At 71.5% G+C, this 42,134-nt stretch carries 31 protein-coding genes and 2 pseudogenes; 9 read left to right on the top strand and 24 right to left on the bottom strand.

Going from position 1 to position 42,134, the window contains the following annotated elements; translation table 11 throughout:
* Nucleotides 1-114: 114 nt before the first annotated feature.
* Nucleotides 115-1,497, bottom strand: a pseudogene (locus tag ABZZ04_RS36165) (glycoside hydrolase family 6 protein); the annotation flags it as partial.
* Between the two features lie 717 nt (nt 1,498-2,214).
* On the opposite strand from ABZZ04_RS36165, the gene ABZZ04_RS36160 reads away from it, so the two are divergent.
* The gene (locus ABZZ04_RS36160) at nt 2,215-3,312 is read left to right on the top strand and encodes a MerR family transcriptional regulator (protein WP_356936481.1); all 1,098 of its coding nucleotides are present in this window, start codon (nt 2,215-2,217) and stop codon (nt 3,310-3,312) included.
* A gap of 118 nt (nt 3,313-3,430) precedes the next feature.
* Here ABZZ04_RS36160 and ABZZ04_RS36155 read toward each other — a convergent pair whose 3' ends face one another.
* From ABZZ04_RS36155 to ABZZ04_RS36135, 5 genes are all read right to left on the bottom strand, one after another.
* Nucleotides 3,431-3,589 carry a hypothetical protein gene (locus ABZZ04_RS36155; RefSeq protein WP_356936480.1) on the bottom strand — a complete coding sequence of 53 codons (159 nt, stop codon included), beginning with the start codon at nt 3,587-3,589 and terminating at the stop codon, nt 3,431-3,433.
* Between the two features lie 66 nt (nt 3,590-3,655).
* Nucleotides 3,656-4,606, bottom strand: a complete 951-nt coding sequence (locus tag ABZZ04_RS36150) for a cytochrome c oxidase assembly protein (RefSeq protein ID WP_356936479.1) — start codon at nt 4,604-4,606, stop codon at nt 3,656-3,658.
* A 111-nt stretch (nt 4,607-4,717) separates the two neighbouring features.
* Nucleotides 4,718-5,746 carry a 6-phosphofructokinase gene (locus ABZZ04_RS36145; RefSeq protein WP_356936478.1) on the bottom strand — a complete coding sequence of 343 codons (1,029 nt, stop codon included), beginning with the start codon at nt 5,744-5,746 and terminating at the stop codon, nt 4,718-4,720.
* Between the two features lie 143 nt (nt 5,747-5,889).
* Entirely contained in the window at nt 5,890-6,618 is a 729-nt protein-coding gene (locus tag ABZZ04_RS36140; RefSeq protein ID WP_148837870.1) for a glutamine amidotransferase, read from the bottom strand.
* Nucleotides 6,619-6,652: 34 nt separating this feature from the next.
* Nucleotides 6,653-7,891 carry a MurT ligase domain-containing protein gene (locus ABZZ04_RS36135; RefSeq protein ID WP_148837871.1) on the bottom strand — a complete coding sequence of 413 codons (1,239 nt, stop codon included), beginning with the start codon at nt 7,889-7,891 and terminating at the stop codon, nt 6,653-6,655.
* A gap of 114 nt (nt 7,892-8,005) precedes the next feature.
* On the opposite strand from ABZZ04_RS36135, the gene def reads away from it, so the two are divergent.
* Nucleotides 8,006-8,554, top strand: a complete 549-nt coding sequence (gene def / locus ABZZ04_RS36130; RefSeq protein ID WP_356936477.1) for a peptide deformylase — start codon at nt 8,006-8,008, stop codon at nt 8,552-8,554.
* Between the two features lie 17 nt (nt 8,555-8,571).
* Here the strand turns inward: def and ABZZ04_RS36125 are convergent, their stop codons facing one another.
* Complete coding sequence (locus ABZZ04_RS36125; RefSeq protein WP_356936476.1) at nt 8,572-9,222, bottom strand: TetR family transcriptional regulator; 651 nt, start codon at nt 9,220-9,222, stop codon at nt 8,572-8,574.
* Nucleotides 9,223-9,395: 173 nt separating this feature from the next.
* On the opposite strand from ABZZ04_RS36125, the gene ABZZ04_RS36120 reads away from it, so the two are divergent.
* On the top strand, nt 9,396-10,625 hold the full coding sequence (locus ABZZ04_RS36120) for an acyl-CoA dehydrogenase family protein (protein ID WP_356936475.1): 1,230 nt from the start codon (nt 9,396-9,398) through the stop codon (nt 10,623-10,625).
* A gap of 110 nt (nt 10,626-10,735) precedes the next feature.
* Here the strand turns inward: ABZZ04_RS36120 and ABZZ04_RS36115 are convergent, their stop codons facing one another.
* The 3 genes from ABZZ04_RS36115 to ABZZ04_RS36105 all read right to left on the bottom strand — a co-directional run bounded on the left by ABZZ04_RS36115 (nt 10,736) and on the right by ABZZ04_RS36105 (nt 12,730).
* Nucleotides 10,736-11,224 (bottom strand): glutathione peroxidase, encoded by a 489-nt coding sequence (locus ABZZ04_RS36115; RefSeq protein ID WP_356936474.1) that lies wholly within the window; start codon nt 11,222-11,224, stop codon nt 10,736-10,738.
* 304 nt (nt 11,225-11,528) lie between these two features.
* On the bottom strand, nt 11,529-12,080 hold the full coding sequence (locus ABZZ04_RS36110; protein WP_356936473.1) for a GNAT family N-acetyltransferase: 552 nt from the start codon (nt 12,078-12,080) through the stop codon (nt 11,529-11,531).
* A 68-nt stretch (nt 12,081-12,148) separates the two neighbouring features.
* Nucleotides 12,149-12,730, bottom strand: a complete 582-nt coding sequence (locus ABZZ04_RS36105) for an XRE family transcriptional regulator (protein ID WP_356936472.1) — start codon at nt 12,728-12,730, stop codon at nt 12,149-12,151.
* 160 nt (nt 12,731-12,890) lie between these two features.
* On the opposite strand from ABZZ04_RS36105, the gene ABZZ04_RS36100 reads away from it, so the two are divergent.
* Nucleotides 12,891-13,325, top strand: a complete 435-nt coding sequence (locus ABZZ04_RS36100) for a hypothetical protein (RefSeq protein WP_356936471.1) — start codon at nt 12,891-12,893, stop codon at nt 13,323-13,325.
* Nucleotides 13,326-13,352: 27 nt separating this feature from the next.
* On the opposite strand, the gene ABZZ04_RS36095 is transcribed toward ABZZ04_RS36100, so the two are convergent.
* Both ABZZ04_RS36095 and ABZZ04_RS36090 read right to left on the bottom strand, forming a co-directional pair.
* The gene (locus ABZZ04_RS36095; RefSeq protein ID WP_356936470.1) at nt 13,353-14,798 is read right to left on the bottom strand and encodes a DUF2252 domain-containing protein; all 1,446 of its coding nucleotides are present in this window, start codon (nt 14,796-14,798) and stop codon (nt 13,353-13,355) included.
* Nucleotides 14,799-15,004: 206 nt separating this feature from the next.
* On the bottom strand, nt 15,005-15,709 hold the full coding sequence (locus ABZZ04_RS36090) for a hypothetical protein (RefSeq protein ID WP_356936469.1): 705 nt from the start codon (nt 15,707-15,709) through the stop codon (nt 15,005-15,007).
* Nucleotides 15,710-15,777: 68 nt separating this feature from the next.
* Between ABZZ04_RS36090 and ABZZ04_RS36085 the strand changes: the two genes are divergently transcribed.
* On the top strand, nt 15,778-16,026 hold the full coding sequence (locus ABZZ04_RS36085; RefSeq protein WP_356936468.1) for a DUF6011 domain-containing protein: 249 nt from the start codon (nt 15,778-15,780) through the stop codon (nt 16,024-16,026).
* 32 nt (nt 16,027-16,058) lie between these two features.
* On the opposite strand, the gene ABZZ04_RS36080 is transcribed toward ABZZ04_RS36085, so the two are convergent.
* Together ABZZ04_RS36080 and ABZZ04_RS36075 are read right to left on the bottom strand one after the other, a co-directional pair.
* On the bottom strand, nt 16,059-16,931 hold the full coding sequence (locus ABZZ04_RS36080; RefSeq protein WP_356936467.1) for an acyl-CoA thioesterase II: 873 nt from the start codon (nt 16,929-16,931) through the stop codon (nt 16,059-16,061).
* 46 nt (nt 16,932-16,977) lie between these two features.
* Nucleotides 16,978-19,551, bottom strand: coding sequence for a DUF3516 domain-containing protein (locus ABZZ04_RS36075; RefSeq protein WP_356936466.1), 2,574 nt, complete (start codon nt 19,549-19,551; stop codon nt 16,978-16,980).
* 79 nt (nt 19,552-19,630) lie between these two features.
* On the opposite strand from ABZZ04_RS36075, the gene ABZZ04_RS36070 reads away from it, so the two are divergent.
* Nucleotides 19,631-20,422: a metal-dependent hydrolase gene (locus ABZZ04_RS36070; RefSeq protein WP_148837881.1), complete on the top strand. Its 792-nt coding sequence runs from the start codon at nt 19,631-19,633 to the stop codon at nt 20,420-20,422.
* A gap of 247 nt (nt 20,423-20,669) precedes the next feature.
* Here the strand turns inward: ABZZ04_RS36070 and ABZZ04_RS36065 are convergent, their stop codons facing one another.
* The 7 genes from ABZZ04_RS36065 to ABZZ04_RS36035 all read right to left on the bottom strand — a co-directional run bounded on the left by ABZZ04_RS36065 (nt 20,670) and on the right by ABZZ04_RS36035 (nt 33,419).
* On the bottom strand, nt 20,670-22,451 hold the full coding sequence (locus tag ABZZ04_RS36065) for an ABC transporter ATP-binding protein (RefSeq protein ID WP_356936465.1): 1,782 nt from the start codon (nt 22,449-22,451) through the stop codon (nt 20,670-20,672).
* Nucleotides 22,448-24,202: an ABC transporter ATP-binding protein gene (locus ABZZ04_RS36060; protein WP_356936464.1), complete on the bottom strand. Its 1,755-nt coding sequence runs from the start codon at nt 24,200-24,202 to the stop codon at nt 22,448-22,450. Before ABZZ04_RS36060 ends, ABZZ04_RS36065 begins: the two co-directional genes overlap by 4 nt.
* A gap of 48 nt (nt 24,203-24,250) precedes the next feature.
* Nucleotides 24,251-26,032: an ABC transporter ATP-binding protein gene (locus ABZZ04_RS36055; RefSeq protein ID WP_356936463.1), complete on the bottom strand. Its 1,782-nt coding sequence runs from the start codon at nt 26,030-26,032 to the stop codon at nt 24,251-24,253.
* Nucleotides 26,029-28,014, bottom strand: a complete 1,986-nt coding sequence (locus ABZZ04_RS36050; protein WP_356936462.1) for an ABC transporter ATP-binding protein — start codon at nt 28,012-28,014, stop codon at nt 26,029-26,031. The genes ABZZ04_RS36055 and ABZZ04_RS36050 overlap by 4 nt, the downstream gene beginning before the upstream one ends.
* Before the next feature lie 171 nt (nt 28,015-28,185).
* On the bottom strand, nt 28,186-29,640 hold the full coding sequence (locus ABZZ04_RS36045; RefSeq protein ID WP_356936461.1) for a Gfo/Idh/MocA family oxidoreductase: 1,455 nt from the start codon (nt 29,638-29,640) through the stop codon (nt 28,186-28,188).
* Between the two features lie 306 nt (nt 29,641-29,946).
* Entirely contained in the window at nt 29,947-32,898 is a 2,952-nt protein-coding gene (locus ABZZ04_RS36040) for an FAD-binding and (Fe-S)-binding domain-containing protein (protein ID WP_356936460.1), read from the bottom strand.
* 77 nt (nt 32,899-32,975) lie between these two features.
* Nucleotides 32,976-33,419, bottom strand: a complete 444-nt coding sequence (locus ABZZ04_RS36035) for a MarR family transcriptional regulator (RefSeq protein WP_356936459.1) — start codon at nt 33,417-33,419, stop codon at nt 32,976-32,978.
* A gap of 141 nt (nt 33,420-33,560) precedes the next feature.
* On the opposite strand from ABZZ04_RS36035, the gene ABZZ04_RS36030 reads away from it, so the two are divergent.
* Nucleotides 33,561-35,384 (top strand): ABC transporter ATP-binding protein, encoded by a 1,824-nt coding sequence (locus ABZZ04_RS36030; RefSeq protein ID WP_356936458.1) that lies wholly within the window; start codon nt 33,561-33,563, stop codon nt 35,382-35,384.
* A gap of 459 nt (nt 35,385-35,843) precedes the next feature.
* Here ABZZ04_RS36030 and ABZZ04_RS36025 read toward each other — a convergent pair whose 3' ends face one another.
* Both ABZZ04_RS36025 and ABZZ04_RS36020 read right to left on the bottom strand, forming a co-directional pair.
* The gene (locus tag ABZZ04_RS36025) at nt 35,844-36,953 is read right to left on the bottom strand and encodes an NAD(P)-binding domain-containing protein (protein ID WP_356936457.1); all 1,110 of its coding nucleotides are present in this window, start codon (nt 36,951-36,953) and stop codon (nt 35,844-35,846) included.
* A gap of 123 nt (nt 36,954-37,076) precedes the next feature.
* Nucleotides 37,077-38,309 (bottom strand): cytochrome P450, encoded by a 1,233-nt coding sequence (locus ABZZ04_RS36020; RefSeq protein ID WP_356936456.1) that lies wholly within the window; start codon nt 38,307-38,309, stop codon nt 37,077-37,079.
* Between the two features lie 460 nt (nt 38,310-38,769).
* Here ABZZ04_RS36020 and ABZZ04_RS36015 point away from each other — a divergent pair, with 460 nt between their 5' ends.
* Complete coding sequence (locus ABZZ04_RS36015; RefSeq protein WP_356936455.1) at nt 38,770-39,999, top strand: hypothetical protein; 1,230 nt, start codon at nt 38,770-38,772, stop codon at nt 39,997-39,999.
* Complete coding sequence (locus ABZZ04_RS36010) at nt 39,983-40,753, top strand: hypothetical protein (protein ID WP_356936454.1); 771 nt, start codon at nt 39,983-39,985, stop codon at nt 40,751-40,753. The genes ABZZ04_RS36015 and ABZZ04_RS36010 overlap by 17 nt, the downstream gene beginning before the upstream one ends.
* Before the next feature lie 121 nt (nt 40,754-40,874).
* On the opposite strand, the pseudogene ABZZ04_RS36005 reads toward ABZZ04_RS36010, so the two are convergent.
* Nucleotides 40,875-41,268: pseudogene (locus tag ABZZ04_RS36005) on the bottom strand (transposase family protein).
* Between the last annotated feature and the right edge of the window lie 866 nt (nt 41,269-42,134).

Raw genomic sequence — 42,134 nt, 5'->3', positions numbered from 1 at the left:
GGGGGGACCGTGACGTGTTCTCCCCCCCCCCCCGCCCGCGCGGACGGCGAGAGGGGAAGCCCGGTCAGCCGGCGCAGCCACCCGACGGGGACGACGCGCCCGGGGTCACGCGCTCCCGCCGCCCAGCGGCGGGTGGGCGTTGCGCACCAGTTCCTGGAACTGGGCGGAGAACCAGTGGCCCGCGAGCGGGGAGTCCGGCAGGGCCCCGGACAGGTTGTAGCCGTTGCGGCCGTTCCCGGTGTACGTCGGATCGCACATCCGGTCGAAGCCCTTGCCCTCGTCGTTGTCGATGGGCCGGCTGTTGCCGTCCGACTCGCCCGGCGGCTTCGCCCAGACATAGGCGTCGATGCCCGGCTCGGGGGCGGCGGTCGGCCGTTCGCCGATGCCCGCACCGCTCTGGTTGCACCAGTTGCCGGCGTGGATGCGCCGGTCCACCCGGCCGCCGTCGACATAGGCGTCCACGCCGGTCAGCGGGCCCGCCGAGGTGGGCCGGGCCGAGCCGCCCCAGCCGTTGCGGGCCGTGTCGATCAGCATGCCGATGTCCGGGGCGAAGCCCTGGCGCACCAGTTCGGTGCGCAGCGCCTGCGCGAACGACAGCTCGTCGGCGTAGTAGTTCCAGTCCACCCACTTGGACTGGCGCACCGTCGTCCCGTTCACCGCGTCGGTGACCTTGAAGTAGGGCTCCTTCAGGGCCGAGTAGTTGGCCGTGTTCACGATGAACCCGTGCACGTCGGAGACCGTCGCCCCCTCCGTGGTGGCGGCCCTCTTGAACTCCTGCGCCGCCGGCACGAAGTTGGAGTCCCAGCCCAGCCAGCCGTGGTGGGCGGCGTCGACGTAGTTGTAGACGTTGGGGATCGCGCCCAGCGTGTGCAGGGCGTAACCGACCCCCTTCTCGTAGTTGCCGTTCGCCTTCATGGTCGCGCAGGCCTCGGTGGAGCCGTCCGAGCCGCCGGCGTTGGTCACCAGGTTCGGCAGCGAGTCCGGCTCGATGAGGGTGACGATGCGCAGGCCCGCGTAGGCCGGGTCGGCGAGGATGCCGGCGATGGGATCGATGTACTCGTTCTTGTACCGGTCGATCTCCGTGGGACCGAGTTCGCCGTTGGAGGCCAGCGCGGAGCAGTCCCGTCCCGGCAGGTCGTAGACGACCACCTGGAACAGGTCGGCGCCCTGCTCCAGCGCCGTGTCGAGGTGCTCGCGCAGCCCCTTCGCGTCCCCCGTGCCCTCGATGGCCGCGATGCGGTCCATCCAGACGAACGAGGGCTCGTCGGCGATGACGCCACCGCCCGGTTCGGCGGCGGCCCGGGCGGACCAGTCGGGATTCACATAGGGGGTGGCGCCCGCGTAGGGGTTGTCGACCCGGGCCGCGGCCGACGCGGGCGGGGGAAGGGCGACCGTCAGTGCCGCGCCCAGCGCGAGGGCGAGGAGTGCGGCCTGCCTCCGGCGTGAGGCGGCCGGCCTTCGGCGTGTCCCGTGCGAGGTGGTGCCTGTCCTTCTCATTGCGGCTCCATGTTTCTCTCGGGTGCCCGCGGGAGGTCGGCCCGCGGACCTGGGGGTGGTGCCGTACCGGGGCAACGGCTCGGGGTGCGCTGCCCCGCACCGGGCCCCGCCGGTGAGAGCGGTGGCCATCGGCGCGTCGTGGGGGAGAGGTGCCGGAAGAGGAGCGGCGTACAGGGGGTGCGCGCGGTGCGGAACGGGCCCCGGGGAGGCGGAACCCGGCGTTTCGGGGGTGCTCCCGAGGTCGGACACACGGTCGTCGCCGTGTGCGATTCTTGATTGTGGGAGCGCTCCCAAGGTGGCGTGGTGATGCGCACCTGTCAAGAGTTGAAGCGCAACCGCCTCACGGTCCCGCAGCGGGCCGGGGCCGGACGGGAACGGCCCCGCGGCGTGCAACCGCAGGTGACGGCCGGTGTGCCGGAAACCGGAGAAGAGTGTTCCGTCCGTGCCGGGCCGGCCGGTCCGCGAAACGGCGAACGTCCCCTTCGCCGACGGGTGAAGGGGACGGATGAACGGATCCGTCCCGGGACGGTGGGGAAGAGATCACGGCCCCGGGACCGGTGGGTGCGTGTGCCGCGGTGCCGCGTGCTTGCGGCCGGTGCCCGTGGTCATGCGCCGGGCGGGCGGTCGAGGCCGTCCCCTCCCGCCCGCCATCAGCCGGCTCTTGACCCTCACGTGACGTCAGGCCGCATAGTCGGACCCGTGGAAGATCACTGGACCGTGGGACGCGTGGCCGAGCTGGCAGGTGTGACCGTCCGCACGCTGCACCACTACGACGAGATCGGACTCGTGCGTCCTTCGGCGCGGACCGCGGCCGGGTACCGGGCCTACTCGGCGCGTGACGTGGAGCGGCTTCGGGAGGTGCTGGCCTACCGGCGGCTGGGCTTCGGTCTGCGCGAGGTCGCAGAACTGGTCGGCGACCCGTCGGCCGACGCGGTCGCGCACCTGCGCCGACTGCGCGGCCTGCTGCTGGAGCGACGTGACCGCGCCGACGCCATGGTGGCGGCCATCGACAGGGAACTCGGGGCACGGGCGAAGGGACTGGCAGTGACACCGGAGAAGCAACTGGAGATGCTCGGCGCGCGACTGTACGACGCGATCGGCGGCGCTTACACCGCGACCCGGCGTACCGACCCCCGGATCGCCGCACAGATCCTGGACGCGCTCGGGGACGCGCAGCGGGTGCTGAACGTCGGGGCCGGCACCGGTTCCTACGAACCCGCCGACCGTGACGTGACCGCGGTGGAGCCGTCGGCGGTCATGCGGGGGCAGCGGCCCGCCGGCTCGGCGCCGTGCGTGGCCGCCGCCGCGGAGAGCCTGCCGTTCGAGGACCGGTCCTTCGACGTCGCGATGGCCGTCTCCACCGTTCACCACTGGAGGGACCCGCGGGCGGGGCTGCGCGAGATGCGACGAGTGGCCCGTCGTGTGGTGGTGCTCACGTTCGACACCGACGAGCCCGGGTGGCAGGACCGGTTCTGGCTCACCCGCGACTACCTGCCCGAGTTCGCCGCCGTCCTCGCGGGATTTCCCTCGCTCGCCGGGATGGCCGATGCGATCGGCGCCCGCGCCGAGCCGGTACCCGTCCCGTGGGACTGCGCCGACGGCCTGTTCGAGGCGTACTGGCGCCGGCCGGGAGCGTATCTGGAGGATCGTGTGCGCCGGGCGATGTCGGTGTGGACGAGGGTCGGGCCACAGGCCGAGCAGCGGGCGGTGCGAAGCCTGGGCGACGACCTCGAATCCGGCCGGTGGGCCGAACGCAACGGCGGCCTCGCGGACCTCGACGCGGCAGATCTCGGACTCCGCCTGCTCGTGTCCTGAACGGACACCGGCCGCGACCGGGGCGCGCAGCGGGCCGGCCGCCCACATCGGCGCCGGGCCCTTCGGCTCCTCGGCGAGTCCCCCGTACGCCTCGGCCCCGGTCGCTCCCGGGGCCGTCTCAGGACTCGCGCGTCGCGGCCATTCCCAGGGTGATCAGGCCGAGCACGACCCAGCCGAACCAGAGCCAGCCGCTGCTCCCCAGCGCCACCGTGTACGCGGTGACCACCACCAGGGCTCCCAGCGTGAGCACTCCCATGGCCTTCGTGGATCCGGACATGCCCGCACCCTCCTCGTCGGCCGGACGGCCGTGGATGCCATCGTCACCCCTGAGGCGTGTCCACCGCTACCGTCCGCGCGCCTGCAAAGAGGCGAGATAGGCGTTGTACGCCTCCAGCTCCTGGTCACCGTTGCGCTCCGCCGCCCGGTCGGAGCGCTTCGCCGTCCGCTGCTCGGAGCGGTACCACTGGAAGACCAGCGCGATCAGCACCAGCACCGACGGGATCTCGCTGAAGGCCCAGGCGATGCCGCCCGCCCAGTTCTGGTCGCTCAGCGCGTCGATGCCGAGCGAGGCCGGCGGATGCTGGTACGTCTCCACCATCGGGGTGGACGCCATCATCAGCGCGATGCCGAAGAACGCGTGGAACGGCATACCGGCGAACAGCTCCAGCATCCGCATGACGTAACCGGGCCGGTGCGGCCCCGGGTCGACGCCCATGATCGGCCAGAAGAACACCAGGCCGACCGCGAGGAAGTGCACCATCATCGCGATGTGACCGGTCTTCGAACCCATCAGGAAGTCGAAGAGCGGGGTGAAGTACAGCGCGTACAGGCTGGCGATGAAGATCGGGATCGTGAAGGCCGGATGCGTGATGACCCTCATGTACCGGCTGTGCAGCAGCATGAGCAGCAGCTCGCGCGGGCCGGTGCGGCCGCGGCCGGCGACCGGCAGCGCGCGCAGGGCCAGGGTCACCGGGGCCCCCAGCAGCAGCAGGATCGGCGACAGCATGCTGATCACCATGTGCTGCACCATGTGCACGCTGAACATGACCATGCCGTAGTCGTTCAGCCTGGTGCACATCACCAGGGCGATGCTCAGCACGCCGACGACGAAGAAGACGATCCGGCCGACCGGCCACTCGTCCCCGCGTCTGCGCAGCCGCACCACGGCGTACCCGTACAGGGCCAGGCCCAGCACACAGCCGATGAGGAAGAACGGGTCGGCGGAGAATTGAAGCCCCCGTCCCAGCGTGAACGGCGGCAGGTCCATGTTCATGCCGTGCCCGCTGTGGTCCATCTGTTCACTCCCGCTGGGGACGTCCCCGTTTCGCGCCGGTTGTCCCGACCAGAGTAGAACCGCCCCCGGCCGCGGTTGCGGCCGGGGGCGGTCCCGGGGACGGGGCGTCGCTCAGAGCACGCACTCCGCCTCGGCGTACCGCTCCGCCGGAACCGTCTTCAGGGTCTCCACGGCCTGGTTCAGCGGCACCATCACGATGTCCGTGCCGCGCAGCGCCGTCATCATGCCGAACTCACCGCGGTGCGCGGCCTCCACCGCGTGCCAGCCGAAGCGGGTGGCGAGCACCCGGTCGTACGCGGTCGGCGTGCCGCCGCGCTGCACGTGGCCGAGGATCACCGGGCGGGCCTCCTTGCCCAGCCGCTGCTCCATCTCGATGGAGAGCCGCGTGGCCATGCCGGCGAAGCGCTCGTGCCCGTAGATGTCCTTGCTGCCCTGCTCGACCTCCATGGACGAGCCCGCGCGCGGCTTCGCGCCCTCGGCGACGACCACGATCGCGAACTTCTTCCCGGCCGAGAAGCGCTTGCCGACCACCTCGGTCAGCTCGTCTATGTCGAAGGGGCGCTCCGGCACCACGATGGCGTGCGCACCGGCCGCCATGCCCGAGTGCAGGGCGATCCAGCCGGTGTGGCGGCCCATGACCTCGACGATGAGCACCCGCTGGTGGGACTCGGCGGTGGTCTTGAGCCGGTCGAGCGCCTCGGTGGCGACACCGACGGCGGTGTCGAAGCCGAAGGTCACGTCGGTGGACGCGATGTCGTTGTCGATGGTCTTGGGCACACCGACGATCGGCAGGCCCGCCTCGGACAGCAGGTGCGCCGCCTTCAGCGTGCCCTCGCCGCCGATCGGGATGATCGCGTCGAGACCGAGGTCGGAGACATGGCCCCGGGCCTGCTCGACGCCGCCGCGCAGATGGGCGGGCTGGACCCGGGAGGAGCCGAGGATCGTGCCGCCGCGGGCGAGGATGCCGCCGACCGCGTCGAGATCGAGCCTGCGGTAGTCGCACTCCAGCAGGCCCTTCCACCCGTCGTGGAAGCCGATGACCTCGTCGCCGTGGTCGACCACCGCGCGATGTACGACGGAACGGATGACGGCGTTGAGGCCGGGGCAGTCGCCGCCGGAGGTGAGAACACCAATTCGCATTGCCCGGGAAACCTTTGCAACGTGGGCCGACGACCGGACCCCGTCGTCCGGCTGGTTCCCCGCCACCCTACCGGCGCAGGGTGGCGGGACCGAACCGGGCGTCCACCTGCTGGAATCTGCTCAGACGAGCGAATTCGGCCTCATCAGGCGGGCTGTGTCGCGGACGCGATGCGCTCGGCGCGCAGCGCCTCGTACCAGCGGTCGTCCGTAGGCGGCAGGGCGTTCACATCGAGGGCCAGCTTCAGCAGCAGGTCCGCGATCTGCGGGTTGCGCGCCATGACGGGGCCGTGCATGTACGTGCCGAAGACGGTGTCGTTGTACGCGCCCTCGGTGCCGTCGCCGGTGCCGTTGCCCCGGCCGAGCTTCACCCGGGCGAACGGCCTTGCCGTCGGGCCGAGATGGGTGACGCCCTGGTGGTTCTCGAAACCGGTCAGCGGAGGCAGGCCGAGGTTCGGGTCGATGTCGGCCAGCACGTCACCGACGCACCGGGCCCCCTCGCCGCGGGTGGAGACCACGTCGAGCAGTCCGAGACCGGGCTCGCGCTCGCCGAGGTCGTTGATGAACTCGTGCCCGAGGATCTGATAGCCGGCGCAGACCGAGAAGATGATCGCGCCGTTGGACGCGGCCCGGCTGAGCCCGCCGTCGCGGCGCAGCCGCTCCGCGGCCAGGCGCTGCGGCCGGTCCTCGCCCCCGCCGATCAGGTAGATGTCGCCGGACGTCGGCACCGGCTGGTCGCTGCGCACGTCGACGCGCTGCACGTCGAGCCCGCGCTGCCGGGCCCGGCGCTCCACCACCAGCGCGTTGCCCTGGTCGCCGTAGGTGCTGAGGAGGTCGGGGTAGACCCAGACCAGACGCAGACCGTTGTTGCTCATGCTTCGTCCTCTCCGGAGGTGGCCGGGGCCGGGGTCAGTTGCCGACACGACGGCGCAGATCCTGGAAGGCGGTGTAGTTGGCGATGACCTCGATACGGCCGGGCGGGGCCTGCTGCACGGCCTCGTCGAGGGTCTCGCAGACCCGGAAGTCCAGACCGGCCACCTCGAGGCGGACCGCCAGGTCCAGCTTGCGGTCGCCGAGCACGAAGATCGGGTGACCGGCGAGCTGGGTGTAGTCCACGTCCCACAGCCAGGAGGTGTCCGTGCCGTCCGCGCCGCGGGCGTTGACGGAGAGGATCACCGGCGTCGGCGGCGGGTCGATCAGGGAGAACGTCTCCAGCCAGCCCGCCGGGTTCTTCGCCAGCAGCAGCCGCAGTTCACGGCCGAGGAAGGTCACCACGTCGTAGCGGCCGGCGACGGCCTGCACCTGGTACATCCGCTCCAGCGCGACCTGCGGCGGCACGCCGAAGACGGCGGCCACGGCGGCGGAGCTGGTGGCGTTGGCCTTGTTGGCGCGGCCGGGCAGCTGGAGATGGATCGGCCAGGCCGAGCCGTGCGGGTCCAGCACGTAGTCGCCGTGCAGCACCCAGCTCGGCGCGGGGCGGCGGAATCCGCACTCGCCGCAGAACCAGTCGTCGCCCGGACGCTGCATCACACCGCCGCAGGCGGGGCAGGACCAGGCGTCGTCCTTCCACGCCTGACCGGCCGCCACCCACACCACGTTGGGGGAGGAGGACGCCGCCCAGACGATCAGCGGGTCGTCGGCGTTGGCGACGATCACGGCCTTGGAGCCGGACAGTCCCTCACGCCACTTCTCCGCCAGCATCCGGGTCTCCGCCGCGCGGTCCAGCTGATCGCGGGAGAGGTTGAGCAGCGCGATCACCTTGGGCGTCGTGTCGCGGGCGACCCCGGCCAGATACTTCTCGTCGACCTCGATCACGCCGTACTGCGCGTCCGAGCCGCCGGCCAGCGCCGAGGTGATGCCCGCGGGCATGTTGGCGCCGAGCGCGTTCGACACCACCGGGCCGGCGGCCCGCAGTGCCTCGGCGATCAGCCGGGTGGTCGTCGTCTTGCCGTTCGTCGCCGACACGAGGATCACGTCCAGGTGCTGCGCCAGCCGCCCCAGCAGGTCGGGGTCGAGCTTGAGCGCCACCCGGCCGCCGATCACCGATCCGCTGCCGCGCCCCGCGGCGCGCGACACCGCCGCCGCGGCCCTGCCCGCCGTCACGGCCAGCTTGGCCCGTGGCGACAGCGGCTCCGTGTTGCCTGCCATCGTCCTAGATCCTCCTTGCATCGGTCCGTGCCCAGCCTATCGATGTCCGGCGCGACGGCCGCACCCTGGCACCGCCGGAAAGGCCGTGGCCACGCGGAACGTACGATTGCGGCCATGCGAAACCGCCCGATCCCCGGCAGTTCCGGCCTGATCCGCGCCATGAGTCTGCTCGGCGATCCGGTGCTGCACGGCGCCTGCGAGCCCGTCACGGACTTCGGCCCCACGCTCGCCCGGCTCGTCGAGGACATGTACGCCACCATGTACGCGGCCGAGGGGGTCGGCCTCGCGGCCAACCAGATCGGCGTTCCGCTGCGGGTGTTCGTCTACGACTGCCCGGACGACGAGGACGTCCGTCACCTCGGCCATCTCGTCAACCCGACGCTCGTCGAGGCGGACGGCATCACCGTACGCGGCCCGGAGGGCTGTCTGTCGCTGCCCGGCCTGGAGGCCGGCACCCCGCGCTTCGACCGCGCCGTCGTCGAGGGCTTCACGGTGGAGGGCGAGCCGGTGCGGATCACCGGCACCGGTTTCTTCGCGCGCTGCCTCCAGCACGAGTGCGACCACCTCGAAGGCACCGTCTACACGGACCGGTTGACCGGACTGCGCCGTCGCAGGGCGCTGCGTGCGGCCCGCCGGGCGCCCTGGGCGCGCACCACCGGCTGAGCGCCCGCCGGCCGGCCTCAGAAGCCCGGCCCGCCGGGCCGGTCCTGTGCGGCGGCCAGTCTGCCCCACAGCAGGTCCGCCAGGCTGCGCACCAACTGCTCGCGGGAGCAGGGGCGTTCGCCGAGCCACCAGTCGCCGGCCGCGTGCATCATGCCGACGATGCCGTGGCCCCAGATGCGGGCCGTGGTCTCGCTGTCCGGGCCGAGGTCCACCCGCTCGGCGATCACCAGGGCGAGTTCCTCGCCGAGCCGGCGCAGCAACGGCGCCGAGTGCCGCCCGACGTCGAACCCCTGCTCCGTCGCGGGGGCCGCGTCGTCGGCGGGGTGCATCAGGAATCGGTAGACCTGGGGGCGGGCCTCGATCGCCGCGAGGTAGGTGTCGAGCGTCGACTCGACGCGCTGCCGACGCTCGGCGGGGGCGTCGAGCGCGGCGCGCAGGGCGATCAGCAGGGCGTCGGTGTGGCGCTTGGCCAGGGCGCGGTAGAGGCCGCCCTTGTCGCCGAAGTGCCGGTAGAGGATGGGCTTGGTGATCCCGGCCTCCGTGGCGATGGCGTTCATCGAGGCGCCGGGACCGTCCCTGAGCACCACGCGGTCGGCGGCTTCGAGCAGCTCGCGACGGCGGTTTTCGGCCGCCGTCCGTTGGCGCTCGGCCTGTCGTGTGGTCTCCATGTCGCTTCTCCCCGCCCTGACCGTGCCATTACGTCCTGCCTGCGCAACGTAACACTCTGCCCAGGGGGGCGCGGATCGGAAGCAGTGTGGTTGACAGAGGCTACTTGTCGGTAACAGACTGCGGTTACCGCAAGTAACGAGTGGTTTTTTCACGGCAGTACGTGGAGGGGAACATGGCGGAGTTCACGCTCGAACTCAACGACGACCAGAAGCAGGTCCGTGACTGGCTTCACGGCTTCGCCGCGGATGTGATCCGGCCGGCGGCCTCGGAGTGGGACGAGCGTGAGGAGACGCCCTGGCCCGTCATCCAGGAGGCGGCCAAGGTCGGCATCTACTCCCTCGACTTCTACGCCCAGCAGTTCTTCGACCCCACGGGCCTGGGCATCCCGATGGCGATGGAGGAGCTCTTCTGGGGCGACGCGGGCATCGCCCTGTCGATCGTCGGGACGGGCCTCGCGGCCGTGGGCGTCCTGGCCAACGGCACCGAGGAGCAGATAGGCACCTGGATCCCGCAGATGTACGGCGACGCCAGTGACGTCAAGGTCGCCGCCTTCTGCTCCTCCGAGCCGGACGCGGGCTCCGACGTCGCCTCGATGCGCACCCGCGCGGTGTACGACCAGGCCAAGGACGAGTGGGTGCTGAACGGCACGAAGACCTGGGCGACCAACGGCGGCATCGCCAACGTCCATGTGGTCGTCGCCGTGGTCGACCCCGAGCTGGGCTCCAAGGGGCACGCCTCGTTCATCGTGCCGCCGAACACCCCCGGCCTCTCCCAGGGCCAGAAGTTCAAGAAGCACGGCATCCGCGCCTCGCACACCGCCGAGGTGGTCCTGGAGGACGTCCGCGTCCCCGGCCACTGCCTGCTCGGCGGCAAGGACAAGCTCGACCAGCGTCTGGCCCGGGCCCGCGAGCGTGCCGCGGCCGGTGGCGGCGAGCGGGTGAAGAACGCCGCGATGGCCACCTTCGAGGCGTCCCGCCCCGCGGTCGGAGCCATGGCCGTGGGCACCGCCCGCGCGGCGTACGAGGTCGCGCTGGACTACGCGAAGACCCGCACCCAGTTCGGCCGCCCGATCATCGACAACCAGGGCGTCGCCTTCCAGCTCGCCGACATGCGGACGCAGATCGACGCGGCCCGGCTGCTGGTCTGGCGCGCCTCGTGGATGGCGACCACCGGCAAGCCCTTCACCTCGGCCGAGGGCTCCATGTCCAAGCTGTACGCGAGCGAGACGGCGAAGAAGGTCACCGCCCAGGCCGTCCAGATCCTCGGCGGCAACGGCTTCACCCGCGAGTACCCGGTGGAGCGGATGCACCGGGACGCGGCGATCTACACGATCTTCGAGGGCACGAGCGAGATCCAGCGCCTGGTCATCGCCCGCACCCTGTCGGGCATGCCGATCCGCTGACGCGGGACGGGGCGGGGCGGACGGCCCCGCCCCGTCGTCGGCCGCCGGGGACGGGACGGCCGACGGCCGGGCCCGGCCGGGAAGTCCGGCCGGGCCCGCGACGGAACGGGTCAGGCGGGCAGCTGGGCCTCGATGGCGGCGATCAGCTCCGGGGCCTCCGGCTCCACGCGCGGGCGCAGCCGGGCGACCGGCACGCCCGCCGGCGAGATGAGGAACTTCTCGAAGTTCCACTGGACGTCGCCCGCCTCGCCCTCCTCGTCCGCGAGGGCGGTCAGCTCGGTGTAGAGCGGGTGGCGCCCCTCACCGTTCACCTCGATCTTCTCCAGCAGCGGGAAGCTGACCCCGTACGTCGTCGAGCAGAAGGTCCGGATCTCCTCCGCGCTGCCCGGCTCCTGACCGGCGAACTGGTTGCACGGGACGCCGAGCACGGTGAAGCCGCGTTCCCTGTACGTGTTCTGGAGCCGCTCCAGACCCGCGTACTGCGGGGTGAGCCCGCACTTCGACGCGACGTTCACCAGCAGGACCGCCTGCCCGTCGTAGTCGGCCAGGGAAGTGGGTTCGCCGGTGAGGGTGCGCAGGGGAATGTCGTGCAGCGTCATGAGGGCCTCCTCGTAGGTGTGGCTACCGGCGGTCATTGTCGCGCCCCGGGACGGCCGGCACGAAACCGGTGGCGGGGCTGTTCGAATCCCGCACACGCCGCCGACCTGCGGGAGTCCGGACCCGCACCGGACGGGGCGTGCCCCCGACGGGCGACCCGTGACCGGATACGTGCCGGGCCGCCGGACGGCTCCGCGCGCGGGAACTCCTCCTGCCGGCCGGGGAGTCGGCCGCCCCGACAGTGCTCGTGACGGTCCCGACCGCCGGACCGCCGTCCGACGGCGGTCCGGCGGTCGGCGGTCCGGATCAAGAGCCGTCCCGCGCGGGTTCCGGCCGGGCGGGGCCGATGGCCTTGTAGTAGAGCGTGGTCGGCTTCAGGACCCCGGCCGGGTCGCCCGCGTAGTCCGGGATCGAACCGCACCGCGTCCAGCCCGCCGAACGGTAGAGCCGCTCGGCGGGGCTGCCGCTCTCGGTGTCCAGGACCAGCAGCGTGACGCCGGCGTCGGCGGCCGACCGCTCGGCGGCGTCGAGCAGCGACCGGCCGAGCCCCCGGCCGCGGGCCGACGAACGGACCATCAACTTGGCCACCTCCGCGCGATGACGGGCGTTGGGCAGCCGGGCCCGGGCCAGTGTGACGGTCCCGGCCACCCGCTCCGCGTCGAGGGCGAGCCAGACCTGGAGGAGACCGGCGTCGACGGCCTCGGCCCGCTCCCGCCACCAGGCGGCGGCCACGTCCCGGTCCAGCGGCGCGAGGAAACCCACCGACGAACCGCCGTCCACGGCGTCCATCAGCAGTGCGGCCAACTCGTCGGCGTAGGTGACCAGTTCGGGCCCGGACGCACAGACGATCCCGGTCATGGGCGGATTCCTTTCACGGTGTTCACGGGTGCCGCGGACCTCTTCCCGGCCGTCGAGTTGCCGGGCCGTCACGGCAGGACGATCATCAGCGCGTAGCGGACCGGCCCCGGCCCGGGGCAGTGGAAGTGCGAGGGGCCGCGCAGCCGGAAACGGAGACAGTCGCCGCTGCGCACCGTGTGCGCGGTGCCGTCGACGGTGATCTCGACCGTTCCCTCCAGCACCCAGACGTGCTGCTCCGTCCCCGGCACGGGCGCGTCCCCGTAGGCGATGGCGGCCCCCGCGTCGAGGGTGCCCTCGACGACCTCCGCGCGCAGACCGGCGTGCGGCGGCGAGACCGACCGGCGCACGAAGCCCGACTCCTCGTCCCGCCACACCGGTTGCCGTGCCGCGGGGACGAGTTGCGGGGCCTCCGCCTCCACCTCCAGCAGCAGCCGGGACATCGTCCGTCCGTAGACCGTGCACAACCTGCCGAGCAGGGACGCCGTCGGGCTCAACTCGCCGCGCTCCAGCCGGGACAGCGTGGAACGGCTCACCCCGCTGTGCCGCGAGAGCTCGTCCAGCGACCAGCCGCGCTCGGCGCGCAGCCCGCCCAGCCGGGCGGCCAGCCGGGCATCGACGGAGTCGGGCTCCATCTCCTCGGGTTCTCCCATGACGGAGACAATATCCCGGACTTGAGACGGATCGGGTCGTGGCGGCGCCGCGCGCCCCGGTCGTTCTGCCGAACGGGTGGCGACGTGCCAGGCTTGTCCCGGGAGGCCCCGGTGGCCCGACCCGGGCTGCCGGACTGCTCTGCTATCCGAGGAGGCCGAAATGGCCAGCACCGGTCACGCACCGGGAGCGGCGCCCGGCGTCACGAGTTCGCACCACCCCTTCCGGTTCGGCTGGACCGCTTTCGCGGCGGTCCTGATGATCTTCGGCGGGGCGATGACGATCTTCGAGGGCATCGCCGCCATCGCCAAGGACGACGTGTTCGTCGTCGCGCGCGACTACCTGTTCCGGTTCAACCTCACCGGTTGGGGCTGGATCCACCTCATCCTGGGCATCGTCATCCTCATCGCGGGTTGCGCGCTGTTCACCGGCGCCGCCTGGGCGCGCGTCGTCGGCATCGTGGTCGCGGGACTGTCGGCACTCGCCAACTTCCTGTGGCTGCCCCACTACCCGTTCTGGGCGCTGGTGCTCATCGCCATCAACGTCTTCATCATCTGGGCCCTGTGCGCGGACCCGTACAAGGAGAAAACCACTTAGCGGCGGGGAAGAGGCCGGCCGGGCGTCTCAGGACGCCTCGGCCGCCGGGAGCCGGCCCGCGCGCACCGCGTCGACGAGCGCCCGGTGGTCCCGCTCGTTGCGGTCGGCGTACTTCTCGGCGAAGCGCGCCACCGCCCGGTCGAACGCGGGCCCGCGCCCCAGGTACGCGGCGATGGCGATCCGGTCCCCGGAACGCGCGTGGGCCCGCGCCAGCGTGGCGCCGCACACCTCGCCGAACACCCGCATGCCGGACGGCACCATCTCCTCCGGCTCGACGATCCCCTTCCAGTCGCGCAACTGGCGCACGTAGAAGTCGCGACGCCGGCCGTCCAGGCCCTCCACCCGCTCCCAGCCGAGGAAGATGTCGCTCGCCGCCTGCATCATCCGCTGGCCCGAGACCACTCGCTCGCCCTGGTTGTCGCAGGAGGAGGCACCGGCATGGGGCGCGAGGACCGAGACGTCGGCCTCCTTGGCCTGGAGGAGGAGCGGGTCGTCGCCGTCCCGGCCGAGCATGAGGATGATCCAGCAGCGCGTGCCGACGCTGCCGACGCCGACCACCTTGCGCGCCATGTCCACGAACCGGAAGTCCGAGAGCAGGGCCCGCCGGTCCGAGGGCAGGCTGCGCCCGTAGCGGATGATCAGCCCGCGGAACAACTGCTGGATCGCGTCGCGCTCGACGTCCGGGAGCAGATCGGCCACCGGCACCAGCAGCGGCGGGTCCGCCGCGATGCGCGGCTGCCCGTCCACCGTCTCGGTGAGTTTGCCGAACGCCTGCAGACTGTCCCGGGTACGGGCCTTCGCCGCGGCCCGGTCCAGCCGTTTGCGGCCGCGCTTCGCCAGCTGCCCGGACGCCACCTCCTTGAGCCGGTCGATGTCGATCCGCGAGTACCAGACGTCGAGATTGCGCATGCCGGCGAACCGGCGCATCGACTCCCGATACGACCTCAGCGTGGTGAGCACGATGTCCGCGCGCTCCTTGTCCGTGAAGCCGTTCGCGCGGCCCGCGATGACGAAGCTGGTCGCCAGGCGCTTGACGTCCCATTCCCAGGGGCCGGGCAGCGTCTCGTCGAAGTCGTTGATGTCGAACAGGAGGTTCCGTTCCGGCGACGCCAGCAGCCGGAAGTTCAGCAGATGGGCGTCCCCGCACAGCTGGGCCCTGATCCCGCTGCTCGGCGTGGTGGCCAGGTCGGAGGCCATGATCGCGGCGGCACCCCGGTAGAAGCGGAACGGCGACTCGATCATCCGCCCGTAGCGGATCGGTACGAGCTCGGGCACCCTGGCGGCCGACTGGGTCTCGAGGATGCCCAGCGGATCGGGCCGGTCCGCCGGTGGTACGAACTCGGCGTGGCTCGAACGCGGGGTGTCCCGCCTGGCCGCCCTGCCGCGGGCCGCCCGCTGCTCGGGCGTCGCGTGCGGTGCGGTCCGGAGCAGCTGGTCCGGGTCCTGGGGCGTCGAGCCCGGGTCCTGGCGCATGGGGGACCCTCCTGCCGTTGCACGGGCGCCGCGCCGTACGGCGCCGGGACACGGGGCCGCGGGACGGACGCCTGCCCGGCAGGTGCCCGCGGTCCCTGAGTCCGATCATCGCGGCTCGACGGGCTTCCGGCATGCCGGGCCTCCCGGCCACGGCCGCCGGGAGGCCCGGGCGGCGCGACGACGCCACCGGTGCGCCACGGCCCGGCTCAGTTCCGCTTGTCGTCCCAGGGCGTGCCCAGCCAGCTGTCGAAGGTGGGGATCAGCGCCGCCAGCGCGGCCGCGAGCCGCCAGTCGACCCAGGACGAGTGGACGTGCACCTCGTTGCCGTCCGAGAGGAACTCCAGCGGAACCTCCCGGCCGGCCCGCCAGATGATGCGACGCGGCCCGCGCGCCACGTCACCGCCCCCGCTCAGGAGACTGCCCACGCCGATGGCCGTCTGGACGGGCAGCAGCAGCCACCACACGAACCACCAGAAGATCCGGCCCTTGAAACCGACCGCCTCCGGGCAGCCGGGCTGCGCCACCGTCCACCGGGTCCGCAGCCCCTTGCCGGAGAGGGCCTTCTCCCGCACGAGCGTGCCGATCGTCTCGCCCCCCGCGCCCAGCACCCGGTAGACGCAGACGCCGTCGGACGCGGACTCGGTGATCAGCGTGGCCAGCCGGTTCCGGCGCTCCGGGTCCGCCCACAGCACGAGGGAACGCGCCCCCGCCTTGCGGGCCGCCAGATACGCGGACACGCCGCCCGGCGGCAGCTCGCGCTCCACGTGCGCCACCTCCCGGCGCCTGCCGTCGGTCCCGTCGGTCGCCTTGACGACGTGACCGACGGGCGCGACCGCCCCCGGTACCGCGGCCCTCGCCCCGCCGCCCTTCTCGGGCCGCGTCACCGGCTTCATCGCCAGCACGTTGCTCACCAGGGAACCCCCTCCGTCGTGTACTCGGAAGTCGCACAGTAGACGGGTGCTCTGGGAAGATCGATTCCGTGGTGTCCGCCGAACTCTTCCCCGAGCCCCTCCCCGTCCCGGCCCCCGGCGCCGGGTCCGCATCCGAGGACGGCCCGGCCGCCCGGCGGCGGGTGGTGCGCTGCCGGCTGTGCGGCCGCCCGCTCACCGGCGCCGAGTCGCGCCGCACCGGACTCGGCCCCGCCTGCGACGCCAAACTGCACCCCGCGCCCCCGGACATCCGCACCCGCCGCCATGAGGTCGAGCAGGACCCGCTGCCCGGAGTCTGAAGCCCCGCCGCCCGACCTGCGAAGGGGTACGGCTACGAGCCCAGGGCCCGGAACAACCCCTCCTGCACCACGGACACCAGCAGATTGCCCGCGCGGTCGTAGATCCGGCCACGGGCCAGCCCCCGGCCACCGGTCGCGACCGGCGACTCCTGGTCGTACAGGAACCACTCGTCGGCCCGGAACGGCCGGTGGAACCACATCGCGTGGTCCAGGGACGCCATGTCGAAACCGCGCGGCCCCCACAGCGGCTCCACCGGGATGCGGACCGCGTCCAGCAGCGTCATGTCACTCGCGTACGTCAGCGCACAGGTGTGCACCAGCGGATCGTCGCCCAGCGGGCCGACCGCCCGCATCCACACCGCGCTGCGCGGATCGGAGCCCTTGACCTCCTCCTTCGTCCAGCGCAGCCGGTCGACGTACCTGATGTCGAAAGGCTGCCGCCGGGCCATCCGCTCCAGCGCCTCCGGCAGTACGCCCAGGTGCTCGCGCACCTCGTCGGCGACGGTCGGCAGCCCCTCCGGATCCGGGACCTCACGGGCGGGCGGCAGCTGGTGCTCGAACCCCGCCTCCTCCGGCCGGTGGAAGGACGCCGTCAGATTGAAGATCGTCCGGCCCTCCTGGACGGCCGTGACCCGGCGCGTGGTGAACGACCGGCCGTCCCGGACGCGCTCCACCTCGTAGACGATCGGCACCCCCGGCCGCCCCGGACGCAGGAAGTACGCGTGCAGCGAATGGACCGGGCGGTCGCCCCCGGTGGTCCGGCCGGCCGCCACCAGCGCCTGCCCGGCGACCTGTCCGCCGAAGACCCGTTGCAGGGACTCCTCGGGGCTGCGCCCCCGGAAGATGTTGACCTCGATCCGCTCCAGGTCCAGCAGGTCGACCAGGCGCTCGGCGGGGTTCGTCATGCGGTTCGTCTCCACTCTCGCTGCGGTGTCTCCACGGCGGACGCCCTCACAGCTGGCCCACGGAGGTGACCTTGACGACGGCCCGGCCCTCCTCGTCGGAAGCGGCCAGGTCGATCTCGGCGCTGATGCCCCAGTCGTGGTCGCCGTTCGGGTCGGCGAAGGCCTGCCGGACCCGCCACACCCCGTGCGCCGCGTCCTCCTCGATCTTCAGCAGCTTCGGACCGCGGGCGTCCGGGCCGGTGCCCAGCTCGTCGTACTCGTCCCAGTAGGCGTCCATCGCCTCGCCCCAGGCGTCCTCGTCCCAGCCCGCGTCGCCGTCCAGCTCGCCGAGCTCGCCGACCCGGTCCAGCGCGGCCAGCTCCACCCGGCGGAACATCGCGTTGCGCACCAGCACCCGGAAGGCGCGGGCGTTCGCCGTCACCGGCTTCACCTCGTCGGCCTTCTCCTGCGCCTGCTCGGCCGTCTCGATCTCCGGGTTGGCCAACTGCTCCCACTCGTCCAGGAGACTGGAGTCCACCTGACGGACCAGCTCGCCGAGCCAGGCGATCAGGTCCTCCAGGTCCTCGGACTTGAGGTCGTCCGGAATGGTGTGCTCCAGAGCCTTGTACGCGCTCGCCAGATAGCGCAGCACGATGCCCTCGGTACGGGCCAGCTCGTAGTGCGAGGTGAACTCCGTGAACGTCATGGCGCGTTCGTACATGTCACGGATCACGGACTTCGGCGACACCGGGTGGTCGCCCACCCAAGGGTGGCTCCTGCGGTACACGTCGTACGCGTGCCACAGCAGCTCGCTCAGCGGCTTCGGGTACGTGACCTCCTGGAGCAGCTCCATCCGCTCCTCGTACTCGACCCCGTCCGCCTTCATCTGCCCGACCGCCTCGCCGCGCGCCTTGTTCTGCTGCGCCGCGAGGATCTGCCGCGGATCGTCCAGCGTCGACTCGACGACGGAGACCATGTCCAGCGCGTACGAGGGGGAGTCCGGGTCCAGCAGGTCGAACGCGGCCAGCGCGAAGGTGGACAGCGGCTGGTTGAGCGCGAAGTCCTGCTGGAGGTCGACGGTGAGCCGGACGATGCGGCCCTCCGCGTCCGGCTCGTCGAGCTGCTCCACCACGCCGCCGTCCAGCAGCGAGCGGTAGATCGCGATGGCCCGGCGGATGTGCCGCAACTGCGCCCGGCGCGGCTCGTGGTTGTCCTCCAGCAGCCGCCGCATCGCCTCGAAGGCGTTGCCGGGGCGCGCGATCACGGACAGCAGCATGGTGTGCGTGACCCGGAAACGGGAGGTCAGCGGCTCCGGATCGGACTGGATCAGCTTGTCGAAGGTGGTCTCCGACCAGGCGACGAAGCCCTCGGGGGCCTTCTTGCGGACCACCTTGCGCTTCTTCTTCGGGTCGTCGCCGGCCTTCTTGACGGCCTTCTCGTTCTCGATGACGTGCTCGGGCGCCTGGGCCACCACGAAGCCCGCCGTGTCGAAACCGGCCCGGCCCGCCCGGCCCGCGATCTGGTGGAACTCCCGGGCCCGCAGCGTCCGCACCCGGGTCCCGTCGTACTTGGTGAGCGCCGTGAACAGCACCGTGCGGATGGGGACGTTGACGCCGACGCCGAGCGTGTCCGTACCGCAGATCACCTTCAGCAGGCCCGCCTGGGCGAGCTTCTCCACCAAGCGCCGGTACTTCGGCAGCATGCCCGCGTGGTGCACCCCGATGCCGTGCCGCACGTAGCGGGAGAGGTTCTTGCCGAACTTGGTGGTGAAGCGGAAGTTGCCGATCAGATCGGCGATCTTCTCCTTCTCCTCCTTGGTGCACATGTTGATGCTCATCAGCGACTGCGCCCGCTCGACGGCCGCGGCCTGGGTGAAGTGCACGATGTAGACCGGCGCCTGCCGGGTGTCCAGGAGCTCGGTGAGGGTCTCGGTGATCGGGGTCAGCCGGTACTCGTAGCTGAGCGGCACCGGCCGGGTCGCCGAGCGGATCACGGAGGTGGGGCGGCCGGTGCGCCGGGTCAGGTCCTCCTCGAACATCCGGACGTCGCCGAGCGTGGCCGACATCAGGACGAACTGGGCCTGCGGAAGCTCCAGCAGCGGGATCTGCCAGGCCCAGCCGCGGTCCTGCTCGGCATAGAAGTGGAACTCGTCCATCACGACCTGGCCGATGTCGGCGTACTTGCCGTCGCGCAGCGCGATGGAGGCCAGCACCTCGGCCGTGCAGCAGATCACCGGGGCGTCGGCGTTGACCGAGGCGTCACCGGTGAGCATGCCGACGTTCTCCGTGCCGAACAGCTTGCACAGGTCGAAGAACTTCTCCGAGACCAGCGCCTTGATCGGCGCGGTGTAGAAGGTGACCTTGTCCTGGGCCAGCGCGGTGAAGTGCGCGCCCGCCGCCACCAGACTCTTCCCGGAGCCGGTCGGGGTGGACAGGATCACGTTCGCACCGGAGACCACCTCGATCAGCGCCTCCTCCTGGGCCGGATAGAGGGAGATGCCCCGGCTCTCGGTCCATGACGAGAAAGCCTCGAAGAGGGCGTCGGGGTCGTCGGTCGGGGGCAGCTGATCGATAAGGGTCACGCCCCCATCTTGCCTGCCTTCCGCCCGGATGAGGGAACCGGACGACCGTATGAAGATCATGGGCGATACGCTGCCCACTCAACTCGGCCGTGCCACAACGGCAAACGGCGGCAGGACGATTTTGGGGGCGGGAAGCACCATGATGGGACCGGCACACTCGCTGTCAGGGGCGGCGGCCTGGCTGGGGGTGGGCGCCGCGGCCGCCGCCACGGGGCACGCGATGCCGTGGCCCGTCCTCGTCGTGGGCGCGCTCATCACCGCCGGAGCCGCGCTCGCCCCGGACCTCGACCACAAGTCCGCGACCATCTCGCGCGCCTTCGGACCGGTCTCGCGCGGGCTCTGCGAGATCGTCGACAAGCTCTCGCACGCCGTCTACAAGGCGACCAGGATGCGCGGCGACTCGCAGCGCAACGGCGGCCACCGGACTCTGACGCACACCTGGGTCTGGGCCGTCCTGATCGGCGCCGGGGCCTCCGCCGCGGCGGTCACCGGCGGCCGGTGGGCGGTCCTGGGGATCCTCTTCGTCCACCTGGTGCTGGCCGTCGAAGGACTGCTGTGGCGGGCCGCCCGGATGTCCAGCGACGTCCTGGTCTGGCTGCTCGGCGCGACCAGTGCCTGGATACTGGCGGGCGTCCTGGACGAGCCGGGCAACGGCTCGGACTGGCTGTTCACCGCCCCCGGCCAGGAGTACCTGTGGCTCGGGCTGCCGATCGTGCTCGGCGCCCTCGTCCACGACATCGGTGACGCGCTGACCGTATCGGGCTGCCCGATCCTGTGGCCCATCCCGATCGGCCGCAAGCGCTGGTACCCGGTCGGCCCGCCGAAGGCCATGCGGTTCCGGGCCGGCAGCTGGGTGGAGCTGAAGGTGCTGATGCCGGCCTTCATGGTGCTCGGGGGAGTGGGCGGGGCGGCGGCGCTGAACATCATCTGACGCAGCGGGTGCTGCACGGCGACGCGGGTGGGTGAGTACTTGCTCGCCGGGGGCGGCGGGGTGAGTGAGCGCTCACCTTCGTCGCGCCGGTGCGGGTAAGCACTCACCCACCCGCCTGTGCATCGTGGGCGGGGCAGCACTTATCCCTTGGGCCTATTGGTGAGTGAACATTCACCCGCACTCGGGCCGGTCGCGGGTGAACGCTCACCCACCCGTCTGCCGGTCGTCGGTGAACACTCACCGCCGCTCACGACCGTCCCCCGTGCCACGACCGCCACAGCGCCGCGTACGCCCCGTCCGCCGCCACGAGTGCGTCATGGGTGCCGAGTTCGGTGATCCGGCCGTCCTCCATCACGGCCACCCGGTCCGCGTCGTGGGCCGTCTGCAGCCGGTGCGCCACGGCCACCACCGTCCGGCCCTCCAGAACGGCGGCCAGGGCACGTTCGGTGCGCCGGGCGGTCGCCGGGTCCAGGAGGGCGGTGGCCTCGTCGAGGATCAGGGTGTGCGGATCGGCGAGGACCACACGGGCCAGGGCGAGCTGCTGTGCCGCGGCGCCGTCGGGCCGGTGCCCCTCGGGGCCCAGATCCGTGTCCAGGCCGTCGGGCAGCTCGTCCGCCCAGGACGCGCCGACGGCCGCCAGGGCCGCCCGCAGTTCGTCGTCACCGGCCACGTCCGAGGCGATCCGCAGATTGTCCCGGACCGTGCCGTGGAAGACGTGGTGCTCCTGGGTGACGAGGACGACGTGCCGTCCCAGCCGGCCGGAGCCCAGCCCCGCGACCGGAACCCCGCCCACGGTCACCGAGCCGGAACTCGGCGCGTCGACGCCCGCCAGCAGCCGGCCGAGGGTGGTCTTCCCCGCCCCCGAAGGGCCGACGATCACCAGCCGTTCACCGGGACGGACCGTCAGGTCGACCCCGTGCAGCACGTCTTCCCCGCCCTCGTACGCGTACCGCACCCCCGACACCTCGATCAGATCGCCGTCGGGCACGGCGGAACCGGTCCGCGGCGCCGGGACCGCAGGACCCAGGCCCTCCACCCGGGCGAAGGCCGCACCGCTGCTCTGCAGCTGCTCCATGCGCTGCAGGATTCTGTCCAGCGGCTGGGAGAGCTGCCGCAGATACAGGGCGGAGGCGACGACCGCCCCCAGGCTCGTCGCGCCCCGGTCGTGCAGCACACCGCCGATCAGCAGGACGGCGGCCACCGGGACGACATAGGAGACGTCGACCGCGGGGAAAAGCACGCTCCGCAGGAAGAGCGTTCTGTTCCGGGTGGTCCCGGCCCGTCCGATCGCCCGTTCGCAGGCGGCGATCCGGCGCTCCTGGAGCCCCAGCGCCTCGACGGTGCGGGCCCCGGCGGCGGTCGTCGCGAGCTGCTCCGCGAGCGCCGAGCTCGCGGAGCCCTCGTCGAGGTACGCCCCCAGGGCCCGGCGCAGGTACCAGCGTGCGGCGAACCGGATGCCGAGCAGCCCCAGCACCCCGCACAGGCCCAGCAGCGGATCGATCGCGAACACCGCGCCGAGGATGAACAGCGCCTGGACGGCGGCGATGAGGAGATCCGGACCGGCGTCCCGCAGCGTGACGCCGACCGAGGCCACGTCCGCGGTGCCCCGCGCCATCAGATCCCCGGTTCCGGCCCGCTCGACGACCGGGGCGGGCAGTGCGAGGGCCCGCTCGGCGAACTCCTCCCGGATGCGTGCCAGGGTCCGTTCGCCGAAGCGATGCCCGACGTATCCGGCGTACCGCGCCAGCAGCAGCTGGACGACGGCGAGGACCAGGATGAGGAGCGCGAGGCGGTCCACCGCGGCCACCGTGCCGCCGGACGCGACCTCGTCGACGATCCGGCCGAGCAGCCACGGACCGACGAGACCGGCCGCGGCGGCGAGCGCGTTGAGGACGAGCATGCCGGTGAAGGCGCGCGCGTCCAGCCGGACGAGCCGCAGCGCGGCCCGGCGGATCCGCGCCGGGCCCGCGACCGGCAGCGCGCTGCCGTCGGACGTGCCGGGCTCCGGTGTACGGGCGGTGGCGGTCATCGCACGGCCTCCCGGGACGGCGGGACGGGCCTGGGGCCGCCGGGTTCGTCGCCCGTGCCGCCCCGGGCCACCAGCGCGCGGTAGCCGGGCTGGGTGTCCAGGAGTTCGCGGTGGCTGCCGGTCGCGGCCACGGCCCCGTCGACCAGGTAGTGGACGGTGTCCGCCCGGTCCAGGAGCAGCGGCGACGTGCTGGTGACGAGCGTGGTGCGGCCGCGGCGCGCGTCCCGCAGCCCGGCTGCCACCGCGGCCTCCGTATGGGCGTCGAGCGCCGATGTCGGCTCGACCGCGAGCAGGACCTCCGGATCGGCCAGCAGGGCCCGGACCAGCCGGACGCGCTGGCGCTGGCCGCCGGAGAGGTTGCGGCCGCCCGCCTCGATCCACGCGTCGAGCCCGCCCGGGGCCCCGCGCACGACGTCCCCGGCGGCGGCCGCTTCGACGGCCCGGCCGATCACGTCCCCGTCCCGTTCCCGGGCCCCGGAGACCACCTCGCGCAGCGGCCCGGCGAACAGCGCGGCCTCGTTGTCCGCGACCAGGATCCGGCGGCGGATCCTGGTCAGGTCGATGTCCTCCAGACGGATCCCGCCCCAGGTGGCGGCCGACTCGGTGAACCGGCCCAGCCGGTCCACCACCGCCGCGGACTCCGACGACCGGGCCCCGGCCAGCGCGGTCAGCAGCCCCGGCGCCACCTCGACACCGGACTCCGGGTCGTGCAGCGCGGCGGGCGCCCCCGGCCCGTCCGGGACCGTCTCCCCGCCCGTGACGTCCGGCTCCAGGGTCAGGAACCGGACGACCCGGCGCGAGGCGACGAGCCCCCGGCTCAGCCCGTACCCGCCCTCGATGAAGAACTCCACCGGCACGACCAGCACGGCCGCGTACCCGTAGACCGCGACCAGTTCGCCGACGGTGATGTCCCCCTGGACCGCCATCCGGGCCGCCAGCCAGGTCACCGCACCGAGGAACAGCGTCGGCAGGCCCACCCCGAGCGCCTGGATCCAGCTGGTCACCGTCCCGACGCGGTAGCCCTCGTCCCGCAGGGCCCGCGAGGCGTCGCGGTAGCGGGCCGCGTACACCTCCTTGCCGCCGATGCCGTTCAGGACGCGCAGTCCGCCCGCCATGTCCTCGAACCGTGCGGCCAGGGCGCCCTGGCCTGCCCGGTAGACCGTCTCGGCTCCCTGGAGGCGCCACAACAGCGGGCCGACCAGCACCGCGAGGAGCGGCACCCCGAGCAGGACCACGACGGCCAGCAGCGGCGAGACGGTCAGCAGCAGCACGGCCACCACCGCGTACGCGAGGACGGCGCCGACCCCCGGACCGGTGATGGTCAGCGTCCCCGCGATCACACCGACGTCGCCGAACCCGATCGTGACGACCTCCCCGGCCGTGACCCGCCGCGGCAGCACCGCGCCGAGCCGGGTCGCCTGCCGCACCACGACCGCGACGGAGCGGAACGCGGCGTCCATCCGCACCCGGGTCATCGTGCGGTGGCGCATGATCGCCAGCCAGGCGTTGAACACCCCCACCCCCAGCAGCGCCGCGACCCAGCCGATCAGCGCCGGCCACCGCCCCGGCCGCAGCCCGTCGTCGATCGCGCGGGACAGCAGATAGGGCGGCAGCGTCAGACAGACCATCCAGGCACTGCCCAGCAGAGCCCCCGCGGCCACCCTGCGGCGCTGACTGGTGACCAGCCACCACAGGTACCGCAGGGGGCCGCGCGTGTCGGGGGCGCCCGGTTCCGCGTACGTATCCGTCATGTACCTGACCCTAACGAGCGTTCGGTGCGGGCAGGGCGCCCGCCCCGGTCAGCCGTGCCAGGACCGCCACAGCGCCGCGTACGCGCCGTCCGCCGCCACCAGTTCGTCGTGGTTGCCCAGTTCACTGATCCGGCCGCTCTCCACCACCGCGATCATGTCCGCGTCGTGCGCGGTGTGCAGCCGGTGGGCGATCGCCACGACCGTGCGTCCCTCCAGCACCCGGGCCAGCGACCGCTCCAGGTGCCGGGCGGCCCGCGGATCCAGCAGCGACGTCGCCTCGTCCAGCACCAGCGTGTGCGGATCGGCCAGGACCAGCCGGGCCAGGGCGATCTGCTGGGCCTGGGCCGGGGTCAGCGCCAGACCACCGGAACCGACCTCGGTGTCCAGCCCCTCCTCCAGCGCCCTCGCCCAGCCGTCCGCGTCGACCGCCGAGAGCGCCGCCCACAGCTCCGCGTCCCCGGCGCCCGAACGGGCCAGCAGGAGGTTGTCCCGCAGCGAACCGACGAACACATGGTGCTCCTGGTTGACCAGCGCCACATGCGCACGCACCTGCTCCGCCCCCATCCGGGACAACTCCGCACCGCCGAGCGTCACCTCACCCGCGCGCGGCGCGTAGATCCCGGCCAGCAACCGGCCCAGCGTGGACTTGCCGGCCCCCGACGGGCCGACCAGCGCCAGCCGGGTGCCCGGCGCCACGTCCAACGACACCCTGTGCAGGACGTCCAGCCCGGCGCGGTAACCGAAGCGCACCCCGTCGGCCCGTACCTCCCGGCCGTCCGGGACCACCTCCGCGTCGCCCGCGTCCGGCTCGATGTCCCGTACGCCGACCAGCCGGGCCAGCGACACCTGGGCGACCTGCAACTCGTCGTACCAGCGCAGGATCAGGCCGATCGGATCGACCATCATCTGCGCCAGCAGCGCACCCGTCGTCAACTGCCCCACGGTCAGCCAGCCCTCGATGACGAACCAGCCGCCGAGCATCAGCACCGCGCCCAGGATCGTCACATAGGTGGCGTTGATGACCGGGAAGAGCACGGAACGCAGGAAGAGGGTGTACCGCTCCCACGCCGTCCACTCCTTGATCCGCCGGTCCGACAGCTCCACCCGGCGCGCGCCCAGCCGGTGCGCCTCCACGGTCCGCCCGGCGTCCACGGTCTCCGCGAGCGTCGCCGCGACCGCCGCGTAACCGGCGGCCTCCGAGCGGTACGCGGACGGGGCCCGCCGGAAGTACCAGCGGCAGCCGACGATCAGGACCGGCAGCGCGAGCAGCACCGAGAGGGCCAGCGACGGTGCCGTCACGGTGAGCGCGCCCAGCAGCAGTCCCACCCACACCACACCGATCGCCAGCTGTGGCACGGCCTCGCGCATCGCGTTGGCCAGCCGGTCGACGTCCGTGGTGATCCTGGAGAGCAGATCACCCGTCCCGGCCCGCTCCAGCACCCCCGGCGGCAGCCCCACCGACCGCACGAGGAAGTCCTCGCGCAGATCGGCCAGCATCTCCTCGCCGAGCATCGCGCTGCGCAGCCGCATCATCCGGGTGAACACGGTCTGCACCACCAGCGCGAGCGCGAACACCCCGGCCGTGCGCTCCAGATGCAGGTCCCGGACCCCGTCGGAGAGATCCTCGACCAGCCCGCCCAGCAGGTACGGGCCGACGATCGAGGCGATCACCGCGACGGCGTTGAACGAGACCAGCACGGCGAACGGCCCGCGATGGCGCCGCAACAGCTCCCGCACATAGCTCCGCACGGTGGTGGGAGTACCCACCGGCAGGGTCGTCGCCGATTCCGGCGCGGCCGGGTCGTACGCCGGTTCCGCGACGCCGATCATGCCCGTTCCTCGATTTCCTCGATCGTCCTGAACGCGTCCCCGGCATCCGGGGCGGCGATCTCGTCGTCCGTCTCGCGCGTCACGACCGCCCGGTAACGGGGCTCCGTGCGCAGCAGCTCACGGTGCGAACCGACCGCGACGACGGTGCCCCGATGCGCCAGCACCACCCGGTCGGCCAGGTCGAGCAGCAGCGGCGACGAGGCGAGCACCACGGTGGTGCGGCCCCGGCGCAGCTCCTTGATCCCGGTGGCCACCCGGGACTCCGTGTGCGAGTCGACGGCGGAGGTCGGCTCGTCGAGAACCAGCACCTCCGGGTCGGCCACCAACGAGCGGGCCAGGGCCAGGCGCTGGCGCTGGCCGCCCGAGAGCGAACGGCCGCGCTCGGTGATGCGCGTGGTCATCGGATCGCCGCCCGAGTCGGCGGACGCCTGCGCCAGCGCGTCCAGCACATCACCGCACCGGGCTGCGGCCAGCGCGTCCTCGGCGGCCACCAGGCCGGACGACGGCACGTCGAGCAGCTCGCCCAGTGTGCCGGAGAGCAGCACCGGGTCCTTGTCCTGGACGAGCACGGCGGTCCGGGCGGTCTCCAGCGGGAGTTCGTCCAGCGGTACGCCACCGAGCAGGACGGACGGGACCGTTTCCGGTTTCGTCCCGTTCCCGTTCCCGTCCCCGTTCCCGTCCCCGTTCCCGTTCCCGTTCCCGTCCCCGTTCCCGTTCCCGTCCCCGTCCCCGTTCCCGTCCCCGTTCCCGTCCCCGTTCCCGTTCCCGTCCCCGTCCCCGTTCCCGTCCCCGTTCTTGTCCCCGTCCGTGGCCGGGCCGGGCTCCGGGTCCGTCTGCGCGTGCCCGCCCAGGCGCTCGGCCAGCCGCCCCGCCTCGTCCGGGTCGCCGCAGACCACCGCGGTGAACAGGCCCGCCGGGGCCATCAGTCCGGTGACCGGGTCGTACAGATCGCCGGCCGGTGCGGCGTCGAGGCTCGCGGGCCGGTCCGTGCGGCCCAGCGACAGGACACGCACCGCGCGCCTGGCGGAGGGCCGGGAGAAGGAGTACGCCATCGCGATCTCCTCGAAGTGGCGCAGCGGGAACAGCAGCAGCGCCGCCGCGCTGTACACCGTGACCAGCTGACCGACCTCGATCCGGCCGTCCCGGGCCAGCGCCGCCCCGTACACGACCAGTGAGATGAGCAGCACGCCGGGCAGCAGCACCTGGATCGCCGAGATCAGCGACCACATCCGCGCACTGCGCACCGCGGCCTCGCGGACCTCCTGCGAGGCGCGCCGGTAGCGGCCGAGGAACAGCTCCTCGCCACCGATCCCGCGCAGCACCCGCAGCCCGGCGACGGTGTCCGAGGCCAGCTCGGTCGCCCGGCCCGCCTTCTCCCGCTGGAGGTCGGCGCGGCGGGTGGCCCGGGGGAGCAGCGGCAGCACCGCCAGGGCCAGCAGGGGCACGGAGAGGGTCACCAGGAGGCCCAGCGACGGCAGGTAGAGCAGGAGTCCCGTGCAGATCAGCACGAGGGCGGCGGCGGCCGAGGCGAAGCGGGACAGCGCCTCGACGAACCAGCCGATCTTCTCGACGTCGCCGGTGGACACGGCGACGACCTCGCCCGCGGCGACCCGGCGGGTCAGCGCGGAGCCGAGCTCGGCGGTCTTGCGCGCCAGCAGCTGCTGCACGCGTGCCGCGGCGGTGATCCAGTTGGTGACGGCGGTGCGGTGGAGCATGGTGTCGCCCAGGGCGATCAGCACGCCCAGGACCACGATCAGTCCGCCCGCCCAGGCGAGCCGGCTGCCGGAGCGGTCCACTACGGCCTGCACGGCGAGACCCGCGGCGAGGGGGAGACCGGCCAGCGAACACTGGTGCAGCAGGCCCCAGGCCATCGACTTGAGCTGTCCGCGGAGCTGGTTGCGGCCGAGCCAGAGCAGAAAGCGCGGGCCCGACCGGATATCGGGGTCGCCGGGATCCGAGTACGGAAGATCGCGAATCTGCATGACGTCCCATGGTTCGATGTGCCGGTTCGTGCAGCGAATGCCGCGAACCGTCCCAGGTTCGCCCCGGGACGTCAGTCGGAGCAATTGATTTTCTGGACGATCCGGACGGGGCCGCGATGTCCGGAACGGCTCGGCCGAGCAGCACCGGACCCACGGCCCCGACCTGGGGCGTCAGGCCTTTTCCGGATCCTCCGAGTCCATTCCGGAACGGGCCTTCCTCCACTCGCCGCGGGTGAAGTCGGGGATCTGTTGCGGCGCGCCCTTCGCCTTGATCGACAGATGGCTGAGCGGCACGGGCGCCGTCCACGTTGCCGCGTCGTACACGTCGAAGTCGGGGACGAGGCCGAGCCGCATGCACTGCATCAGCCGGAACACCAGCATGTAGTCCATGCCGCCGTGACCGCCGGGCGGGTTGGCGTGCTCCTTCCACAGCCAGTGGTCCCAGTCCTGGTACTTGGAGAAGTCGCCCCAGCTGTCGTTCGTGTGGTCGGGCTCGATGTAGATGCGCGCGGGATAGTCCTCGAAGACGCCCTTCGTCCCGCCGAGGCTGTTGATCCGGGAGTAGGGGTGCGGGGTGGACACGTCGTGCTCCAGCCGGATGACCCGTCCCTTGGCGGTCTGGACGAGGCTGATCGTCCGGTCGGACTCGATGTAGGTCTCCTTCCAGCTCGGGTCACCGGCCGGCATGTGCTTCTCGCGGTACTCGGCGAGCCCGAGCGCCGGGGAGCCGACGCTGGTGATGCTCACCGCGCGGTCACCGCGGTTGATGTCCATGTAGTTGGCGACCGGCCCGAAACCGTGGTTGGGGTAGAGGTCGCCGCGCAACCGGGTGTGCCACAGCCTGCGCCAGGGCCCCTCGTAGTAGTCCGGGTCGAACATCAGGCCGCGCAGGTCGTGGTTGTACGCGCCCGCGCCGTGCAGGAGGTCGCCGAAGAGCCCGGCGTGCGCCATGCGCAGCACCCGCATCTCGTTCCGCCCGTAGCAGCAGTTCTCCAACTGCATGCAGTGGCGTCTGGTGCGCTCGGAGAGGTCGACCAGCTCCCAGAGCTGATCGAGCTGGAGCGCGATCGGACATTCCACGCCGACGTGCTTGCCGTTCAGCATGGCGGTCTTCGCCATCTGGAAGTGGAAGTCCCAGGGCGTCGCCACATAGACGAAGTCGATGTCCCCGCGCCTGCAGAGGTTCTCGTAGTCGTCCTCGCCGTTGGTGTAGACGGCGGGCGCAGGCTGGCCCGCCGCGGTCACCTTCGCGGCGGCCCGCTGCGCCTTGTCCTTGACCGGGTCGCAGACGGCGACGACCTGCACACCGCTGACGGCGAGGAAGAGGTCGATCATGCTGCCGCCGCGGTTGCCGAGGCCGACGATGCCGACCCGGACGGTGGAGCGCCGGTCGAACGGCACCCCCGCCATGGTGCGCCCCTGGCGCTTGGGGACGGACGCCTGTTCCGCGGCGGTGTCCTCGGGACTCAGGGCAGGGGTGGCGGCGGATGCGGTGCCACCGGAGAGGGCACCGAGCCCGAGCCCGGCACCGGCCACGCCGGCGGTCGTGCGCAGGACCGAGCGACGGCTCATCGAGCCCTCGTCGCCGTCCTGAGTGCCGTCGTCCTGCTGTGCTGCGTCGTTCATCGATCCTCCGGAAGAAGGGGGTCTGACGTGCGCGGCTTCTGAATGAACCTGGTTAAGGACCTTGGTGGTCGGCACTGCTGGTGCGCAAGGGGAGCGATTGGACTCCTGCTTTGAAACCATGGACTTTTGTGCGCGCGGGAAGGACTTTTCGTGCACGTGCGAACTTTCGTGCGCGCATGCACTGCCACGTACACGAACCCGTCGCGCGTGCATGTACGGAAAAGCCGGACGGGCCCGAAGATACGGGCCCGTCCGGCGGATCGGTCCGAGCGGTCGCCGTCTACCGCCGACCGGGGAACGAGGGCGTCACCGCTCGACCGGCCCCGGCCGCGTCGCCCGTTCCAGCTCCATCAGGACCGAGTGGTACGAACGGCCCGTGGCCCGGTCCATCCCGATCTCGCACATCCGGTTGGCCGAGAGATGGGCGTCGTACTCCCGCGACTTCACCTCGGCGGCCTCCTTCGCCGTGGCGGACTGCGTCAACTCCTTGTGCAGCATGCCGCGGTCGCCCGCGAAGGCGCAGCATCCGGCGTCGTCGGGGATCACGACCTCCTCCGCGCACGCCTCGGCGACCGCGCGCAACTGCTCCACATCGCCCAGGTGCTCCATGGAGCACGTCGGGTGCAGCACCGCCGAACCGGTCTTCCGCAGCACGGTCAGCTCCGGGAGCAGTTCGTCGGCCGCCCAGACGAGGGAGTCGACGACGGTCAGCTCCCGGTGCAGTTCGAGGTTGTCCTCGGTGAGGTACGGCACCACCTCGTGGGCGATGCCCAGCGTGCACGAGGAGGCGTCCACGACCAGCGGCAGCTTTCCGCCCGCCGTCCAGCCCCAGGCGGCCTCCACGATGCGGTTGGCCATCACGGTGTTGCCGTCGTCGTACCCCTTGGAGTGCCAGATCGTCGCGCAGCAGGTCCCCGCGACGTCGTCCGGGATCCACACCGGCTTTCCGGCACGGGCGGAGACCGCGACGACCGCCTCCGGCAGCGACGGACCGCGATGCCCATCGGGTCCGCCGAAGATGCGGTTCACGCACGCCGGGTAGTAGACGGCGCTCGCTCCGGCGCGGGAGGTACGGGGCAGCTGCCGGGCGGCGGCGCCGGGGATCTCGGGCAGCCACTCGGGCACCAGATCGGGGCGCACGGCCCTGCGGGCGAGCCCGGTGATGGTCTCCAGCGGCCCGTCGCCGATGCGGTCGCCGATCCGGCCGGCCGCGGCGACCGCGAGCCGGGCCGCGGCCTCCACCGCCTTGAAGTTCTTCGCGGTGAGCGCCGCGATCCGCTCCTCGCGGGGCGAGTGCCGCCGGTGGCGGAAGTCCTTCATCATGGCGCCGGTGTCGATGCCGACCGGGCAGGCGAGCTTGCAGGTCGAATCGCCCGCGCAGGTGTCGACGGCGTCGTACCCGTAGGAGTCGAGCAGCTGGGTCTGCACGGGGGAGCCGTCCGGCTGCCGCATCATCTCCCGGCGCAGCACGATCCGTTGGCGCGGAGAGGTCGTCAGGTCGTGGCTGGGGCAGGTGGGTTCGCAGAAACCGCACTCGATGCAGGGGTCGGCGACCGGTTCGACCTCGGGAATGGTCTTCAGCCCGCGCAGATGGGCCCTCGGGTCGCGGTCGAGGACGATGCGGGGGGCCAGCACCCCGTCGGGGTCGATGACCTGCTTGGTGCGCCACATCAGCTCGGTCGCCTTCGGCCCCCACTCCAGCTCCAGGAAGGGGGCGATGTTGCGGCCGGTGGCGTGCTCGGCCTTCAGCGAGCCGTCGAAGCGCTCCACCGTCAGCCGGCAGAAATCGTCCATGAACGCGGCGTAGCGGTCGACGTCGGACGGCTTCGCCGCGTCGAAGGCGAGCAGGAAATGCAGATTGCCGTGCGCCGCGTGGCCCGCCACGGCGGCGTCGAAGCCGTGTTCCTCCTGGAGCGCGAGCAGGGCCTCGCAGGCGTCGGCCAGCCTGGAGGGCGGCACCGCGAAGTCCTCCGTGATCAGCGTCGTGCCCGAGGGCCGGGAGCCGCCGACCGCGGTGACGAACGCCTTGCGGGCCTTCCAGTAGCCCGCGATGGTTCCGGCGTCACGGGTGAAGCCGTTGGTCACCGACGCCACCGGGGCGACCAGGTCGAGCTCCTCGACGACGGCCGCCGCTGCCCGCTCGTACGCCTCCTGGCCCGCCTCGTCCGGGGCCCGGAACTCCACCAGCAGCGCCGCGGTCTCCTTGGGCAGCCCGGCCCAGTCCGCGGGCACGCCCCGGACGCTCACCGACGCGCGCAGCGTGTTGCCGTCCATCAGCTCGACGGCGATCGCCCCCGCCTCGTTGAAACGCGGCACGGCCGCCGCCGCGGAGGTCAGGGACGGGAAGAACAACAGGGCCGTCGAGACGTGCCGGTCGAGCGGCAGGGTGTCGAAGACGACCTCGGAGATGAAGCCGAAGGTGCCCTCGGAACCGACCATCAGACCGCGCAGGATCTGCACGGGCGTGGCGCCGTCCAGGAAGGCGTCGAGCCGGTAGCCGTTGGTGTTCTTGATCTCGTACTTGGCCCGGATCCGGGCGGTGAGCCCGGCGTCCGCCTCGATCTCCGCCTTCAGCGCCATCAGCGCCTCGCACAGCCGCGGTTCGGCGTGGGCCAGTTCCTCGTCCGCCATCGGGTCGCCGGTGTCGACGACGGTGCCGCTCGGCAGCACGAAGGTGAGGGAGGAGACGGTGCGGTAGGAATTGCGGGTCGTGCCCGCGGTCATCCCGGAGGCGTTGTTGGCGACGACTCCGCCGATCGTGCAGGCGATGGCGCTGGCCGGGTCGGGACCCAGCAGCCGGCCGTACCGGGCGAGGGTGGCGTTGGCCCGCAGGACCGTCGTCCCCGGGCGGATACGGGCCCGCGCGCCGTCGTCCAGGACCTCGATGCCCGCCCAGTGGTGGCGCACGTCGACGAGGATGTCCTCGCCCTGGGCCTGTCCGTTCAGACTGGTGCCGGCGGCCCGGAAGACGACTTCGCGGCCCCTTCCGTGCGCGTACGACAGGATCGCGGAGATGTCGTCGATGTCCTCCGGGACCACGACGACCTGGGGGACGAACCGGTAGGGACTGGCGTCGGAGGCGTACTTCACCAGGTCGGAGACCTTCCACAGCACCTTCTCCGGCCCGAGCAGGGCGACCAGCTCGTCGCGCAGCGCATCGGGGGTGCCCGGAGCCTGGCGGGCGGGAACCCTGTCCACGGAGGGCGTACGCGGCACCTCGGGGCGGAGTGCTTCCGGCTTCGGCTCCAGCAGTGGCATGGCGGGTTCTCCTCGGCGGTTCGGTCGGTACGGCGGCGGACACGCCCGCGCCCGGCGGGCGGAGCGCGACCGCGGGTCTAACAGCGGCGCTCCGGCATCCCGTTGACCAGGGCGGTCAGCAGTCCGCCGAGCACCTCGCGCTGATCTGCGGTCAATGGAGCCAGGATCTCCTCCGCGGCGGCCCGGCGCGCGTCGCGCAGCGACCGGAGGGTGGCGCGGCCCTCCTCGGTCATCTCGATCCGGACCACCCGGCGGTTGTCCGGATCGGGGGCACGGCGCACCCGGCCGCTCGCCTCCAGGCCGTCGACCAGACTCGTCACGGCACGCGGGACCACGTCCAGGCGCTGGGCCAGATCCGCCATCCGGGGCGGACCGTCGTAATGCGCGACGGTGCGGAGCAGGCGGAACTGCGCGGGGGTGATGCCGATCGGCTCCAGCTGGCGGCTCTGGATCCGCTGGAGCCTGCGGGTGACCCGCAACAGCTGCTCGGCGAGGACGCCGTCGGCGTCGGAGGAGTCCATGGGGGAACAATATCAGGACCTTGTGCATTGTGAGTATAGGTAACAATGAGCTATGCTCCCAAAAGTTCCGACCGATCGATCCCTCGGGGTCGAGCCGCCGCCGCACGGCCGACGGCTCTCGTACGCCCGACGAAGGAGCTCATGAAACCCGACGAAATCAACTGGACGCCCCCGCCGCGGGACGAGGAGCGCCCGCCCGCCGAGGTGCGACGCATCCTGCGCCTCTTCCGCCCCTACCGAGGCCGGCTCGCGCTGGTCGGACTGCTCGTCGGCGCGTCGTCGCTGGTGTCGGTCGCCTCGCCGTTCCTGCTGCGCGAGATCCTGGACACGGCCATTCCCCAAGGGCGTACGGGACTGCTGTCGCTGCTCGCCCTCGGCATGATCCTCACCGCCGTGATGAACAGCGTCTTCGGAGTCCTGCAGACCCTGATCTCGACCACGGTCGGCCAGCGGGTCATGCACGACCTGCGCACCGCGGTCTACGCCCAGTTGCAGCGGATGTCGCTCGCCTTCTTCACCCGGACCCGCACCGGTGAGGTGCAGTCCCGCATCGCCAACGACATCGGCGGCATGCAGGCGACCGTCACCTCCACCGCGACGTCACTGGTCTCCAACCTCACCGCCGTCGTCGCCACGGTCGTCGCCATGCTGGCGCTCGACTGGCGGCTCACCCTGGTCTCGCTGCTCCTGCTGCCGGTCTTCGTGTGGATCAGCCGCCGGGTCGGCCGGGAGCGCAAGAGGATCACCACCCGGCGCCAGAAGCAGATGGCCGCCATGGCGGCCACGGTCACCGAGTCGCTCTCCGTCAGCGGCATCCTGCTCGGCCGGACGATGGGCCGCTCGGACTCCCTCGTCAAGAACTTCGCCGAGGAGTCCGAGAAGCTCGTCGACCTCGAGGTGCGCTCCAACATGGCCGGGCGGTGGCGGATGTCGACGATCGGCATCGTCATGGCCGCCATGCCCGCCGTCATCTACTGGGCGGCGGGGATCGCCCTGCAGTCCGGCGGGCCGGCGGTCTCCATCGGCACGCTCGTCGCCTTCGTCTCGCTCCAGCAGGGTCTCTTCCGGCCCGCCGTGAGCCTGCTCTCCACCGGGGTGCAGATGCAGACGTCCCTCGCACTCTTCCAGCGCATCTTCGAGTACCTGGACCTCGACGTCGACATCACCGAGCCCGAGGAGCCCGTCCGGCCGACGGAGATCCGCGGCGAGATCCGCTTCGAGGACGTCGACTTCGGCTACGACGACAAGAGCGGGCCGACGCTCGGCGGCATCGACCTCACCGTCCCGGCCGGCAGCAGCCTGGCGGTCGTCGGACCGACCGGAGCGGGCAAGTCCACCCTCGGCCACCTGGTGCCCAGGCTCTACGACGTCACCGGCGGCAGGGTCACGCTCGACGGCGTCGACGTGCGCGATCTGGACTTCGACACCCTGGCGAGGGCCGTGGGCGTGGTCTCCCAGGAGACGTACCTCTTCCACGCCTCGGTCGCCGACAACCTGCGCTTCGCCAAGCCGGACGCCACCGACGAGGAGATCGAGGCGGCGGCCCGCGCGGCACAGATCCACGACCACATCGCGTCGCTCCCCGACGGCTACGACACCCTCGTCGGCGAGCGCGGTCATCGCTTCTCGGGAGGCGAGAAGCAGCGCCTCGCCATCGCGCGTACGATCCTGCGGGACCCGCCCGTGCTGGTGCTCGACGAGGCGACGAGCGCCCTGGACACCCGCACGGAGTTCGCCGTGCAGGAGGCGATCGACGCGCTCTCCGAGGGACGCACCACCATCACCATCGCGCACCGGCTCTCCACCGTCCGCGACGCGGACCAGATCGTCGTCCTGGACGGCGGCCGGATCGCCGAGCGCGGCACCCATGAGGAGCTTCTGGCGCAGGAGGGCCGCTATGCCGCCCTGGTCCGCCGGGACGCCCGGCTCGCCCCCGCCGTCCCCGCCGTCCCCGCCACGGGCTGACCGGGGACGGGCCCGCCCCGCCCCCGCCTGCCCGGCCCGCCCTGTCCGTCTGCACCTGCGCCCGGTTCCGGCGGTCCCGGTCGCGATCCGTCCGGCAAACGCGGCGACGCCGCCGCTCCCGTGGGACGGGGAGCGACGGCGCCGGGCGGAGCGATGGTCAGACGAGCCAACCCACGAAGTGGACGATGCCGGCGAGCAGGTTGGTGATGACGTTCATTCGCTGTTTCTCCTTGTGCGTATGCATATGTGGGACAGCACAGTCGCGGTCTGCAGCCCGTCGCTTGCGCCCTGTAATCATCATGCGCCGCAGGTGCCTCGGGCAACGAATGGCGAAACGATCACGCGTTCCAGCGAACACCCGATCCCTTGTTCGTGTGTTCTGTTTTCGGGGGCATGGCGTCGGGAGTCCGTGCCGTTCGAAGCCCATGCCGCCCGGGGCGGGGCTCGTGCCGTTCCCCCTCACGATGTGACAGGCGCGAATTCCTCGTCGGTCCGCGCCGTGGCGTCCCGCCCCTCCAGCAGCCGGGTGATCTCGTGCACCGCGGCCCGCCCCGCCCGGTTGGCGCCGATCGTGCTGGCGGACGGCCCGTAACCGACGAGGTGGATGCGGGCGTCCCGCACCGCCCGTGTGCCCTCGACCCGGATGCCGCCGCCCGGCTCGCGCAGCTTCAGCGGTGCGAGATGGTCGATGGCGGCCCGGAAACCGGTCGCCCAGAGGATGACGTCCGCCTCGACCGTCCGGCCGTCGTCCCAGGCCACCCCGTCGGGCGTGATGCGGTCGAACATCGGCAGCCGGTCGAGTACTCCCTGTTCGCGGGCGCGCCGGACGGCGTCGGTGAGCGGCAGTCCGGTCACGCTCACCACGCTCTGCGGCGGCAGGCCACGCCGGACCCGCTCCTCCACCATCGCCACCGCGGCCCGGCCCCGGTCCGCGTCGAACGGGCCTTCCCGGAAGACCGGCGGCCGACGTGTCACCCAGTACGTCTCGGCCGCCACATCGGCGATCTCCATCAGGTGCTGGGTACCGGAGGCGCCCCCGCCGACCACCACCACGCGCTGTCCGGCGAACTCGGCCGGGCCCGGGTAGTTCGCGGTGTGCAACTGCCGTCCCCGGAAGCTTTCCTGGCCCGGGTAGCGCGGCCAGAACGGCCGGTCCCAGGTGCCGGTGGCGTTGATGAGGGCGCGGGTGGCGTACGTGCCCTCGGACGTCTCGACGAGCAGCCGCCCGTCCTCGCCCTCGCGCACCGCGCTCACCTCGACGGGGCGGTGGACCCGCAGGTCGTAGGCGTGCTCGTACCGTTCGAAGTACTCACCGATGACCTCGGAGGAGGGCCGGTCGTCGTCGGCCCCGACGAGTTCCATGCCCGGCAGGGAGTGCATGCCGTGGACCTTGCCGTAGGTCAGCGAGGGCCAGCGGAACTGCCAGGCGCCGCCGGGGTGCGGGGCGTGGTCGAGCACGACGAAGTCGCGATCGGGTTCCAGGCCGGTGCGCCGCAGATGGTGGGCGCCGGATAGTCCCGCCTGTCCGGCGCCGATCACGACGACATCGACCGCACGTGCCGCAGCCACCCCAAAGTTGTTCACATTTCCACTAACCGCCGAGGGGGTGCGGATCTTCCCGGGGCGGTACGGGAGCGAACGGCGCAGCCGGGGCGTCCGCGTCCGCGGTCGTTCCTGCTGTCGGTGGAGCTGTCACCGGGCGACCGGCCGCAGCCGAACGGGCAGAGCCACGTGTCCGTTGCTGATCAGGGTCGGCAGCGGCCGCAGCTCCCCGGCGGGTACCGCGAGTCGGACGTCGGGGAAGCGCGTGAACAGATGGCGCAGGGCGGTGGCGACCTCGAGACGGGCGAGAGGGGCGCCGAGGCAGTAGTGGACGCCGTGTCCGAAGGCCAGGTGGTCCTTGACGGCCCGGGTGGCGTCGAAGAGGTCGGCGTCGTGGCCGTGCCAGTCCGGGTGACGGTTGGCGGCCGAGTAGGAGGCGAGGATCGCCTCCCCGGCCCGGATCGTCCGCCCGTCGGGCAGGGGTATGTCCTCGAGCGCGTAACGCAGCGGCAGGTGCTTGATGGCCGGCTCGTGACGCAGTGTCTCCTCGACGACGTCGTTCCAGTCGCACCGGCCGGCGCGGACGTGGGCCGGCTGCTCCGGGTCGGTCAGCAGGGAGGTGATGGCCTGGTCGATGACGTTGAGGGTCGTCTCGTACCCCGCGCTGATCATCAGCACGAGGGTGCCGCGCAGTTCGGCGTGGCTGAGGGCGCCGCCGTCGCCCTCCTCGTCACGGGTGGCGATCAGGAGGGAGGTCATGTCGTCGCCGGGAGAGGACTGCTTCATGGCGATCAACTCGTCGAGGAGCCGGTAGAGGGTGGTCGTGTTCGCGGTGGCTTCGTCGGCGGAGAGGGTCGTGTCGAACACCCGGTCCACCACGGTACGGAGCCCGTTCAGCCGGGTGGAGGAAAGGCCCAGCATCCGGCCGATGACCGCGATCGGCAGCGGATGGGCCAAGTGCTCGCGCAGGTCGACGACTTCACCGGCCGGGAGGGCGTCCAGGCCGTCGAGGATGCCGGTGACGAGGTCCTCGACGACGGGCGCCAGGGCGGCGACACGACGGGCCGAGAAGGCCGGGGCGATCAGACGGCGCAGACGGCGGTGGTCGCTGCCGTGGGCGGTGAACATGTTGTCGACCGTCACCCAGAGAGCGAGTGGCCAGGTGGGGGTGGTCTCGGCGAAGGCGGGCCAGTGCGCCCGGGCGTCCTTGGAGACGCACGCACGGGTCAGGAGGTGCTTCAGGAGGCCGGGATCGGATACGGACCATGCGGTCACCCCGAGGATGTCCACGGGCGTGGCCGCTCCGCGGGCGCGCAGGGTCCGGTCCTCGGCGTGGTGGTCGGCACCGGTGGGATCGAGGACGAGCGGCTGGTCGTCGAGCATGCCCGGGGTTCCTTTCTGGCAGGTGCGTCGGGATTCCTGATGGAGCGGGTGGCACGTGCTGCGAGTCGTGATGATGCCGGGGCCGGGAAGGGGGAACCTGCCCTCGGGCCGACGCCGTCACTCCATGGACCGGGCAGCCGGCGGATCTGTGACACGCACGAGGGCCCGCCCCTCGACGAGCGCTCGCAGGACGGAACCGGGACGGGCGACGACTGAGGCGGCTCCCCGGCAAGTGCGGGTGCGGCGCCACGTGTCGTCGCCGATCGGACAGCAGCTCAGCGCACTTGCCCGTACGGCAGAACCTCGTTGCCCGTCGTGGAGCCCCGTGAGAGCATCGAGGAACTCAACGGTCCGTCTCCTTTCGTTCGCGTTTCGCAGCACGAACGAAAGAGTGCGGACCATTGTCATGTCCAAGGTTTTGGACGATTCATGGAGATCTGCGAACGGCGGGTGCTGTTTGATGTACGCAACAGAACTGGCGGAAGCCTGCGTCGAGGATTCGGGAAACGTCCTGGTCGCGCCTTCGTCGTCGCAGGACGACGAACTGGTCGGGAACTTCTTCGGGACCACGATCACGCCGGAGGAACTTGCCTCCGGTTCGCCCGACCTCGCGCAGAAGACCGTCTACCTGTGCGGTGACACATCAGGGATCAGCGACCGCCAATTGCGCGACGCCGCCCGGGTGTTCGTCGTACGGGAGCCGTCGCACGGCCACCACGAGGAGGCCGACAGCCCCTGGACCCCCGTCGACGCCGGCCGGGTTCCCATCCGCGTACACGGCGTCGGCGTGTACTACCGCCGGTTCTTCGGACTCGATGCCGATCACTTCGGCCGGATCCGTGCCGAGCACGCGTTCCAGTCCCTGACGGAGTCCACCAAGCCCGGGACGGCTCATCGCAGCGGAATCTATCTGACGCCCGTCACGCGCGACGGCGACGAACTGCATTTCCGTCTGCTCCGGTGCTCCACGAATCTCTCGGGGCCGACCGAGGGCTTCCGCCCGACCGACACGAGCATCGTCGATGCCCTGAACCGCGAGGCCGCCACCGTCTTCCGGAACCACGCACCGCTGAATCATGTCCTTGCCCAGACCTACCACAACACCCTTGCCACGGCCGGGCGCAAGCAGTCCAAGGCCAAGATCTCCGCCCATGCCGACAAGACCAAGGACATGCCCGTCAACGGCATCATGGCCTTCTGCACTTTCTATGACCGGCTCGAAAATCTGCAGCCCATGGCCGAAGACGCCTTCGACCACGGTGTGAAGAAGGCCAGCGGGCTGACTCAACTCCGGTTTCTCCTCAAGAAGTCGGTCGAGGAGCACGGCGGGGTCGCGCTCCCGCCGAAGTTCACCCTGACCCTCTATCCCGGCTCCGTGTTCTTCATGCCGCTGTCCACCAATCGCCTGTACACGCACGAGATCCGGCCGTCGACGCTGGACGCCGAGCTGCTCCCGACCCGTCTGGGATACGTGGTGCGCTGTTCGAGCACCGAAGCCGTTCACAGGAACGGCCGGACGTTCCTCAAAAGGGCCGGGGGCCTGGTGGAAATGGAAGAGCCCACACAGGCCGGAATGGATGATCTGCGCAGGCTGTACGCCGAGGAGAACCGGACCCCGTCCTTCATCGATTACGGCGAAAAATTTCTCTTCAGCATGAACACGGGAGACTACATTGCCCCTCGGATCTAGGACCCCGGACGAGATTTTCTCCTGCGCTCTGCCGACCGAGGAGGACCTCTTCGCGGAGCTGTCCGCATCGGCCCGTCTGGAGGACGTGGGAAAAGGGCGGCGAGGCGCCGTGCTCACCGAGGTCGACGAGGAAGGCGGTGTGCCTCTCGTCCGTACCACCACTCGATACGGCAGCCCCGCGCAGCGTTTCCGGGTGGTGCACGAACGGTTGGCGCGGCAGATCCAGGAACGCGCGGCGCTTCCGGTCGGCCTCAACAACGCTCTCATCGAGAGCTACACGAACGCTTACGCGACCATGGGCGGCCATTCCGACCAGGCCCTCGATCTGGCCGACGAATCGTTCATCGCCGTCTTCTCCTGCTATCAGCGCCCCGAAGCCGGCCCACCGAGGAAGCTGATCTTCGAATCAAAGGAGTTCGAAGGCGAGAAGTTCGAGATTCCCCTTGCTCATCACAGCATCGTTGCGTTTTCCGTCGACTCGAACCGGAGATTCAAGCACAAAATTGTGTTGGACGCGGCTGCCCGGGCGACGGAGAACCAATGGCTGGGCGTAACCTTCCGAACATCGAAGACCCTCGTCCGGTTTCGCGACGGGCATGTGTACCTCCCGCAGGGTGCGCGTCTCGTGTCGGCCGACGATGAGCAGAGGCGCGAGTTCTATCGACTGCGACGCCGTGAGAACAATGAGACGGACTTCGTCTACCCCGCGTTGACGTACACCATCAGCGAGAGCGATCTGATGCCGCCCGTCTGACCTCGAAGGCTTTTGAACGCCCCACCTTCGAGTGCCCCCACCTCGCCGCGGAGGTGGGGGAATCGCCTTACGAGTCTCTGCGGTGCCGTCCTGACGGGCAATCAGTGAGCCTTTTCCAACCTCACGCTGACGCGTGGTGAAGGATGGGAACGGCTTGGACGAACGCGGTGATGCGGTTGGTGCTGCAGTGAAGCTTCCGCAGAAGGCGCCGGCCCTTCGGAGTGGCCATGGACTGCTCGCCGAGGCAGCGGATCTTGGCGTGTGTGCTGTTGTGCCGACGCTGCCACCGCTTGAGGCGACGGCCTCGGAACGGGACGCGGACGGTCGCGATCCCGATGCGGAACCCGGCGGCGAGCTGGGCATAGGTGTTGCCGCACCGCAGGTGAGCCAGGGCGAGCAGGGCCTGTCGGCCCTGCGGGCAGACGCCGCCAGCGCGTCCCGACCTCCCGCCGTCGGGCGCTCAGGTAGCGCAGGGTGCGGCTGGACAGATCAATCGACGACGGGTGGACAAGCACACGAAGCTCCTGGTGGGGCACGGTGGATCTTGGTCGTGACACCTCCTACCAGGAGCTTCATCGCGATGCGGAGCCGCCCAACTGACGGACACCGCCGACAGGTTGGAAACAGCTCACTGTCTCCACGAACCAGTCGAGCCTGTCATGGGCCGGAACTTCTGCCGCCGTGACTCCCTGCCACACCGAAATCCCCCATCGTTCGATTCCTCCTGCCGGACCCGACAGAGCCGGGACGTTGAGCATTCTGCTGGTTCGCCGGGCGGGCCTGAATGCCGGGACTGTCTCCAAGCCAGGGAACACAGTCGGCTTTGTGCTGCTGCCGGGGCGGAGGAGCGTGGCAAGCTCGATCGGCTGGTGGATGCACGCCCGGCTTCTCGTCTTCGACTGCGGCCGCGCCCTAGTACTGCAACGGTGTTTGTGCTGATGGGTGGTCAGTTCTACGGGCTGTGTCCGCGTCGTTTGCAGTGACTGGTTCGGGCTTGGTGTGGTCGTCCGGGCCGGGGCAGGTCGGGGTGCGGGAGGCGGCCCTCGTCGAGGCAGGCGGCGTAGAGCTCCTGGGAGGTGTGGAGGAGCCAGGGCAGCAGGGGCAGGCGGCCGCCGTGTTCGATCAGCGGGTGGGTGGCGGGCCGGATGCGGCGTTCGACCTCGGTGAAGCACCGGCGAAAGGTGCCTCGTCCCCGTGACGGAAGTCGCTGGTGGCGGGGCACCATTCTTGGTGTGTCCGGACCTCCTGCCGGGGTTGCTGCTCGACTGCGGGGAGTGAGAGCTTCGCCCCCCTGATCGCACCGGTGTGCCCAGGTGCATGATGTGCCTGGACACGGGGAGGACGCATGACGCAGACCACGCCGCCGACATGGGGGCTGACA

It is taken from the genome of Streptomyces sp. NPDC006435 (assembly GCF_040612315.1).
In the GTDB taxonomy this organism is placed as follows: Bacteria; Actinomycetota; Actinomycetes; order Streptomycetales; family Streptomycetaceae; genus Streptomyces.
This window is presented reverse-complemented; position numbering and strand designations above follow the sequence as displayed.

Coding starts and splice junctions, on each gene's coding strand:
- ABZZ04_RS36120 (WP_356936475.1), top strand. CDS start 9,396: ATGGCGGAGTTCACGCTCGAACTCAACGACGACCAGAAGCAGGTCCGT.
- ABZZ04_RS36105 (WP_356936472.1), bottom strand. CDS start 12,730: ATGGGAGAACCCGAGGAGATGGAGCCCGACTCCGTCGATGCCCGGCTG.
- ABZZ04_RS36020 (WP_356936456.1), bottom strand. CDS start 38,309: ATGCTCGACGACCAGCCGCTCGTCCTCGATCCCACCGGTGCCGACCAC.
- ABZZ04_RS36055 (WP_356936463.1), bottom strand. CDS start 26,032: ATGATCGGCGTCGCGGAACCGGCGTACGACCCGGCCGCGCCGGAATCG.
- ABZZ04_RS36060 (WP_356936464.1), bottom strand. CDS start 24,202: ATGACGGATACGTACGCGGAACCGGGCGCCCCCGACACGCGCGGCCCC.
- ABZZ04_RS36115 (WP_356936474.1), bottom strand. CDS start 11,224: ATGACGCTGCACGACATTCCCCTGCGCACCCTCACCGGCGAACCCACT.
- ABZZ04_RS36125 (WP_356936476.1), bottom strand. CDS start 9,222: ATGGAGACCACACGACAGGCCGAGCGCCAACGGACGGCGGCCGAAAAC.
- ABZZ04_RS36155 (WP_356936480.1), bottom strand. CDS start 3,589: ATGTCCGGATCCACGAAGGCCATGGGAGTGCTCACGCTGGGAGCCCTG.
- ABZZ04_RS36140 (WP_148837870.1), bottom strand. CDS start 6,618: ATGAGCAACAACGGTCTGCGTCTGGTCTGGGTCTACCCCGACCTCCTC.
- ABZZ04_RS36015 (WP_356936455.1), top strand. CDS start 38,770: ATGTACGCAACAGAACTGGCGGAAGCCTGCGTCGAGGATTCGGGAAAC.
- ABZZ04_RS36065 (WP_356936465.1), bottom strand. CDS start 22,451: ATGACCGCCACCGCCCGTACACCGGAGCCCGGCACGTCCGACGGCAGC.
- ABZZ04_RS36030 (WP_356936458.1), top strand. CDS start 33,561: ATGAAACCCGACGAAATCAACTGGACGCCCCCGCCGCGGGACGAGGAG.
- ABZZ04_RS36040 (WP_356936460.1), bottom strand. CDS start 32,898: ATGCCACTGCTGGAGCCGAAGCCGGAAGCACTCCGCCCCGAGGTGCCG.
- ABZZ04_RS36110 (WP_356936473.1), bottom strand. CDS start 12,080: ATGACCGGGATCGTCTGTGCGTCCGGGCCCGAACTGGTCACCTACGCC.
- ABZZ04_RS36135 (WP_148837871.1), bottom strand. CDS start 7,891: ATGGCAGGCAACACGGAGCCGCTGTCGCCACGGGCCAAGCTGGCCGTG.
- ABZZ04_RS36100 (WP_356936471.1), top strand. CDS start 12,891: ATGGCCAGCACCGGTCACGCACCGGGAGCGGCGCCCGGCGTCACGAGT.
- ABZZ04_RS36075 (WP_356936466.1), bottom strand. CDS start 19,551: ATGATCTTCATACGGTCGTCCGGTTCCCTCATCCGGGCGGAAGGCAGG.
- ABZZ04_RS36070 (WP_148837881.1), top strand. CDS start 19,631: ATGATGGGACCGGCACACTCGCTGTCAGGGGCGGCGGCCTGGCTGGGG.
- ABZZ04_RS36080 (WP_356936467.1), bottom strand. CDS start 16,931: ATGACGAACCCCGCCGAGCGCCTGGTCGACCTGCTGGACCTGGAGCGG.
- ABZZ04_RS36045 (WP_356936461.1), bottom strand. CDS start 29,640: ATGAACGACGCAGCACAGCAGGACGACGGCACTCAGGACGGCGACGAG.
- ABZZ04_RS36050 (WP_356936462.1), bottom strand. CDS start 28,014: ATGCAGATTCGCGATCTTCCGTACTCGGATCCCGGCGACCCCGATATC.
- ABZZ04_RS36145 (WP_356936478.1), bottom strand. CDS start 5,746: ATGCGAATTGGTGTTCTCACCTCCGGCGGCGACTGCCCCGGCCTCAAC.
- ABZZ04_RS36150 (WP_356936479.1), bottom strand. CDS start 4,606: ATGGACCACAGCGGGCACGGCATGAACATGGACCTGCCGCCGTTCACG.
- def (WP_356936477.1), top strand. CDS start 8,006: ATGCGAAACCGCCCGATCCCCGGCAGTTCCGGCCTGATCCGCGCCATG.
- ABZZ04_RS36035 (WP_356936459.1), bottom strand. CDS start 33,419: ATGGACTCCTCCGACGCCGACGGCGTCCTCGCCGAGCAGCTGTTGCGG.
- ABZZ04_RS36095 (WP_356936470.1), bottom strand. CDS start 14,798: ATGCGCCAGGACCCGGGCTCGACGCCCCAGGACCCGGACCAGCTGCTC.